The following is a 44,888-nucleotide window of genomic DNA, read 5'->3' as shown; positions in this document are numbered from 1 at the left end:
CCGCCGCACCCGCACCGCCCCGCCCGTACCCACGGCGTGGGCGGCCGCCGCGCCGCCGAGCAGGACCGGCAGCTGCCGGCTCACCGCGGCGGTCGTGTTCTTGACGTAGTACCCCACCGAGAGGAACCCGGCGACCGAACCGTCCGGCCTGGTGACCGCCACGGTGGTGTCCACGTCCGGTCCCAGCGGTATGTCCTCGGTCGTGGTGTACGGCCCTTTCAGGGAATCCTGGTAGTCGCCGTAGACGTGCTGTCCGATCAGCTCGGGATGGGCGGTCTGGGCGTAGCGGGTCCCGTCGGTGCCGAAGATCACGATGTAGTCGAAGCCGCCGCTCTTCTGCACGTCCAGGGCCAGCGGCTGCAGCACCGCGGTCGGATCGGCGCTGTCCAGGGCGGCCGCCAGCCCGGGATAGCGCGCCAAGGTGACGGCCCCGGCGCGCGTGCTGTGCCCGGCATCACTGATGGCGTAGTTGTGGGCCTGCAGGATGAGCGTCGTCAGGGCCGCGCCGACCAGCAGCACCACCACGACCAGCAGCCACAGGAACACCTGCCCGGCGACACTGCGCACCCGCAGCCGCGAGCGCAGCCGATCCCTGGCGGACCGGTGTTCCTCCGGTCCGTCCTGTGCCTTGCTCAAGGGCATGCTCCCTGTGTGCGTCCGGGCTGTCCCCGCGCATCCGGGTCCCCTCCTCCACGCTGCCACCCGGCCCGAAGAGGCGCACGCGCGAAGCCCACGGCGGGCAGGACGGATCGCCGGCCGGGAACCGGTGGCGGCCCGGACCGCTCAGCGGTCCGGGCCGTCGCCGTCCGCCCCCGCGCGTCCGCCGCCGGACGCGCGCAGCGCCTGCGCCTCGGCCAAGGCCTGCCGCGAGAGCGGCTTGTGCCGCCAGCCGTCCCGGCAGGCGGGGACCTGGGGGCGCGCCAGGCGTGCGGGGCGCTCCAGGGCGCTCGTTGCGGCGCCGTCGGCCATGGTCCGGGCCGACCCGGGCGGCGCGAACCGGTGGCGGGCGATGACGGCGCCCGTGGGGGTGGCGATCGACAGGTACGGCTCGTCCAGCCGGTGGTGGACCGTCACCAACGCGCCGGCGAGGTCCGGCTGGACCGCATAGAAGCTGTCGCGGTACGGCACCAGCCCCTGAGGGTCGACGACCCGGTGCGTGCACAGCCGCGCCGGGAACGGGGTGTCCGGCAGGGCCGGCAGCCGATGGTCGTCCTGGGTGTCCTGGCACCGTGCGAGCCGATCCAGCTCGTCCTGGGCGCCGGTCAGCCCGATGTCACGCGCGGAGCCGTACCACCAGTCGTGCAGCACCGCGCCCCGGGCCTCGTCCGGCGGGTCGACGTGGTCGGCCGGACCGAGCTGGACCGCCGCGCCGTAGTAGCGGGCCACCTGCGCGAAGGCCGGCTTCGGCTGGCCGGTCGCGACGGTGCACGCGACCGGCGTCCGGCCGAGCCGCCAGCATCCGGGGGTGCCACCGAACCGGCGCAGTACCCGGTCGATCGCCTCCACCAGGTGCGGGAGGTCGTCGCCGTCGCTCAGCACGCCGCGCCAGCGACCGGAGGTGGTGAGGGTGCCGATCAGCAGCTGCACGTGGGTACCGCACCCCCACCACGCCGGCGGGGCGGGCAACCGGAGCCAGTCGAACCGGATCTCCTGGCCGCCTCGCGACGCGTCCGCCGGCCCGCCCGGATACCCTCCGGGCGGGCAGTGCGTACAGGGCGGACGCAGCACGTGCCGACGTAGCGCCCGGGTGAAGGTGGAGTAGGCGCCGACGTAGCCGAGCTCGACCAGCTCCGCGAACAGCCGGGTCGCCAGGAGGTGCGGGTCATCGGCCAGCCGCTGTCGGCAGTAGGGCAGGAAGAGCAGGAACGCGTCCGGCGTCGCACTGCGCACGCCCGCGACCCGGCCACCGCCGAGGTAGGACCGCACCGTCTTGCGATCGCGCCCCAGATGCCGGGCGATCGCCGAGATCGACCAACCCTGGAGATGCAGCTCCCGCATCTCCAGATATTCCTTCCTCGCGAGCATTCCAGTCCCCTTGCCGAAACCGGCTAAAAAATCATGCCGGGTGCATGTGGATGGCGGATTCCTCCAACGAGCCAAAGACCTTACATGAGTATCCGGAAGATGCGAAGCGGGCAGGATGTCTATACCACTGATTCGTTGAGAATTCCGGGGAGGACGCGACCTCCGAGCGCGCCACCCCGTCGCGCCACCCGGGGAGAATCGCCAAGCAGGTACGGCCAGCTATGAACATATGACCACCATTCCGGCGGGTGGGGAATTTTCGGGAGCACCATACGGAATCTTTAATACGGCGGCCCGGGTGGATCGACCGAGGAATTCCAGGTAGCATGCCCGAAATGAGCTATTAAAGGTCGCCCGAATTGCGGATATTCGATGGGCCATCCCCGTCGTTGACCCGGACATGGGTGTAATTCGTCAATGGCAAAATTTGCCCCCGGCAGACCGGGATCCCGTATGCAGCGTCGGCAGCTGGCTTTTTGTGCCCGATCGTCGGAATGCCGCGGGAGACGTGCAGTGCGGCTACCTGGCACGCAACGGGGAGCGCGTCGTCCTGGCGCACTGCTCCCGGCTGCTGGCCGACTTCCTGCGAACGATCCGCCACCTCCAGGAGAGCCACGCCCAGCGTGCCGGCTCCTCGGCCCCGGCCGAATGCTGACCCGCGCGACTCGGCGGCGGGCGAGCAGGACAGCGAACGGCACAACGTTGGGAGATGGCGATGTACGACCCGATGGGCGAGAACTCCGCCTGGTTCGGGACCGGGGCCAGCGTCCTCGGCGTCCCGACCACCGAGGGGTGGGTCAACTGGGACAGCGGGCAGCCCGGGCCGCACCACCCCTACGCGTCCCTGGACGACCTCAGCCTGCTCGACACCGTGCCGCACCACGCCTACGCGTCGCTGGACGACCTCGACCTGCTCGACACCGTGCCGCACCAGGCGACGCGGGAGCCCGCTCCGTCCGTCCGGCACCGCCGCGAGCAGTCGGTGACGTCGTGGCCGCTGGTCTTCCGCAAGCTCTTCGGGGTGCTGACGGCCGTGACGGTCACCGCCGTCTGCGTGCTGGACTGGATGCTCTGCTACAACCCGCTGCGCGACCTCGCCGGGTCCCGGGTGCCGCACGGAATGGACCACCTGTGGCCGGTGATCATCTACGGGCCGTGGCTGGTGGGCAGCCTCTCCACGCTGCGCAGCACCCTGGAATCGCGCAGGCTGGTGCACGCGTGGGTCGTGGTGGTCGTCTTCTCCGGCATCGCGACGGGGTTGTGCTCCTTCGAGGTGTACCGGACGTCTCTCGATCCGCTCGACATCATCGTCGCGGGCCTGCCGCCGATCACCTCGGCCGTCTGTCTGCACCAGCTGGTGCGTCAGATCGCGGTGGCCTCTCGTCCCCGCCGCCCGTCGCCACGACACACCACCCACCGGGTGTCGCGGCGGCGAAGGCGCTGAGCCCGACCGAGGGCCCGTCCCCGCGGGCCCGCCCAACCGTCGTCGCGCGACCGTGACACCGACCGGCGGATGCGGGAAGCCCTGATGGCCCCTGGTCGCGTTCGCCCTGATCACATGTGCCCTCAACCCGCCGTGCCGCCGATCCGAGCGGCCGTCGGACAAGAAGACCACCCGGGCCGCCGGCCGCGGTTACGGGGCGGAACGCGGTCGACGGTCTCGGGGCGTCTCCGCGTTCTCGAGGGCCCCGACCGGGTTCCGGTCGGGGCCCTCGTCGCTCCCGACCCAGCCTCGACCCGGTTCCCCGGCGCCGCGGCGGCGGCGATCCGCTGCCGGCACGGGCTTCTGCCCGGCGGGTCGAGTATGTCATCATGCGATGACATCGTCTGATGACATCACATGATGACAGCCGTCAGACACTCGATCTCCGACAAGGGAGGGCGCGTCCATGGAGACCCGAACGGGCCTGTCGACGCGACGTGAGCGGGCCCTGGTGCCCGTGCTGGTGTTCCTCAGCGCCGTGGTGGCGGTGATCAGCAGCCTCGGTGCGCCGATGATCCCGACCATCGCGGCCGTCGACCACGTGTCGCTCGCCGAGGCGCAGTGGTCGCTGACCATCACGATGCTGGTCGGGGCGGTCGCCACCCCGGTGCTCGGCCGACTGGGTGACGGGCCGGCCCGTCGCACGGTCACCCTCACCGCCGCCGCCATGGTGGTGGTCGGCAGCGTGCTGGCCGCGCTGCCGCTCGGGTTCGGCTCGCTGATCGCGGGGCGCGCGCTGCAGGGCGTCGGGGTCGGGCTGACCCCGCTGGCCATCGCCACCGCGCGGGACGCCCTCCCCGGCGCGGCCTCCCGCTCGGCGGTCGGGCTGCTCTCCATCACCACCGTCGCCGGCGTCGGCCTCGGCTACCCGATCACCGGCCTGATCGCCCAGTCCTTCGGCATCCACGCGGCTTTCTGGTTCGGCGCCGCGATCAGTGCGCTGGCCCTGGCGCTGGCCGTCCTGGTCCTGCCCCCGACGACCGGCCGCGAACGGCGCCCGCTGGACGCGCTCGGCGCGGTGCTGCTCGGGCTGGCACTGGTCGGACTGCTGCTGGTGCTCAGCGAGGGCGAGAGCTGGGGCTGGGGCAGCGCCCGGCTGTGGACGGTGGCGGGCGTCTCGGTGCTGCTGCTGGTCTGCTGGGTCCGGCACGAGCTGCGCACCGCCCACCCGCTGGTGGAGCTGCGCAGTCTGACCAACCCCGTGGTGCTGACCGCGGACGTGGCCGGTCTGATCGCGGGCGTCGGGATGTACCTGCTGCTGTCGCTGGTGATCCGCTACGTCCAGACCCCGGCCGGCACCGGCTACGGCCTGGGCGCCTCGGTCGTGGTGGCCGGCCTGGTGCTGCTGCCGTTCTCGGCGCTCAGCCTGCTGTCCAGCAAGGTGGTCCCGACCCTGGCCCGGCGCACCTCCTCCGCCCTGGTGCTGCCGCTGGGCTGCGCGGTCTCGCTGGTCTCGGTGCTGTTCTTCCTGTTCGCCCGAAACCACCTGTGGGAGCACCTGGTGGTGATGGGGATCGCCGGACTCGGCGTCGGCTGCACCTTCGCCGTGATGCCGGGGCTGATCGTCAACGCGGTGCCCGCCGACGAGGTCGGCAGCGCGGTCAGCTTCAACCAGCTGCTGCGCACCGTCGGCTACTCCGCCGGCAGCGCGCTGTGCGGCGCCGTCCTCCAGGCGCACACCGCGCCGGGCCGGCTGCTGCCCGCCGACAGCGGCTACCGGGACGCGGCGCTGATCGGCTGCGCGGTGTGGGTGGTGACCGGGCTGACTACGATCGTCCTGCCGCGGCTCAGTGCCGCGACCGCCGCCCGCAAGGGTGCCCGCGTGGACGAGGAGCTGATGGTGGAAGAGAGCATCGCCGACGGCGTGGCCGGCGAGGGCGAGGTGCCCGTGCTGCCGGCCGGAGCCGAGCGGTGACCGAGGCGGCCCCCGGCACCGACGGGCCCGCCGTCGCGGACGGCGGACAGCCGGAACCCGCGACCCCACGGCGCCGGGACGCCACCCGCAGCCGGGAGCTCCTGATACGGGCGGCGATGGAACTCTTCGCCGACCGCGGCTTCGAGCGCACCACCATCCGGGAGATCGGCGACCGGGCCGGCGTCGACCCGGCGCTGATCGCCCGCTACTTCGGCGGCAAGACCCAGCTCTACCTGGCCACCGTACGCATGGAGCTGGGCGACTCGGCACCGGCCGACCTGCTGGACGACGACCGCCTGCGCACCCTGGTGGAGCGGCTCACCCGACGCGGCCCCGGCCCCTCCTTCATGGCCGCGGTCCTGCCCGGCGACAACACCGAGGTCCAGCAGTCCGCGCGCACCTACCTCCGCGAACGGATGGTCGAGCCGCTGCACCGCCGCTTCGCCGCCGAGCACGTGGACCGCCCCCAGCTGCGGGCCGAACTCGCGGCGGCCGCCTTCGCCGGGATCATCCTGGCCCGCTCGAGCGGGGCCTTCGCCGAACTCGCCAAGGCCTCGCCCGAGGAACTGCTGCCACTCCTCCACGACCTCCTGGCCGCCAGCCGCCCGACCGCCGACCAGTAGTACTGGTCCGCTAGGAGGGCTGGTCGACCAGCAGCTGGACGCCGTCGAGGATCCGGGCGAGGCCGAACTCCAAGGGGTCGACCGGGTCGGGGGCGAAGGCGCCGGCGGCGATGGCGCGGGTGAGGGTGGGGAAGCGGTCGGCGTGGCGCTCCAGGAGCTCGCCGGTGAGGCGGTTCCACTCCTGGCTGTGCTGCTCGTCGAAGTCGAGGTCCTGCTGGACGAGCGTGCGGACCAGGCCCGCGACCAGCACGAAGACCCGGTGCTGCTCGGCCGCGGTCAGCCCGCTGGGCTCCAGGGCGGCGAGGGCCGCGTCGAGCCATCCGAGCTGGTTGGGGCCCATCAGCTGACGGCGCATGGCGGTGGCGGCCAGTAGCCAGGGGTGGGCGCGGTGGGTCGCCGCGGACCGGCGGGCCCACTCGGTGATCCGCTCCCGCCAGCCGGTCCCGGCCGTCGACAGGTCGGGGGCCTCGGCGAGGACGGACTCGACCATCAGCTCGATCAGTTCGGCCTTGCCGGGCACGTAGCGGTAGAGCGCCATCGCCGAGACGCCGAACTCGGCGGCGACCTTGTTCATCGAGACGGCGTCCAGCCCCTCGGCGTCGGCGATCACCACCGCGGCCGCGGCGATGCGCTGGGGGGTCAGGCTCGGCTTGGGCCCCCGGGTCGGCTGGTCCTGCTCGCCCCACAGCAGTGCGATGCCCGCGCGCAGGTCACGCGCCTTCTCCCTGGCCATCCGACGCTCCCTCTCAGCTGGTGTTCCGCGGTGCCCGTTGACACCACCCAGAACTGTATATACCTTAAACGCATCTGCTGACGCGATAAACAGTTTGGGGGATACACCATGCTCGCCACCATCGCCACCGTCTCCGCCGCCGCTCTCACCGCTCCCGTCGCCGGACTGCTGGGCTACCGGCAGCTCAAGCGCGCCGCGTTCGCCGAGCGGCTGCGGATCACCGGCCCGAAGGGGATCGAGGAGGCGGGCTTCGTCCGCATCGGCGGCATCGACCAGTGGGTCTCCATCCGCGGCGAGGACCGCGACAACCCGGTGATCCTGGAGATCCTGGGCGGCCCCGGCGCCTCCAACCTGGTCTTCACCCCCCGCACCCGGGGCTGGGAGAAGCACTTCACGATCGTGCGCTGGGACATGCGCGGCGCCGGCTTCACCTTCGCCGCCACCGGCCCGGAGGGGCAGGGCGAGCTGAGCTACGAGCGGCTGCACCACGACGCCCTGGAGGTCACCGAGCACCTGCGGACCCGGCTCGGCATCGACCGGCTGCTGCTGGTCGCCAACTCCTTCGGCACCGTCCTCGGCCTGCGGCTGGCCCGCAACCACCCCGAGCTGTACTCGGGTTACGTCGGCACCGACCAGAACATCATCGACGGCGGCCGGGAGCGCTCGGCCTACGACGCGCTCGTGGGCCGACTGCGCGCGGCGGGCCGGAAGAAGGAGAAGGAGCTGGCCACCGCCCTGGCGATGGGCGCCGACCGGTCGGCGTGGACCACCAAGGACGTCGGCGAGTACAACAAGCTGGTCCTCACCAGCGACCCGCTCTCCTTCGACACCATGAAGACCGTGGTGATGCGCTCACTCTGGTTCTCGCCCCTGCACACCCTGCGCGGCCTGCGGTCGTACCTGAAGGCCATGGAGTTCTCCGAGCGCCTCCAGCTGGAGGCCGCGGCCTTCGACGAGCGCGCCGAGGGGACGGAGTTCCGGATCCCGTTCTTCGTCTTCCAGGGCGACAGCGACGTCCTCACCCCGCCCGAGCCGGCCAAGCGCTTCTTCGACGAGGTCACCGCGCCGGTCAAGGAGTTCGCGCTGATCCGGAACGCCGGCCACTTCGCGAGCTTCCGCCACCCCGACCAGTTCCTCGACCTGATGCTCACCGTGGTCCGTCCGGCGATCACCGCCCAGCCGGTTGCGCGCTGAGCGCGGCGGCAGCCGTCACTCGGCCACCACGGCTATCTCGTGGACGGCGTTCCGGTCGCCGGTGAGCGGCTGGACCCGCCCGGCGGAGTCGGTGGCCCGGCAGCGGACGCGGTGCGGGCCCGGGGCGAGCTCGCACCGGAGCCGGAAGCGCTGCCAACTGGGGTGCGGGCCGCGCCGGTCCAGCTCGGCGGGCTGCCAGTCGGCGTCGTCCACGGCGACCTCGACGGCCGTCACCTCGGTGGAACTCCAGGCGTAGCCGGCCAGTTCGCAGACTCCGGCCGGGACGGACCGCCCGTCGCGCGGGGTGAGCAGCTTGCTGCTGACGTCCTTCTCGCGGACCGGACTTGCCTCGCTCTCCCCGGGCAGGACGCGGGTGTACAGGCGGGTGGTGAAGAGGTGGTCGGGGCGCTCGGCGGCCAGCACGATCCGGGTCAGCCACTTGACCGAGTTGGTGCCGAACATCAGGGGCGCCACCGCGCGCACCGGATACCCGTGGTCGGGGCGCAGCGGTTCGCCGTTCATGGTGTGGGCGAGGACGACCTCGGCGCCCGCCTGGTCGAGGGGCAGGTCCTTGAGGTAGCTCACGCCGCTCTCCCCCGCGAAGTCGCCGCGGTCGGCGCCCTCCAGCCAGACGTGCCGGGCCTCCGGGCGCGGGCCGGCCAGCTCCAGCACGGCGGCGAGCGGGACGCCGGCCCACTCCAGGTTGGTGACGGCGCGGGTCGGCACATCGGGGCGCAGCGGATTGCCGAAGCACTCGTGGACGGCGGTGAACCGGGTCTGCGGCAGGCCCTGGAGACTCGGGAAGTCCAGCCGCAGGGGCCGCTCCACCAGGCCCTCGACGGTCAATGTCCAGGTGGCCGGGTCGAGCCGCGGGTGCGGGCCGAGGTGGTTGCGGACGAAGACGTCCTCGACCGGCGTGAGGTAGCGGTCCGGTGCCTCCGGGTCCGTCCTGATCATTCGTCACACCCCCGTGCAGTGATCACTGTTCCGCGATCGACAGTACAAGGAAGGACTGACAACGTCCCTTCCGGCCAGGCCGGCGGGGCCTTCCAGCCGGGGATCAGGGGCCTCGAAGTCCCGCGCCTCCGCCATGAGTTCGGCCACCACGGCCGCCTTGTGATCCGAGTAGGCGAGCAGCCGCCCGGCGGCCCGGGCGGCGTCCCGCTTGGCGCGGGCGTAGCGGGCGGCCGCCTCCGGGTGGGCCCGCAGGTGGTCGCGGAACAGCAGGTTGTCGGTCCACAACCGCCCGCGCAGCCCGACCACGTGGACGTTGACCGGCAGCTCCGAGCGCCGCCTCAAGTACTCACGGCCGGGGACGCCCGCCTCGCCCAGGTGCTCGAAGCCGAGCCCGCGGACGTACCCGACCACCGCGTCGACGTCCCGGTCCGCACAGCCGATCTGAATGTCGAGCACCGGCTTGGCGTCCAGGCCGGGGACGGAGGTCGAGCCGATGTGCTCGACCTCGACGTACGGGCCCAGCTCCCCGAGCCCTGCGGTGAGCTGCTCCACCAGGGCCAGGCCCCGGACCGCCCAGGCCGGGTCGTACGGGGCGAGGTGGACCGGTTCGTCGAGGTCGGGCGCAGTGGACACGACACAGGAGGGTAGCGGCCACGAGCCCGGGCCGGCCGGCCCGGATGTCCGATTCCTTCAAGACCCCCCGCCCGCACCCCGCCTAGCGTGGCGACCATGAACAGCACACCCGCACCGCAGCTCGCCTTCTTCGGCCTCGCCGTCTCCGACATGGCCGCCTCGGTCGCCTTCTACCGGCGGCTGGGGCTCGCCTTCCCGGAGGGCGCCGAGCAGGAGCCGCACGTCGAGGCCGAGCTGCCCGGCGGGCTGCTCCTGGTGCTCGACGCCGAGTCCACCGTCCGCTCCTTCCACCCCGGCTGGCAGCCGCCGACCGGCAACAGCCGGGCCGGGCTGGCATTCCGCTGCCAGAGCCCGGCGCACGTGGACGCGGTGTACGAGGAGCTGACCGGCGCCGGGCACCACGGCGAGCTGAAGCCCTGGGACGCCTTCTGGGGCCAGCGGTACGCGACCGTGCACGACCCGGACGGCAACGGGGTCGACCTGCTCGCGCCGCTGGCCCGGTAGCTCCACCGTGCTGGTACTACAGCAGCGCCGTCACCGGCTGTCCCGCCAACTCCCGCACCTCGCGGGCCAGATGCGCCTGGTCCGCGTAGCCGGTCCGGGCCGCCGTCTCGGCGAGCGGGACGCCGGAGCGGGCCAGCCCGAGGGCGCGCTGCAGGCGCAGGATCCGGGCGAGGGTCTTGGGACCGTAGCCGAAGGCGGCCAGCGAGCGGCGGTGCAGCTGGCGGGCGCCGAGCCCGACCGCCTCGGCCGTCGCCGCGACGCCGCACCCGGCCGAGAGCGCCGCGGCCACCGCCCGTACCAACGGGTCCTCCGGCCGCGCCTCGGCGGCCAGGCGCAGCGCGAGTTGCTCCAGCGCGGCGGCCGGGTCGGGCGCCGCGTCGATCCGCCCGGTCAGCCGCCGCACCTCGCCGCCAGGGCGCAGGTCCGCCAGGTCGACCCGTCGGTCGCGCAGCGCACAGGCCGGCACCCCGAGCAGCGCCGGTGCGACCCCGGGCCGGAACCGGACGCCCGCCCACGGGCCCCGCAGCCCGGGGCCGGGCCGGAACGCCCGGGTGTCGGGGCCGGCGACCAGCAGTCGACCCTCCGTCCACAGCAGGTCCATGCAACCGTCCGGCAGCACCAGCCCGCCCGCGCCGTCGCCCGTACGGTCGGCGCCCTTCGTCCACAACACCGCCCCGGGCAGGCGGGACGCGCGCTCCGCGTAGTCGGTGAACACGCTTCGAAGGCTACGCCCCGGACGGGCCGACGGGCCGGGTGAGCCGACGGCCCCGGCTGCGCGGGGCGGCCGGGGCTGGTGGGGCCAGTAGGGCTGGTGGGACCGGTGGGACTCAGCCCACCGGCTCGACGGCGGGCTCGACGGGATCGGCGGGCTCGACGGGATCGGTGGACTCCGCCACGGCCTCCTGGCCGCCCGTGCCGCGGTCGCGCATCAGGACCAGGGTGAGCACCGCCGCCGCCAGGACGGCGACGCCGCCGGCCGTGAAGGTGGTCGAGGTCGCGGTGTTGAAGGCCTCGCGGGCGGCGCTCGCCAGGGCCCCGTCGCCGGTGGAGGCGGAGAGGGAGAGCGCGTCGGTGACGGCGTGCCGAGCAGCGGCGGGGGCACCGGCCGGCATCGAGCCGGTGTAGGTGCTGGAGAGCACGGTGCCGAGGACGGCCACGCCGAGCGCGGCGCCGGACTGCTGGATGGTGTCGTTGAGCGCGGAGCCGACTCCGGCGTGCTCGGCGGGGATCGCGCCCATCAGCGCGTTGGCGGCGGCCGGCATGCCGAGGCCGGAGCCGATGCCCAGCACCAGCATGGCCAGGGCGACCTTGGTGAAGCCGTCGCCGACCGAGAGCGTGGCCAGCAGGGCGAAGCCGCTGGCGATGATCACCATGCCGATCGAGGTCAGCACGCGCGGCTGGAGCTTCTTGCCGAGCGCGGCGCCGATCGCGTTGAAGGCGAGCGAGGCGATGGCCAGCGGTATGAAGGCCAGGCCGGTGTCGGTGGGCGAGAACTCCAGCACGAACTGCAGGTACTGGGTGAGCACCAGCATCAGGCCGCCGGTGGCGAAGGTCAGCAGGACCAGCGAGAAGCTGGCGCCGGTGAAGACCCGGTTGCGGAACAGCTTGAGCGGGACCATCGGCGAGTCGGTGCGGACCTGCCGGACGCCGAAGCCGATCAGCGCGGCCACCGCAACGGCCAGCGCGCCGAGGGTGCCGGCGTCGGTGAAGCCGTCCCGGGGCAGCACGATGATCGACCAGACCAGGGCCGTCATGCCGACCATCGAGAGCAGCATCCCGGGCAGGTCGGGTCGGCGCCACGGCCCCTTGGACTCGGGCATCAGCACGACCGCCGCGACGATCGCCACCGCCGCCACCGGCACGTTGACCAGGAAGACCGCGCCCCACCAGAAGTGCGCGATCAGCGCGCCGCCCAGCACCGGGCCGCCGACCAGGCCGACCATGGCCACCGCGCTCCAGGCGGCGATCGCCTTGGGCCGCTCCTCGTTGTCGAAGACGGTGATCAGGATGGACAGCGTGCTGGGCATGATCAGCGCGCCGCCGACCCCCATCAGGACGCGCCCGGTGATCAGCTGGCCGGGGCTGGTGGCGACCGCCGCGACCAGGGAGGCGGCGCCGAACAGTGCCAGGCCGATGATCATCACTTTTCGCCGTCCGAAGCGGTCGGAGAGGCTGCCCGAGGTCAGCAGCAGCCCGGCGAAGACCAGGATGTACGAGTCGATGATCCACTGGATGTCCTGCGCCCCGGCCTTGAGGTCCTCCGCGATCGGCGGGATGGACACCGTGAGCACCATGTTGTCGATCACCAGCACCAGGCTGCTGAGACAGAGCACGACCAGGATGAGCCAGCGACGCGGGTGACGTTCCACCGTGATCCCCCTTCGGTTTCGGCGCGCCGGCCGCAGCCGCGCACAGGTCCTCGCGTCGGTTGCGGCCGCGCGGAAGTCGTCGCGGGCACACCGTCCACCACCCCCGGTCGTACGGCGTGCGCCACTCCGAACACTGTACGGTCGCCGTACAGTGTTCGCAACGCCGCACAGCGTGCGGCGCGGCTTATGCTGAATCGGAAGAACCCGGACCGAGAGCGAGGAGGGCCGATGGCGGCCAGGTCAGAGGACACATCGTCGGACGGTCGACCGGCCCCGACCGGCTTCCAGTCGCCGTGGAACCGCCCGCCGCGGCGGCGGGACCAGCCCGCCCTCAGCCGCGAGCAGATCGTCACCGAGGCGCTCGCACTGCTGGACTCCGACGGCATCGAGGCACTGAGCATGCGCAAGCTCGGCGCCCGCCTCAACGCCGGCGCCACCTCGCTCTACACCCACGTCGCCAACAAGGACGAGCTGCTCGCCCTGGTCGTCGACCAGGTCTTCGGCGAGCTCCCGCTGCCGCCGGCCGAGGGCGCCGAGGACCCCGAGGTCTGGCGCGCGACCGTCGTCGACTGCGCCGACAGCATGCGCGCCGCCATCCTGCGCCACCCGTGGATGGTCTCGGTGATCGGCGACGTCGGGATGGTCTACCTCGGCCCCAACTGGATGCGGATCTCCGAGGCCCTCCTGGCCCTGATGGAAGCGGCCGGCTTCGAACTCGTCGAGGCCAACGACGCGATGAGCGCGGTCATGGGCTACACCATCGGGACCGCCTGCGTGGAGGCCGCCTGGCTGAGCGCGCTGACCAAGAGCGGCCAGGACGAGCGGGTGTGGATGGAGCAGCTGCTGCCCGCCGTCCTGGAGGCCACCAAGAGCCATCCACGACTGCACCGGCTGTACACCACCCAGGTGCAACAGGAGGTCAACGAGGGCAGCCGGGACAACAGCTTCATCCGGGGCGTCGGGGTGATCCTGGACGGCATCGAGGCGACCCGGGCCGCACAGGGCAAGGGCTGAGCCCCGCCACCACGGCCCGGGCGCCGCACCGCGAACGCCCGGGCCGTCGATCACCGTCGATCACCGCCGATCAGCGCCGAGCAGCGCCGAGCAGCGCTCAACTCCCGCTGAGCGCCTGCACATCGGCATACCCCGGCACCGGTCCGACCGGCCCGCCCGAGGCGACGGCCGCCGCCGTGGCCACCGCCGCCGCCAGCGCCGCCCGGTAGAGCAGCGAGCCCAGGCTGACCCGGGCCACCCCGAGCTCGGCCAGTTCGGCGAGGCCCGGGCCGGTCGGCGTCAGCAGGATGTTGAGCGGGACGGCGACCCGGCCGACCAGCCGGGCGATCACCGCCGGTTCGGTCACCCCGGGGACGAACACACCGTCCGCGCCCGCCCGCTGGTAGACCTCCAGCCGCCGGACGGCCTCCGGCTCCGGGTCGTCCTGACCGCACCAGTAGGTGTCGGTGCGGGCGTTCACGAACAGCTCCGGCACGGCCGCCTTCACCGCCGCGACCTTCGCCGCGTGGACGGCGGCCGGTGTCAGCGTGCCGTCCGCCCGGCCGTCCTCCAGATTGATGCCGGCCACCCCGGCCTGCGCCAACTCCACAGCCAGCGAAGCGACTTCGTCCGGGTCGTCGCTGAAGCCGGACTCCACGTCGACGCTGAGCAGGAAGTCGTCGCGGCCGAGCCGGCGGGCCAGCCGTACGGTCTCCGCGCGGGTGGCGGCGGCACCGTCCGGCAGGCCGGCGGCGGCCGCCACGCCCAGGCTGGTGGTGCCGATCGCCGGGTAGCCCTCGGCGGCGAGGGCGACGGCCGAGGCGTGGTCCCAGGCGTTCGGGAGCAGCAGCGGGCGGCCGGGGCGGTGGTGCAGTGCGGCGAACGGGGTCATCGGGTCACCTCCGGGTTCAACTCGCCGACGGAGTCCGCGTAGTAGCCGGACGCCCGGGCGAGGTGGCAGACGATATGACGGAAGCTCCAGCCCGCACCCGGCGAGTCGTCCAGGTGCTTCTCCGGCAACGCGGCGACCCGCTGGGACCAGATCCGCCCGAGCCGGGTGAGCCGGCTGCGGGCCTCGTCCAGGTCGGCGACGGTGAACGGTGCGAGGTCGGCCGGGGTGGTGACGTCGGAGGCGTGCCAGTGGTCGGGCTCGGCCGACTCGCCGGCCAGTCGTGCCTCCAACTCGGCCAGGTGGTCCAGGAGGTGGTCGGCGACCCGGCGAACCACCTTGTGCGGGGTGTAGGTTCGCCCGTCCGCGTTCACGATCGGACGCCCGTCCCAGGTCGTCCAGGTGGCGGCGAGACCGAGGACGTGATCCATCGTCTCCGGGATCAGGGCGGCGAGTTCGGCCTGATCGACGTCCTGGGAGGGCGGCACCGAGTCGTCCGCCGGATCCGAGGAGCCGTACAGGACGCCCTCGGCGATGACCAGCGCGTGCGAGCGGCCCGGGCAGAGCCGGGGCTCGGCGCCGAAGGCCAGCGGCTCGCGGTCCGACTGCTGGGCGGCCGCGACGTCCAGCAGGACGTGCGCCCCGGCGGGTACGGCCACCCCGCCGACCTCGGTCTCCCGGGCGGCGAAGCGGCGCATCTCCCGGACGGGCGAATCCTCCCGCAGGGCGCCGGCCAGCCCGTCGGGGTGGCGCCGGGCGCGCTCGACCAGGGTGGCCGTGGCGTCACAGGCCTGGACGAGCAGGCCGATCCGGTTGGCCGCCGTCTCCTCGTCGGCGTCCCCCATCGCGGGCAGCAACCGGGCGACCGCCGCGTCCGCCTCCGGGTCGTCCGGCGCCGGTTCGAAGTACGCCCGGGACACAGCTTTCACGTCCCGCGCGACGGCCTCCGGCTCGGCCAGCCCGAGCGCCGCCGCCAGCACCCGGACCACCCGCAGCCGGACGTCCGTCCCGTAGCCGCCCGCCGCCGCGACCCGCAGCGCGACCGGGTCCAGCCGTTCCAGGTCGGCCAGCACCAGCGCCCGCCGCCGGGCGTGCGGCCCGCCCGCGCTGAACCGGGCGACGGCGGCCCGCAGCCAGGCCACCGTGCCGTACGGCCCGGGCGTCGCGGGTGGCGGGACCAGCGCCGGGTCGGCCAGGGCCGCGGTCACGTCCTCGTACCGGGAGAAGTCGATTCGGATCACCGTGGGATCACTCATGCGGTCATCGTGGCCCCGGCTCGTTTCGGTCCCGGCCGAACTGTGCCTGCGCGACCATGGCGGCATGCCCGATCATGGACGCATGCCGCCGACCCACCGGGGCTCCTCGCTCGCCGCCCTCGCCGCCCTGCTCGCCGACCCCACCCGCGCCGAGTTCTGCTCCGCGCTGCTCGACGGCCGCGCCTGGACGGCCGGCGAGCTGGCCCGGACCGCAGGGGTCGCGCCGTCCACCGCCAGCGAGCACCTCTCCCGGTTGATCGCGAGCGGGCTGCTGGCCGAGGAACGGCAGGGGCGGCACCGGTACGTCCGACTGGCCACCCCGGCCGTCGCCACCCTGATCGAGGACGTCACCGTCTTCGCCGAGACGGTCTTCGCCGAGGCCGCCGAGCTGCCGGACCGGGCACCCCACACCCTCCGCGAGGCCACCCGGCAGAGCGCCGAGGCCCGCGCCCGGACCTGCTACGACCACCTGGCCGGCCGCCTCGGCGTGGCCGTCGCCGACGCGCTCCTCGACCGCGGCCTGGTCAGCGACGACGCCGGCCTCGCCGTCACCGAGCGCGGCCGCGCCTGGCTGGCCGCGCAGGCGATCGAACTGCCGCCGCGCGCGGGCCGCCCCGGCGGGCGCCCGGTGGTGCGCGGCTGCCTGGACTGGACGGAGCGCCGCAACCACCTCGGCGGGGCGCTGGGCGCGGCACTCTGTCGCACCGCGCTGGACCGCGCCTGGGTGGAGCGGATCGGCTCCGGCCGGGCCGTGCGGGTCACCCCGGACGGCGGCCGGGCGCTGCGCGAACTGTTCGGGGTCGAGGTGTCCTGAGCCCGCGAGGCGCTCTGAACCTCCGGGCCAGGTTGCCCAGGGGCGCGACGAGGTCCTCCCGCTCCCCCGTCAGACGTCCACGGTCCTGGGCTGCTCGCCCACGGTCCGGCCGAGGTCGATCAGGCCGAAGGCCGCACCCTGCTGGTCGCCGACCGCCGCGAACCGGCCGAACGGGCTGTCCATCGGCCCGGAGTACACCTTGCCGCCGCGCGCCGTCAGCCGCTCGATCGCGGCGTCGGTGTCGTCCACGGCGAAGTAGACGCTCACGTACGAGGGCGCCTCGGGCGGCAGGAGGTCGCCCTCCGCCCCCTTCCGGCCCAGCACCGGCCGGTCACCGACCTGGAACATCCGGTAGTCCATCTGCTCGGTGTCCATCTTCCTGGTGCCGTACGGGAAGACCGCCGGGAAGAAGGCGTCGGCCTTGCCGGGCTCGCGGGTGACGATCTCGGCCCAGCTGTACGCGCCGGGCGCGCCCTGCTTCTCGAAGCCCTCGAAGGTCCCGCCCTGCCAGACGCCGAACACGACCCCGCCCGGGTCCTTGGCGAGCACCATCGCGCCGACGTCGCCGATCGCCGTCGGACCCGTGACCAGCTCGCCGCCGTTGGTGCGGATCCGCTCGGCGGTGGCGGCGGCGTCCGGGGAGGCGAGGTACAGGCACCAGACGGACTGCGTCTGGTAACCGGGCATCGGCGGCACGAGCGCGGCCACCGCCTCGCCGTCCGAGTACGCCGTCGTGTAGTTGCCGAACTCCGACGAGCTCTCGCCGAAGGTCCAGCCGAGGACGTGGCCGTAGAAGGCTTTGGCGCCCTCCACGTCGGTGAACATCGCGTCGGCCCAACAGGGTGTGCCCTCAGGTAGCGCAGCCATCTCTCAGCCCTCGTCCGTGACGATGCGGGCGCGCGTCGGAAGGCGCGCGCGGCCCCCGACTCGCCAGCCTAGCCACGGCGAGGCGCACCCGCGCGGGCTTGCACGCGCGGGTGCGCCCCGGGTGCGCCCCGGGTGCGCCGCCTCAGTTCGCCGGGACGGCCCCGCTCAGCGGCGGGCGCAGCGAGGCCGTGCCGAGGCCGGTCGGTCCGAGCGGCACCGCGCCGGTCACGGCGGCGGCGCTCGGCTCCGGGTCCGGCGCGGCAGCGGGTACGGGTACCGGCGGGACGGGGGCCGTCGGAACCCTCGGGGCCGCTGCACCAGCCCCGGCCGCCGACTCCTCGGCCACCTCGGGCGCCGCCGCCCGCGCCCGGACCGCCTCCGCGAGGTCCCGCTCGGCGCCGAAGTGCCGCTCCAGGTCCTCGGTGCGGTACCGGCGGCAGTCCTGGTGCCACTTCAGCACGCCCGCGAGCCAGTTCTCCAGCTCCGCGACGTACCCGTCGAGCAGCTCCCGGGCGGCCGCGTCCAGCCCGAAGTCCTCGTACAGCACCGGGAGTTCCTGCTGTGCGACGTGCTGGAACTGCTCCAGCCGGGAGTGCATCAGGTCGTCGACGATCCTGACCGCCGACGGATAGTCGCAGTTGAAGAAGTTCTGCACCACCAGCACGATGTTGTGCAGCTCGCCCTCGTACTCGATCTCCTTCTGGTACGAGAAGACGTCGTTGATCATGCACCCGTAGTCCATGGCGGAGTTCTCCAGCGCGCGCATCGAGCCGTGCCGGTACACCTCCTCCGGCACGGCCTTGCCGTGCGACAGCCGGCTGAGGCCCGTGGTGAGCTCGGAGCCGAAGGTGGTGCGGCGCATCTCCAGGTAGTCGACCGGGTCCGGGATCCGATTCTGGATCTGGTTGCTGAGCTCCCAGATCCAGCTGTCCGTCATCACCTCGACCGACTCGCGGAGCCTGCCCCGGGCCTCGACGGTCATCGGGCCGGCGGTCCGCTCCCAGATGTCGGCGAGGCCGCGCTCCAGCGCGTTGACCGGCTCGGGCACGGGGCCACCGTCCAGCGGCATGAACAGCGACAGCCGGGCGTTGGCGACCTTGGCACCGGCCAGGTCACGGGTGCGCCCGAAAACCTTCGGGTAGTAGTCGTCCGCCCAGGTGCCCCAGGCCAACCAGGCCGAGGAGATGTCGAGCTGGTCGGCGGTGGCGTCCGGGTGGATGCCGGCCGCGCAGAGCGGGAGGTCGTAGTCGCGCATCGACTCGGCGTCCCAGATTCCGGAGCCGGGGACGTCGGGGTGCCCGGCCAGCATTCCGACCCGCTCGGCCCACTCGATCACCCGCTCCCGGGCGCCGTCCAGGTGCGGGCTCAGCGACAGGCTGAACGGCAGCTTGAACTCGGGCAGTCGGGACGGGCCCACGGGCTGGAACGGCACGTGGCCGTGCGAGCGCGCCCGCCGCTCGGCGGCGGGGGCGGGGAGGGCGGCGGGGGCCGCCGCCTTCTCGACTCCCTTGCGCAGGACGTCCAGCGCCGAGGTTCCGATGCCGCCGATCGCGTACTGGTCCCACCAGTTGCCGGAACCCGGCTGCCCGGGCAGCCCGCCGCCCGTTCCGGGCGTCACGTCGTCGGCCGAACCCGCCGCCGCGCCACCGCCGTTCATGTAGCGACTGGAGCGCATGTGCCACTCGTGCCCGCCGGCCTGCCAGTCCTGCAGGCCCTTGGCGTACGCCATCACCCGGGCGCGGCCCTCGGCGTCGAGCCCGGTCTCCGCGAACAGCACCGGCAGTTCGGTGAACACGGTGTTCTCGAACTGCTGGAGCCGCGAGGTGAGCAGGTCGTTGACCGCCTCGGCGGCCTCCTGGGTGGAGCACTCCAGGAAGCGCTCCAGCACCAGGATGCCGTTGCTCAGCTCGCCCTCGTCCTCGACCTCGCGCTGGTACGAGAAGATGTCGTTGCGCAGGTGCACGCCGTCGGAGAAGGCGTCCATCAGCACCCGCAGCGCGCGCGAGCCAGAAACCTCCTTCGGCACCTCGGCGTCGGCCGCGTACTCGACCAGCTGCGCGGACCACGGAGCGCCGCCGACCTTGCGGCGCATCTCGATGTACTCGACCGGGTTGGCCACCCGGCCTGCGTTGATGTTGGAGAGCTCCCACAGCGACTCGTTGAGCAGGTTGCGGGTGCTCTCGGCGAACCGGACCCGCCAGTCCTCGCCCATCGCCGGCACGGTGCGCCGCCACAGGTCGGCCAGGCCCGCCTCGACCGGGTTCTCCGGCTCGGGCGTCGGGGTGGTCGGGTCGGCCGGCATGAACAGCGGCAGCCGGTCGAGGTGCGCCTTGCCGCCCTCGCGGTCGTTGGTGCGCTTGTACAGGTCGAGGAAGTGGTCGTCGAAGAAGAAGACCCAGACGTACCAGTCGGTGACCAGCGACAGCGCCTCGGCGGAGGTGTCGGGGTGGGTGTAGGAGCAGAGCAGCCCGTAGTCGTGGGCCTCCAGGTCGGCCTGGTCCCAGATGCCCGATCCCTCCAGCATGCCCATCTCCCGGGCCCAGTCGGTGGAGTGGGCCCGCGCCTCGTCCAGATGGGGGTTGAGGCGCGCCGGGTGCGGCACGTAGAAGGACGGCAGGTCGAACGGCTGGGTCACGGCGGGCGAGCCTTTCTGGACGCGTCGTTTGGACCAAGAATGACCCGCCGCCAGGTCACCGCATCGGCACAACAGGAACAGTCATATGAGATGACCCACCTGCTCGAACCTCCACTCGAACTTTCGCCCGAGCGATCGGGCCGCCCCGGATCGTCCGTACGGGGCCCGGATCACCGCCCCCAACTCCCCACAGGGACACCGCCGCAGGGGCGGACCGCCGAGCGGTCCGCCCCTGCGTCGATGGCCCCCGTCAGGCCGCGAGCCCCAGGATCAGGGAGGCGGCGACGGGTGCCATGTAGATGAGGGGGAAGGGGATGTGGGCGTAGGCGCGGGCGCGGGCGACGGTGACGACGGCGCCGAGGAAGTAGAGGATGGTGCCGACGGCGGCGGCGTAGCCGAGGGCCGGGACGGCGAGGCCGACCAGGAGGCCGAGGGCGCCGGCGGCCTTGGCGACCCCGAGCCAGGTCCACCAGGCGCGCGGGACGCCGTACTCGGCGAGGGGCCCCACGACGTACTCGGCCTTGGCGAAGACCGAGTACGCCGAGAAGCCGACCATGAGGGCGCCGAGGATGGTGACGATGGTGTGGGCGACGGACATTGGTGTGCTCCCCGTTCGGTGGCTGGTCGGTCGGACACAGCACTGACCCGGCGCGCGTCGCGGATGTGACCGGCGCGGACAAAAATTTTTCCGCGTTCCCTCCGAACCGCCCCCCCAACAGCCGTTCCGCCAACGAACTATGCAGGCCTGGCAAGGCCGGGGCACCAAGACTTCCCCGGCTACGGGCGTGTTGACGGCGTCCGCCCACGCCGCGTCCACCAGACTGGGCGCCGACCCGACGTCAACTCCGAGGAGGGCAAACCCCATGAACGTCACCGTCCGGCTCGCCCAGCAGCCCGAGGCCGACGAACTGCTCGGACGGAGTGCGCTCGCCGCGCTCGTCGGCATGCTGCTGGACCAACAGGTGCCGATGGAATGGGCGTTCACCGGCCCGCTGACCATCGCCCAGCGCCTCGGCCGGGACGACCTCGACGCCCACGAGATCGCCACCTACAGCCCGGAGGAGTTCGTCGCCCTCCTCTCCGCGAAACCGGCCGTCCACCGCTACCCGGCCGCGATGGCCAAACGGGTGCAGCAGCTCTGTCAGTTCCTCGTCGCGCAGTACGACGGCAACGCCGCCGCGCTGTGGAAGGGCGCCCGCACCGGCAAGGAGCTGCTCAGCCGCCTCAACGCCCTCCCCGGCTTCGGCAAGCAGAAGTCGCAGATCTTCCTGGCCCTGCTCGGCAAGCAGTACGGGGTGCGGCCGGAGGGCTGGCGCGAGGCGGCCGGCGCGTACGGCGAGGAGGGCTCGCACCGCTCGGTCGCCGACATCACCGGCCCCGATTCCCTCACCCTGGTACGGGAGTTCAAGCAGGAGATGAAGCGCGCCGCGAAGGAGGCGAAGGCCGCCGCCAAGCCCCGCACCACCTCCCGGACGACCGCCGCGGCCGTGCCCGGCACCCGCTGAGTCGGCCGGAGGACGACGGCGCCGAAAACCGATTGCCCCGCCCCGCTCCACCGGGCGACGCTTCCGGCATGACCGCATCCACCCCCGCACGCCACGGCGTGTCCGCGTTCTTCACCCCTGACGGGCGCCTGACCGGCCTCCCCCGCAAGGCGGCCCGCCGGGAGCAACTGCTGGCCCATCTCGCCGAGACCCTGTTCGAGCCGGGCCGCAGCTACACCGAGGCCGAGGTCAACGACGCCCTGCGCACCGTGCACGACGACGCCCCCGCCCTGCGCCGCGACCTGGTCGAGGCCGGCCACCTGGCCCGCCCCAAGGACGGCAGCAGCTACCAGCGGGTCCGGGCAGCCGAGCACCCGTAGCCGGCACGCGGTCCCAGATGCGCCGAGGGCCCCGGCCGCACACGCGCGACCGAGGCCCTCGTAGAGCCGGGCGTCAGATCAGCGCCGGCTGCTCCTGCTCCTCCGCCGCGTCCCCCGCAGCGGCGACACCCCCCGCCGCCCGCTTCCGCGGCAGCGCGAACATCAGCAGGAACACCGCCAGCAACACTCCCGCGACCCACCACAGCGCGTTGGTGAACGCGCCGCCGAAGGCCGTCCCGACCGCGTCCGGCACGACCACGTCGTCCATCGCCCCGAAGAAGGCCACCGACACCAGCCCGAGCCCGAGCGCGTTCCCCACCTGCTGCACGGTGTTGATCAGCCCGGATGCCGACCCGGCGTGCCGGCGCGGCACCTCGGACAGCACCGCGTCGGTGATCGGCGCGACGATCAGCCCCATCCCGAGGCCCATCACCACCAGCGGCAGCGCCATCTGCCAGGGCGCGATCGACGTCCCGTACCGGTCCGCCTCCCAGATGTAGGTGAGCACGCCCGCCGCCATCACCAGCGCACCCGTCTGGAGCACCTTCCGCCCGAACCGCGGCACCAGCTTCTGGACCGAGAGCCCGGCCGCCGTGGAGACCGCGAGCGAGAACGGGATGCCGGTCGCGCCGGCCTTGAGCGGGCTCCAACCCAGCCCGACCTGCATGTAGAGCGTCCAGACCAGGAAGAAGATGCCGAGCGCCACCCCGAAGGCCAGCTGCACGCAGATCCCGGCCGCGAAGCTCTTCACCCGGAACAGCGACAGCTCCACCAGCGGCGAGCCGTCCCGCCGGGTCTTGGCCTTCTCGTACACCACGAACAGCGCGAACACCGGCAGGCTCCCGGCCATCGACAGGTAGCCCCAGAGCGGCCAGCCGGCCTCCCGGCCATGGGTCAGCGGGTAGATCAGCATCAGCAGGCCGAGGCTGGCCAGCGCCACGCCGACCAGGTCCAGCTTCAGCGCGTGTTCGGCCCTGGACTCGTCGATGTAGCGGCGGCCGAGCAGCAGCCCGGCGATGCCGACCGGCAGGTTGATCAGGAAGATCGGCCGCCAGGCCAGGCCCAGCGGGTCCCACTCGGTGAGCAGCGCGCCGATCATCGGACCGGAGACCGCGCCCAGTCCGACCACCGCGCCGAACATGCCGAACACCTTGCCGCGCTCCTCCGCCGGGAAGGTCGCGTGGATGATCGACAGCACCTGCGGCACCATCAGCGCCGCCGTGCCGCCCTGCAGCAGCCGCATCGCGACCAGCATCTCCGGGCCGGAGGCCAGCCCGCACAGCGCGGAGGCCACGGTGAAGCCGCCGATCCCGATCAGGAACAGCCGCTTGCGGCCGTGGATGTCGCCCAGTCGGCCGCCGGTGATCAGCCCGATCGCGAAGGCCAGCGCGTAGCCGCCGGTGACCCACTGGATGGCGCTGAAGGAGGCGCCGGTGTCCTGCTGGATGCTCGGGATGGCGATGTTGACGATCGTCACGTCCACCAGGTCCATGAAGGAGGCGACCATCACGATCGCCAGCGCGATCCACCTCCGCCGGTCGGCTCCCGCCGTGGTCATTCCGTACTCCTCGCTCTTCTGCTGCACGTCCACCACGGTAGGGGCCATATAGGTCAGGACCTGTCCCAGTTCCTCCGGCATCCTGGACGGCATGACCGACACCCCGGCCCGGCTGCTGAACCTGCTGTCCCTGCTGCAGACCCCGCGCGAGTGGCCCGGCAGCGAACTCGCCGAGCGGCTCGGCGTCAGCCCCCGCACCATCCGGCGCGACATCGACCGGCTGCGCGACCTCGGCTACCCGGTGCGGGCCACCATGGGCGCGGTCGGCGGCTACCGGCTGGTCGCGGGCACCGCGATGCCGCCGCTGCTGCTGGACGACGACGAGGCGGTGGCCATCGCGGTCGGGCTCCGGGCGGCGGCCGGACACGCGGTGGTCGGCATCGAGGAGGCCTCGGTACGGGCCCTCGGCAAGCTGCTCCAGGTGCTGCCCGCCCGGCTGCGGCACCGGGTGGGCACGCTCAACAGCGCCACCGTGCCGCTGCTCACCGGGGACGGCCCGACCGTCGACCCGGAGGACCTCACCATGCTCGCCCGCGCCGTCACCGCCAAGGAGCGGCTGCGCTTCTCCTACCGGGCCCGCGACGGCGCCGAGACCCGGCGCAACGTCGAACCCGAGCGCCTCGTCTCGACCGGCCGCCGCTGGTACCTGATCGGCTACGACCTGGACCGCGAGGACTGGCGGCTCTTCCGGATCGACCGGCTGAGCGAGCCCTTCGCCACCGGCGCCCGTTTCACCCCGCGCCCGCTCCCCGCCGAGGACGCCGCCGTGTTCGTGGCGAGCAGGCTGCGCGGCCAGTCGCCGACGCACACCATGGTGGCCACCGTCCACCGGCCCGCCGCCGAGGTCGACGGCTGGATGCCGTGGACCGGGGACTACGAGATCGAACCGATCGACGACCACAGCTGCCGCCTGCGCTCCCGGGCGGACTCCCTGAGGTGGCTGGCGGCAGGGCTGCTGATGCTGGACTGCCCCTTCGAGGTGCACGAGCCGCCGGAGCTGCGCGAGCACCTGCGCAGGCTCGCGGACCTGGCCGACCACGCGGCGAACCAGCCGGGTTAGCCGGACCTCGGGGCCGATGCCGGTGACTCAGACCGGAACCCGGTACCAGCCGTTGCCGCAGCGGAACCAGAGCACGCCGTCCCGGCCGTGGGCGTGCTGCCGGTCCAACTCCCCCGGCAGGTCCAGCCGCTCCCGGCGGACCTCCCGCCAGCTCTTCCGGCTCTCCCGTACGCACCGGACCAACTCTCCGTCGGGCTGCAGGAAGACGGCCCGGTCGTCGGCGATCGCGAAGCCCACCGGCTGCCGGGCCGGCAGCCGCATGCTGAGGGGCGGCCCACCCCCCGGGTCCGCGGCGGTGAGGAAGGTGCGCTCCCCGTACCAGGCCAGCCAGACCCGCCGCCCCTCGGTCGCGGCGGCGAGGCCCTCCATCGGCGCGTCGGGCAGGTCCTCGAAGTCCGGAACCCAGACGGTCCGCCCGGCGCCGTCCAGACCCAGCAGGCCGCACTGGGCGAGCGGGTTGCCCCCGTAGCAACCCTCGTCGCCGAAGGCCAGCCAGATCCGGCCTTCACGGTCCGTCACCAGCGCCTGGACGTCGTCGCCGAGCTGCAGCCGCCGGGTCGGCCGACCGTCCGGTGCGAACACCAGGCCGTTGAGCTCCCAGCCGTCCGCCAGCTCCTCCGCCCGACCGTCCACCACCAGCGGCCGACCGCCCGGCAGCAGACCGAGGTACGTCGGGTGGCGGAGCGGGACCTGCGGCAGATCGAGCCGCCGCTCACCGCCCCGTGCGACGGTCACCAGACAGGCGTCGTAGGGCGGTTCCGGTTCCGGTCCGGCCGTCAGCAGGACCAGCAGCTCCCCGCCCGGCCCGACCGTCCACGTCGCGGCCCGGCGGCCCGCCCACCAGTCCCCCTCGGGCAGCCGCCAGACCTCGACCGGACGATCGGACGTCGACACCGGCCCTCAGACCCCGTACTCGCCGGTCAGCAGCGCCCGCCCCAGGGTGTGGAAGGTCAGGTTGAAGCCGACCTGGGCCGCCGGGGTGTCGGCGGTGACGTCCAGCTTCTCCACGTCCAGGGCGTGCACCGCGAACACGTACCGGTGCGGGGCGCCGGGCGGCGGGGCGGCGCCGTCGTACTTGTTGCCCGGGAAGTCGGTGCGGCCGTGGAAGGAGGCCGCGCCCGGCAGGCTCCCGTCCGACGAACCGGCGCCGCGCGGCAGTTCGACGGTGTCGGCGGGCAGGTTGAGGGCGAGCCAGTGCCACCAGCCGGATCCGGTCGGCGCGTCCGGGTCGTAGCAGGTGACGGCGATGCTCCTGGTGGCCTCCGGCAGGCCCGACCAGGCCAGCTGCGGCGAGAGGTTGCCGCCGGAGTAGACGAACTCCCGGCCCAGCGTGGCGCCTTCGGTGAAGTCCTGACTGCTCAGCGGGAAGGACGGCACCTGCGGCAGGAACTCGTACGGCAGCGGCGGACGAACACCCATGGGTTTGTCACCTCTCAACGGGCCGGTGACGGCCGTGAACCGGCCGCCACCGATCACTGTAATGGGGTGCACGTCCGATCCCATCGCCCCTACAGTCGAGGTCATGGCCTCGGAGCACCGCAGCAGCACGGCAACCACGATCGACCCCGTCCAGATGATCGCCGACGCCCGCCGGGCGCTGTTCACCATGGTCGGGGTACTGGCCGCGATCTGGCTGATCCAGCTGGTGAACTGGATGGACGACTACGACCTCGGCAAGCGCTTCGGCGTCATCCCGCAGGATCCGAGCCGACTGCCGAACGTCGTCACCGCGCCGTTCCTGCACTGGAACTGGGCGCACCTGGAGGCCAACTCCGGCCCGTTGTTCGTCTTCGGCTTCCTGGCGGCCTACCGAGGGGTGAAGAAGTTCCTCGGCCTGACCCTGCTGGTCGCCCTGACCAGTGAGCTGGCCTCCTGGGTCTTCGACAGCCCGAACCGGATCGGCGCCGGCGCCAGCGGCGTGGTGTTCGGCTACTTCGGCTACGTGGTGCTGCGCGGGATCATCGACCGCAACCTGATCGACACGCTGATCGGCGTGGTGCTCGGCGCCTCCTACGCCTACATGGTGACCAGCGCCCTGCCCGGCGTCGCCCCGGGCATCAGCTGGTCGGCCCACCTGGGCGGTCTGATCGGCGGCCTGGCCGGCGCGTGGATCTTCCGCAACCGCGCCCCGCGCCGAGCCCGCGAGCCCCAGCCCCAGCCCCAGGCCAAGGCCCAGGGCAAGGCCACGTCGACCGCCACCGACCCGAACAGCCCCAACGCCGCCCTGCTCAAGGAACTCGACGACCTGGGCCTGTAGGCCACCCGGGGAGTCAGGTATAGACCACTCCCACCCCTGCGGCTAGCGTGAACGACGCACCTGCCCCCAGCTCCGGAGCCGCACCGTGGAGTCGTCCGTCCTCGCCTTCGCCACCGACCTGCTCGACGAGGGCGCCGACACCTTCTTCGGCAACCTCACCGACCGCGCCGGAGTCGGCGGCGTCACCCTGGCCTCGGTCTACCACGAGGCCCGCGACGTCTTCCCGCACAACCCCCGGCGGGTGATCCGCTACCTGGAGCCGGGCGCGGCCTACTTCCGCCCCGACCCGGCCCGCTGGCAGGGCCGACGCCTGGCGCCCGTCCCGTCCACCGCGATCGGCGACCGCGACCCCTTCGCCGAGGCCGCCGCCGAGGCCGGGCGGCGCGGCCTGAAACTGCACGCCTGGACGGTGTTCTGCCACAACGACCGGCTCGGCTTCGCCCACCCCGACTGCGCCCCGGCCAACGCCTTCGGCGACCGCCACCTCACCGAGCTCTGCCCGGCGAACCCGGAGGTCCGCGAGTACGCGCTGGCCCTGGTCGACGAACTCGCCCGCTACGGCGTGGACGCGATCCGCGCCGAGTCCCTGCACTTCCACGGCCTGCGCCACGGCTACCACCACGAGCGCTACTTCGAGAACCTGGGCCCGACCGCCGAGGCCCTGCTCGGCGTCTGCTTCTGCCCGCACTGCCGCGCCGCCGCCATCCGTGCCGGTGTCCCCGCCGAGCAGGTCGCCGAGGCGGTACGGACCGAACTGCGCCACCGGCTGGCCGACCAGGAGGCCGCCGCCGAGCCCGCCGATCTGAGCGCCCTCGCCGACGGCGCCTTCGCCGCCTACGTGGACGCCTCCGCCGCCACCGTCACCGCGCTCGCCGCCGACCTCACCGAGCAGGCCCGCCGGCACGGCATGCGGCTGAGCTTCATGGACGGCGGCGGCCCCGGCAAGGGCTGGCTGTCCGGCATCGACCTGCCCGCCCTCGCCGGGGCCACCGACCAGATCGAGACCCTCGGCTACGCCAGGACCCCGGAGGCCGTCCGGGAGAAGCTCGCCGCCTTCGCCCTGCACGGCGTCCGCCCGCAGCGGATGGCGGTGATCCTGCGCCCGATGGCCTCGGACTGCGACGGCCCGGAGAACCTCGCCGCCAAGATCGCCACCCTGCGTGGACTCGGCGTCCCCGAGGTCGAGTTCTACCACTACGGCCTGATGCGGCTGTCCTCGCTCGACCGGATCGGCGCCGCGCTCGCCGGCTGAGGCTCACCGCCATTCGGACGCGGGATCGGGACACGGGATCGGAACGCTGCGCATTCAGGGCCGGAACCCGATCGGAACCGGGGCCGATGTTCGCGACATTTCCCATCAAACAGCCACATTCGTCCATCCGCAGTTCACACCCGCGCGCGTGGCGACGTCGCGGCTGCTGCGCCATCCGCCGCCCAAACGGTAGGCTTTCCGTGTGATCTTCAAGCGCATCGGCAACGGGCGGCCGTACCCGGATCACGGCCGGACGAGCACCCGCCAGTGGGCTGACGTCGCCCCACGTCCGGTGCGGCTCGACCAGCTGGTGACCACCAAGGGCCAACTCGACCTGGAAACCCTACTGGCCGAGGACTCGACCTTCTACGGGGACCTCTTCGCCCACGTGGTGAAGTGGCACGGCGACCTCTACCTGGAGGACGGGCTGCACCGGGCCGTACGGGCCGCGCTGCAGCAGCGCCAGGTGCTCCACGCCCGCGTCCTCGAAATGGACTGACGGCGCCCCACCTCAGGGCACCGACCCCAGGACTCCACCCCGGGCCAGCGGCCCCGGGGCATCCACGCAGGCTTCACGGACCGCTCCTCGCCATCCGGCGGAGGGCGGTCCGCGCGTACCCGGGTACCTCCTTTCGGGTACCGGCGTACTCCACATGATGATCGTTTAGTACCTTCTCAGCCGTACGGCACTACTCTGCTGACTACGGCCGCGACCAGGGGATCCGCCCGCACGTGGGGGGCGCCCCTACCCGGCCCACCCGTCATCCCGACCCCGCCCTGGCACGAGGGGGAGACAAACCGTGAGCATGTTGACTCCCCAAGGCCTCAAGGGGAAGCAGTACCGCATCACCGGCAACGCCTACCCGCGGCTGGGCCGGCCCCCGAAGAAGAGCCGCAAGGTGATCGCCGCGCTCGCCGGCCTGCTGGCGCTGGCCCTGATCGCGCTCGGCGGCGTGCAGCTCTACGACATCTTCATCGGCAAGGCCAAGAACGCCTCCGCACAGGCCTGCGCGACGTCGTCCGGCAAGCCGCTGGCCGCCCCGACGCCGGGCGCCACCGCGGCCTCCGGCCCCGGCACACCCGGCGCCCCCGGCGGCGACCCGCACGTCATCCCGCAGGCCTCGGCCGTCACGGTGAACGTCTACAACGCCACCACCAAGGCCGGCCTGGCCGGGCGGACCGCCGACGAGCTCAAGAAGCGCGGCTTCACCATCGGCAAGGTCGGCAACGCGCCGGCCGAACTGGACAAGAAGGTGCCCGGGACCGCCCAGGTGATCGCCGGCCCGGCCGGCGCCGGGGGCGGCACCCTGGTCGGCTCGCAGATCGCCGGGGCCACCGTCACCGCCGACGCCCGCACCGACGCCAGCGTGGATTTCGTGATCGGCGACAGCTACAACGCCCTGCTGGACGAGACCCAGGCGGCCGCCGCCCTCGCCCTGGCCACCAAGCCCACCCCGGCCCCGAGCGCCACCGGCAGCTGCTGAGGCCCGACGGACACGCAGGAGCCCCCGGCAGACGCAGTGCCGGGGGCTCTCGGTCGTTCGGAGTCGTGCTTGAAGGGGGCCCGTACGCGGCGGGCCGGTCGTACCAGGCCGTAGGCAGGCGGGGACTCAGCCCGCGGTGCCGTACAGCCGGTCGCCCGCGTCGCCCAGGCCGGGGACGATGTAGCCGTTCTCGTTCAGCCGCTCGTCCAGGGCCGCGGTGACCACGGTGACCGGCAGGTCGGCCAGCTCGCGGCGCATCACCTCGACGCCCTCCGGTGCGGCCAGCAGCACCACGGCGGTGACGTCGGTGGCGCCGCGCTCGATCAGCATCTTGATCGCGGCGACCAGGGTGCCGCCGGTGGCCAGCATCGGGTCGAGCACGTAGACCTGGCGGCCGGAGAGGTCGTCCGGCATCCGGGTGGCGTACGTGGAGGCCTCCAGGGTCTCCTCGTTGCGCACCATGCCGAGGAAGCCCACCTCGGCGGTCGGCAGCAGGCGGGTCATCCCGTCCAGCATGCCGAGGCCGGCCCGCAGGATCGGCACGACCAGCGGACGGGGGTAGCTGAGGCGGGTGCCGAGCGTGACCGCCACGGGCGTGGTGATCTCCACCTCGTCGGTGCGGACGTCCCGGGTGGCCTCGTAGGCGAGGAGGGTCACCAGCTCGTCGGTCAGGCGACGGAAGGTCGGCGAGTCGGTGCGCTCGTCGCGCAGGGTGGAGAGCTTGTGGGCGACCAGGGGGTGGTCGACGACGTGGAGACGCATGTATCGAGGTTAGCCCGGTCCTGGACGCCTGTACGACACGCCGTGCCACAGCCGCCCACCTGCCGGGGTGACACTGCCGTGACGCGCCGTGACACATCGCGGATGTCCGGACGGAACCGTCCCCTGTGGTATCAACCCGCCCGTTCTGGGAATGTCACGTCTTATGACGAGCAACCCGAATGCCGGGGACGGCTCGGCGGACGAGCCCGTCGGCGGGGCGGCCCTTGGCGCCGGCCCGCCGCACGACCCCCCGGAGACCGAGGCGGAACGCCGCAAGCGGCGGGCCGTCTTTCTGCGCGAGCTCGCCGAGGCCCGCGAGCTGAGGGAACGGGTCCAGCCCCGGCGGACCAGGGAACGGCGGATGCGCGAAGCGATGCGCATGCGAACATTCCGGATCTGAAGCGGTTCCGACGCGCTTCCGACGCGGTTCCGTCGGGGAGCCGACGGGGATCGGAACCGGGTCCGACCGGGGTCCGACCCGGGCCCGCGATGGCCGCCGACTCGACCGACCCGACTCCGACGGACGTTCGGACCAAATTTCGACCGCCTTCGGACACTCCTGGCCCGGCTCCGCTGTCCGCCACCCGGTCCTTCCGACACGACCTGCAAAGACGCGCTGCAGAACACCCCCCGCAAGGGCGGGCTTTCTGTCACGATTCCGATGGGACGGTCCGAACAAGCGGACCGCCTCTGGCGCGGGGGCGGCCAGATTTCCGCGTTGCCCGAGCGCGCCGACAGCCGAGACCGATGATCTTGGGAGTGTCCCTGGTGGCGTACTTCGCTGCAGTGCTTGCTCGCACCGAGGACGGGTGGGATGTGAGCGAGACGGAACTCGACGACGTCGAAACCCTGGCCGATCTGGCCGACCTGGCCCGCGACTCCGCGCAGGACGACGACAGCGTCCTGATCTTCATCGAACAGGAGGACTCCTGGTTCGCCATCGTCCGGGTGGACGGTGAGGAGGACCCGCGGATCTTCGTGTCGGACGGCGCCGCCGCCGCCCGCAGCTCCTACGGCTCCGTCCTCACCGACGAGCTGGTCGACCAGGCCGGCGAGAGCGAGTTCGGTGACCTGGACCACCTGCTGGACGAGGCCGAGGAGGCCGAGGACCAGGACGACGAGGACGCGGACGCCCGCGGCGGCGTCCCGGTCGGCCCGCTCGGCGACGCCCACCTGCTCACCGAGTTCGGCCTCGCCGCCGACGAGCTGCTCGCCCTCAGCGGCGAGGGCGCGGTACCCGGCGACGCCCTGGAGGAGATCGCCGAGGCCCTGGGCTGCGGCGAGGTCCTGGAGGCGGTCCGGTAGCGGGCGGATGCCCGACACTGGATGCCATGCAGCCCGCATCCACCGCACTGACCGTCCCGTACGTCCCCCCGCTGCCCGCCCCCGTCCGCCCCGACCCGGTCCGCGACCGCTGGGCGGCGCCGATGCGCCTCGCCATCGCCGAGGCCGCCCTGGCGCCGGCCACCGGTGACGTCCCGGTCGGGGCGCTCGTCCTGGGCCCGGACGGCGAGGTGCTCGGGCGCGGCCACAACGAGCGCGAGGCGGTCGGCGACCCGACCGCACACGCCGAGGTGGTCGCGATCCGGCAGGCGGCGGAGAAGATCGGGGAGTGGCGGCTGAGCGGCTGCACCCTGGTCGTCACGCTGGAGCCCTGCACGATGTGCGCCGGCGCCATCGTGCTGTCCCGGATCGACCGGGTGGTCTACGGCGCCCTCGACGAGAAGGCCGGCGCGGCCGGCTCGCTCTTCGACGTGATGCGCGACCGCCGGCTCAACCACCGCCCCGAGGTGATCTGGGGCGTCCTCGCCGAGGAGTGCGGCGCGCAGCTGCGCGCCTTCTTCGACACCCACCGCTGAGCCCTCGGCCGCGGTCCCCCCGACAACGGATTTCGTGACCGCGCCACCCGTCCGGTAGAGTTCCCCTCGGTAGCGTGTCCGAGCGGCCAAAGGAGCACGCCTCGAAAGCGTGTGTGGGGGCAACTCCACCGTGGGTTCGAATCCCACCGCTACCGCTGGAAAGCCCGAGGGCCCGTCCGATCCGGACGGGCCCTCGGCGTTTCCGCGCACCCTCGGACGCGGAAACGGCTCCGCACTCCGGGCCGATGACCACCGTTGCCCGGCCCGTACGGAGCCTGGAGGGGGGAGCGGCTCGGGGGGACTGACCGCTCCCCCGGCGGAGTCCCACAACCGGTGCCGCGTCGGGGGAAAGCCGCGGCGCCCGGTCCCACAGCGGGGAGCTCCGGATCCACGCACCGGGGGATTCCTGCCAGATCCCCGGTACGCCATCCATCCTGCCGCCCCGGTCCCGTCCGGGCACCCGGAGAAAGGCCCCAGTCGCGGGGACCTTCGTCCCGTCGGACGAACGCGTCGCACACTTGATAGCCCGTCCGGTGGATAAGCTGCCCTGCAGGGCCGCTCGGGCACCCGAATGGCGGCGGCCCACCGCAGGGAGGAAGGTCACGATGGCGCAGGCGAAGAAGATCGGCATGATCCTCCTGCTCATCTTCGTGCTCTACTCGATCATCACCTCACCCGCCCGCTCCGCCGAACTCGTCCAGCTCGGCTTCGAGGGCATCTCGAACGCGGCCAAGGCCGTCGGCACCTTCATGACCGGCCTGATCAAGTAGCGGTCGGCTCGACACCCGGACGGCCCGCGACCGACCCGGGCGCACCGGCTACGGTGGGCGGGACCCTCTACCCCCGTCCGCGAGGAGCGGCAATCGTGATCCGGCACCTGGTCCTGTTCAAGCTCAACGAAGGCGTCACCAAGGACGAAGAGCGCGTGCTCGCCGGCGCCAAGGCGTTCGCCGAGCTCGGTTCGCTGATCCCCGAGCTCCGCGAGTGGGAATGCGGCTGGAACACCACCGAACGGGACATCGCGTACGACTACGCGATCAACAGCCTGGTCGAGGACCGCGAGTCCCTGCAGGCCTACCTGACCCACCCGGCCCACCAGGCCGCGGCGGGCCAGTGGCGCGAGTTCGCCACCTGGGTGATCGCCGACATCGAGGTCTGATCCCCACCGGGCCGTCCCCCGGACGGCCCGCGCCGCCCCGCCCGGCCCCCGGGCGGGGCGTTCTGCTCCGTCCAGGGACGACCCTTGCGGCGATTCGGCAACGGGACCGGTGGAGACCGGGCACCCCACCAACACACCTCCATCGGGTGCTTGCCCGACCTGCGCCCACCTTGTGATGCTATGACCGGTTTTGCCGGACATGGCGAGGTGGTGAACCAGCCGCGACACCCGATCCGCAGGGCCCGCCGTTGTCGACTTTGGGAGGGGTGACGTGTCCGTGGACGAGGTGCTGGCTGCGATCATCAGCCCGGCCGGCGAGCTCCGCCCGGACGGGCTGCGCGGCGCCGGCGGCCGGCCGGCCGTGGACGTACGGACGCTGACCCGGGTGCTGTTCGAGCGGCTCGCCGAGCTGCCGCCGGACGCCCCCGAACGGGAGCGGGTCCGGGCCGCCCTGATCGAGGTGAACATCCCGCTGGTCCGCTACGCGGCCACCCGCTTCCGCAGCCGCAGCGAGCCGATGGAGGACGTCGTCCAGGTCGGCACCATCGGCCTGATCAACGCGATCGACCGCTTCGACCCGGAGCGCGGCGTCCAGTTCCCCACCTACGCGCTGCCGACCATCCTCGGCGAGATCAAGCGCTACTTCCGGGACAACGTCCGCACCATGCACGTCCCGCGCCGGCTCCAGGAGCTGTGGGTCCAGGTCAGCAGCGCCATGGAGGAACTGACGGTGCTGAACGGGCGGGCCCCCAAGGTGCCCGAGATCGCCGCCAGCCTGCGGATCCCCGAGGAGGACGTCCGAGCCTGCCTGGACGCCGGACGGGCCTACAACGCGGCGTCCCTGGAGGCCGCGCAGGAGCACGAGGGCGGGCTCGCCCTGCTGGACCGGCTCGGCTACGAGGACTCCGCGCTCGCCGAGGTCGAGCACCGCGACATGGTCCGCCACCTGCTGGTCCAACTCCCCGAGCGGGAACGGCGAATCGTGATGCTGCGGTTCTTCGCCAACCTCACCCAGTCGCAGATCAGCACCGAGCTGGGGATGTCCCAGATGCACGTCTCCCGGCTGCTCTCGCGGATCCTGACCAGGCTTCGCACCGGCAACTCCTGGGAAGAGTGAGATTGCAGCGCGTTACCCCGGCGTGACATCTTGCGACGTTCGGGTTTGCCGTGGATCGTGTTCCGGTATGCAGGGGGTTGGGCCCTCGCCGGGAACCTCCGTGCGACGGCCCCCGTTCAACTGTCAGTCACAAGGGGGTGGGTGCATGTCCGGAGAGCTGGGCACTGCGGAGATCCACGCTGGTCAGGCCAACGGCACCGTGGTTGCCGAGGAGCGGATCCCGCACCAGCGGGCCACGTCCCTCGAAAGGCCCGTCGCCGAGCCGCCCGGCCCCGGAGCTCCGCCCGAGACGCCGCCCGGCTCCGGGCTGGACACCCGGACGCTCTCCCGCTCGCTTTTCCTGCGGCTGGCCGCCCTGGAACCGGGCAGCGCGGAGCACACCTACGTCCGCGACACCCTGATCGAGCTCAACCTGCCACTGGTCCGGTACGCCTCGGCACGCTTCCGCAGCCGCAACGAGCCGATGGAGGACATCGTCCAGGTCGGCACCATCGGCCTGATCAAGGCGATCGACCGCTTCGACCCGGAGCGCGGGGTCGAGTTCCCCACCTTCGCGATGCCGACCGTGGTCGGCGAGATCAAGCGCTTCTTCCGGGACACCAGCTGGTCGGTCCGGGTGCCGCGGCGGCTCCAGGAGCTGCGGCTGGCGCTCACCAAGGCCGGGGACGAGCTGTCGCAGCGGCTGGACCGCTCTCCCACCGTCGCCGAGCTGGCCACCTGCCTGGGCGTCAGCGAGGAGGACGTGGTCGAGGGCCTCGCGGTGGGCAACGCGTACACCGCGAGCTCGCTGGACTCCAGCCCCGGCGAGGAGGACAGCGAGGGGCCGCTGGCCGAGCGGCTCGGCTACGAGGACCTCGCGCTGGAGGGCGTGGAGTACCGGGAGTCGCTCAAGCCCCTGCTGGCCAAGCTGCCGCCGCGCGAACGCCGGATCATCATGCTGCGCTTCTTCGGCAACCTCACCCAGTCGCAGATCGGCGAGGAGATCGGGATCTCCCAGATGCACGTCTCCCGGTTGCTCACCAGGACACTCACCCAGCTCCGCGCGGGGCTGATCAGCGAGGGCTGACCCCTCGCCGGCTCAACCGCCGCCACCGTCCAGCAGGTTGGTCCGCAGTCCGGTCAGCACGTCCTCGTCCAGCCCGAGCCCCTCCCGCCAGAACGCGTCGAAGCCGCTCCAGCCGGCCTCGACCTCCGTGAAGGCCGCGTCCAGGTAGGCGCGGTCGGCCCGGAAGACCGGCAGGAGGAGCTCGGGCTCGCGCATCAGGCCACGGCTGCCGAAGTCGTCCAGCACCCTCGTCACCACCGGGGCGGAACGCTCGTTGGTGAGCAGGTAGTCGGCGAGTACGGTCTCGCGGTCCACGCCCAGGGCGGTCAGCACCAGCGCGGCGGCCCAGCCGGTGCGGTCCTTGCCGGCCGAGCAGTGGAACAGCAGCGGCACCCCGTCCGGCGCGGCCAGCAGCCGCAGCAGGTCGGCGAAGCGCTCCCGGGCCTGCGCGTCGGTGACGAACCAGCGGTAGAGGCCGGTCATCATCGCGGCCGCCCGGCCGCCGCCGAGCAGGGCGCGCTGCTTGCGCGCGCTGCGGTCGGACAGGGCGCTGCGCAGCGTCAGGTGGATGTCGAAGTCCGTTGCCAGTAGCGGAAGATGGTGCAGGGTCACGCTGCCCGGAAGACGGTCCGGGCCGGCCTCGCGAATCTCCTCGGCACTGCGCAGGTCCACCACCCGGCGCAGGCCCAGCGCGTCCAGCGGTCCGAGGTCCTCGGCGACGACGTGGTTCAGGCCATCACTGCGCAGGGCCACTCCGCCGCGGACCGACCGCCCGTCGGTCGTCCGATAACCGCCCAGATCCCGGGCGTTGACCGCGCCGCGCAGGCCGAGACTGCGCCCGACCAGCACCGCTGCGTCCGGCTCCGGGAGTGCATTCCGTGCGTCTCCGATTCGCTCGGACTCGATCTGCCGATCGGTCACCCGCGCGCCTCCATTGCATATTCAGACTGTCACATGGCACAGCGGTGCCCGATATTGCATGAACCTGTCCGTCAGACCGGCGAGATGTGCAAGGGTGTCATGCGCAACGACGACAGTGTAGGTCTCCTGCGGAACCACCTGAGCCGCACACTCGGTAACCAGCTGTAGCACTCGGCTTCCGTTTTTTCATTTTCAATTCATTATTTGCGCGGGCGGTCCAGTTACGGTCACAATCAGCGCCTCCATGGCTTCGCCATGAACGTTGGTAACAGGTTCGCTGCACTCTCGCCCAATTGGTCCCTCGCACAGTCGACCCTCGACCAGGATGGGCGCCGGGCAGCCTGCTGCCCTCGAACAGCTACACGGGCGGGCGAGCGCAGAGCAGCGCTGCGCCGGCCCCAAGGGGAGGATCAACCATGGGTCGAGCGACCCGAAGAGTTGCCGCTTGCGCAGCGGCAGTTCTGCTGGCCAGCGGCCTGCAGATCACCCTGGCCCACGGCGACACCACGCCGCCCAGGATCGACCTCACCGTCCTGGTCATCGACGACGGGGGTCCGTCCGTCGCGGCGATCACCGCCGAGCTGAAGAGCCAGGGGACGCCGTACAAGGTCGTCAGCCTCAATGACCCCAACCGTCCCGTCATCAACGCGGCTTTCCTGAGCGACACGCTGAACGGGCAGCCGCGGGGGAAGTACCAGGGCATCGTGCTGCCCAACGAAAACCCCTTCCCCAACAGCGCCGCCGAGATGACGGCGATCGCGACCTACGAAGCCGCTTTCAACGTGCGGCAGATTGACGCGTACACCTGGGCCAGCCCGGCCGTCGGTCTGAACTACGCGCAGAATCCCGGTTTCGTCGGGACTCTCGACGGATTCCAGGCCGCCACCACCGCGGCCGGAACTTCGGGCCCGTTCGGGTACCTCAAGGGCAGCGTGCCGTTCGAGGACAACGACCCGAACGTCAGTGAGAGCTACGGCTACCTGGCGACCCCGCTCGCCAATCTGCCGTCCGGCGCCTCCTTCGTCCCGCTGGTCGACGCGCAGATACCCAACTCGACCACCCGCGGTTCGCTGGTCGGTGAGTACACCCACGACGGCCGCAAGGAACTGGTCGTCACCTTCGTCTACAACCAGTACCAGCAGCAGTTCCGGCTGCTGGCCCGCGGCATGGTCGACTGGATCACCCAGGGCGTCCACCTCGGCTACGACCGCAACTACTTCGCCACCCACGTGGACGACGTGTTCCTGGCCGACGACCGCTGGTCCACCACGCTGAAGTGCACCCCCGGTGACGTGACCTGCCCACCGGGCACCCCGGGCACGACCAACCCGATCCGGATGACCCCGGACGACGCCAACTACCTCAAGCAGTGGGAGGCCGCCAACAACTTCACGCTGGACATGGTGTTCAACGGCGGCGGCAGCGAGGACTGGAAGGCCGACAACAACACCACGGTCGACCCGACGGCGAACCAGATGATCGCCGACCAGAACAGCTACCGCTGGGTCAACCACACCTACACCCACCCGTACCTGGGCTGCGTCCAGGACGTCAGCGTGGTGCCGTGGCGCTGCACCAAGGACGCCTCGGGCAACACCGTCTGGGTCGACCAGAACACCATCAACACCCAGATCAAGAACAACTTCGACTGGGCCACCAAGAACGGCCTGAACGTCGACCCGCAGGTCCTCGTCACCGGCGAGCACTCCGGTCTGCTGACCGCCCCGCAGGAGACCAGCGACAACCCGAACCTGGCGCCGGCGCTCGCCGCCAACGGCATCAAGTTCACCGGCAGCGACGCCTCCCGGGAGCCCGCCCAGCGGGCCGTCGGCACGTCCACGCTGACCGTGCCGCGGTACCCGATGAACGTCTTCTACAACGCCGGCTCGGCGCAGGAGGAGGCCGACGAGTACAACTGGATCTACACCAGCAAGGCCAACGGCGGCAGCGGCGTCTGCGAGAACAACGCCAACTCCACCTGCCTGCCCGCGCCGCTGGACACCACCACCGGCTACCAGTCGTACATCGTGCCGCTGGAGGCCCGGATCGACCTCGGCCACGTGCTGAGCAACGACCCGCGGCCGCACTTCGTGCACCAGTCGAACCTGTCCGAGGGCCGCATCCTGTACCCGGTGCTGGAGAAGATCCTCGGCACCTACCGCGGGCTGTACGCCGACAACGCCCCGATCGTGAACCTCGGTGAGCGCGAGATCGGCCAGGAGTTCCAGAAGCGCGCGGCCTGGAACAACGCCGTCGCCGCAGGCCAGGTCACCGCGTACAAGATCGGCAACAGCGTCACCGTCAGCGCGCCGGCCGGTGTTCAGGTCCAGGCCACCATGCCGACCGGAACTACTCAGAAGCTGGCCATCGGTTCGACCGCCTTCGGTTCGGCCTATGCCGGTACGCTCTCCGGCTGGGTGTCCCCGGGCGCCCTGCAGAGCAGCGTCGCCCTGCAGCTCCCCTCCGGCAGCGCGCCGGCCGCCCCGGCCGCCGTGGCGCCGAGCATCGCGGCCAAGTCCGTCCCGGCCCCGGCCCCGGCGGACAAGAAGGTCGTGCCGCAGGGTGTCGCCACCCCGGTCCCGGTGGGCCCGAGCGACACCACCCGCAAGCCCGCGAAGTCCCTCGTCCCCGGCAGCGGAACCCCGGTGCCCGGCAAGGGAGTCGTGAGCACCAGCACCGGCCAGGACAACCAGTCCGGCAAGGCCTCTGGGGGGACGGCCTCGCACGGCAGCACCACCGGGCGCCCCGGCAACCGGTAACCCGTACCACCCGCTGGCGGGGGGGGGGGGGGGGCCCCCGCCCCCCCCCCCGCCACGGCTCCCGCTCCGGCCACCCAGGCCGGACAACCGACGCAAGAACAGGAGGGGGGACAGGAGATGCGCGTCACCCTGCTCACCGAGGGGACGTATCCGCACCAGCACGGCGGCGTGAGCGTCTGGTGCGACCAGCTCGTTCAAGGCATGCCGGACGTCGACTTCGACGTCATCGCCGTCACCGGCACCGGCCAGGAGGCACTGGCCTGGGAACTGCCGGCCAACGTACGGTCGGTCACCACCGCGCCGCTGTGGGGCCCTGCCGCGGAGGCCCGTCCGCCGCGCGGCAAGGAGATGCGGCGCTTCCTCAACGCGTACGAGCGCTTCCTGCACTCCATCCTCGACCCGGTCTACACCACCCACTTCGGCACCGAGCTGTACGGCTTCGCCGACCTCGCCCGGCGCGGGCTGCTCAGCCCGGCGCTGCGCAGCGAGCGCGCCCTGCGCACCCTCCAGCACGTGTGGACCCGCGACTACCTGCCCACCGCCGTCTCCCGACCCACCCTGCACGACGCGCTGAACGCCACCGACCTGCTGGAGCACGCCCTGCGGCCGCTCTCGGTCGACCCGCCCACCGACGGCGTCGCCCACGCGGCCAGCGGCGGCCTGGCCACCCTGCCCGGGCTGATCGCCGCCCAGCAGTACGGCGTACCGTTTCTGCTCACCGAGCACGGCATCTACCTGCGCGAGCGCTACCTCGGCTACCGCACCGGCCCCTACCGCTGGCCGGTCAAGGCGCTGCTGCTCGGCTTCTACCGGATGCTCGCCGAGGAGAGCTACCGGCAGGCCGCGCTGGTCACCCCCGGCAACCGGTACAACCGGCGCTGGGAGGAGCGCGGCGGCACGCCGTCCGCCCACATCCGCACCGTCTACAACGGGGTGGACCCGGCCGCCTTCCCGCCGGCCGGGCCCGAGCCCGAGACGCCGACCCTCAGCTGGGCCGGCCGGGTCGACCCGATCAAGGACCTGGAGACGCTGATCCGGGCCTTCGCCATCGTCCACCGTGAGATCCCCGAGGCGCGGCTGCGGCTCTTCGGGGGCACTCCCAAGGGCGGCGAGGCGTACCGGGACGGCTGCATAGCCCTGGCCGCCGAGCTCGGCATAGCCGACTCGGTGGCCTTCGAGGGCCGCGTCGCCGACATCACCGACGCGTACGCGGCGGGCAACGTGGTGATGCTCTCCAGCATCAGCGAGGGCTTCCCGTTCACCCTGATCGAGGCGATGTCCTGCGGCCGCGCGACCGTCTCGACCGACGTCGGCGGCGTGCGCGAGGCCGTCGGCGACACCGGCCTGGTCGTCCCGCCGCGCGAGCCGGAACCGATGGCGGCCGCCGCGATCGAGCTGCTGCGCGACCCCGAACGGCGCGCCCGGCTCGGCGAGGGGGCCCGGCTGCGGGTCATCGAGCAGTTCACGCTCCGCCAGAACATCGACGGCTTCCGGGGCATCTACACCGAGCTCCTCGGCACCTCCCGCTGGATGCCCGGCGGCGTGGTGGCCGTCACCGACGAAGTCCCCAGCCCCGACTGGAACGAGCAGTTGGCCGCCGCCCAGCCCCAGCCGAGCGAGGTGGGCGCGTGAGCGAGCGGAGCGAGCGAACCATGAAGAGGTGCGTGTACCGCGAAGCGGCCGCCGAGCGCAGCGAGGTGGGCGCGTGAGCGAGCGGAGCGAGCGAACCATGAAGAGGTGCGTGTACCGCGAAGCGGCCGCCGAGCGCAGCGAGGTGGGCGCATGAGCGGTCCGATCAGGCTCGTTCCCGACGAGGGCGGCGCCGAGCGGACGATGCAGCTGCGCACCCTGCCGCTGAAGCTCCGCCGCCCCGCCCCGCCCGTCGAGCCCGAGCCCGCGGAGCAGCTCGGCCTCTCCGCCGACCCGCTGGACGAGCTCGCCGAGCGCCTGCGGGACATCTGCGCCGACGCCGTCCACCCGTACGAGATCGCAGCCTTTCTGGAGTCCGACGGCCTCTCCGACGAGCAGGCCGCCCTGCTGTACGGCCGCCCCGACGCGTTCACCGTCGCCGAGGAGCTGTTCGAGAAGGTCGAGCGCCACTACCCCGGCCCGAGCTCCGAGTTCGCCAACCCCTGGCGGGCCGACCCCTGGCGCTGTGTGGTGCGCGGCCTGGTGTTCGCCCTGCCCGGGCTCGGCTACCTGCTCGGCGCCAACCTGTTCGCGACCACCCGGATGCGCTTCGGCCTGCCCTCGGGCATGCTCGCGCTGTCCGTCGCCACCCTGGTCAGCTGGGGCTTCAACCAGGCCCTGGCGCACCGCGCGTACCGCTGGCTGGGCCGGCTGCGCCGCCGGGAGGCCGCGGTCTGCCTGGCCGTCGGCGCGCCGGTCGGCGCGCTGCTCGCCTCGGCGGCGGCGTACGTGGTCGGCGGGCCGCTCGACGCGCTGTGGTTCGCCGCCGGGCAGTCCTGCTACCTGGGCGCGGCCACCGCGCTGCTGGTGCTCGGGCGGGAGAAGTTCCTGCTGCTGGCGCTGGCACCGGCCTCGGTCGGCGCGGGCGTGGTGCTGGCGGTCGACGTCCCGCAGGTGGTCCGTACGGTGGTGCTGCTCGCCTCGGTGGCGCTGGCGGTCGGACTGGCCGTGCGCGAGCTGCTGGTCGCCGCGCGCGGCGGCGAACGGGACGGCGTGGAGCTGAAGCTGGCGGTGAGCCAGGAGCTCCCGCACCTGCTGTTCGGCCTGGCCTGCGGCGCGCTGACGCTGATCGCCGGCCTCGGCGAGACCATCCACCAGGCCGTGCACGCCGCCTCCCACGTCGTGCACACCCCGGCGCAGCTCGTGCACGCCCGTCCTGTGCACGAGGTGAAGACCACCCCGACCGGCCCGGCCATGATCGCGCTGACGCTCAGTCTCGGCCTGGCCGAGTGGCTGCTGTTCCGCTACCGGGCGATGGCCGTGGCCGCGCTGCGCACCAGCCACACCACCGGGCAGTTCACCCGCCGCACCGGCGGGATCCTGCTCGGCTGCCTGTTCATCTACCTCACCACCGTGGCCGCGCTGGACGCCGCCGCGACCGTGCTGTGGCCGGGCGCCCCCTCGCTCGGCGTGCCGCAGCTCGGCGCGATGCTGCTCCTGGGCGGCTCGCTCTGGCTGGCGCTGCTGCTGAACGCCTTCGGGTTCAGCTGGAGCACCGCCCTCATCTGTCTGGCCGCCGCGGTCGCCGAGAGCGCCGGGCTGCTGACCGGTGCGGACCCGATCGTCCTGCAGCTGATCGGCTGCGGGGCGGCCGCACTCGTCCTCACCGCCATCGCCGGGCCCGCGCTCGGCCGCACCACCCAACACCGCTGAAAAGTCCGCCTCAGCCGAGGCACCACCGGCCGACCACCACAGAGCGTCGTGCCGTCCCCGTACATCGAGAAAGCGAATCCCGCATGAGCAGCGTCGCGGTTACCGGAGCCGAGGGCTTCATCGGCTCCCACCTCGTCGAGACCCTGGTCGCCGACGGGCACCACGTCCGCGCGATGGTCCAGTACAACTCCTTCTCCTCCTTCGGCTGGCTGGAGACCCTCTCCGAGGAGGTGCTGGACTCGGTCGAGATCATCCTCGGCGACGTCCGGGACCCGGGCTCGGTCAACGGCCTGGTCAAGGGCACCGAGGCGGTCTACCACCTGGCCGCCCTGATCGCGATCCCGTACTCCTACCGCGCCCCCCACTCGTACGTGGACACCAACGTCACCGGCACCCTGAACGTGCTGGAGGCGGTGCGCCACCTGGAGATCCCGCGCCTGGTGCACACCTCCACCAGCGAGACCTACGGCACCGCGCAGACCGTGCCGATCACCGAGGACCACCCGATCAACACCCAGTCCCCGTACGCCGCCTCCAAGGCCGGCGGGGACCGACTGGCCGACAGCTACCACGCCAGCTTCGAGACCCCGGTCGTCACCCTGCGCCCGTTCAACACCTTCGGCCCGCGCCAGTCGATGCGCGCCGTCATCCCCACCGTGATCGCCCAGGTCGCGGCCGGCCAGACCGAGATCACCCTCGGCGACCTGCGCCCGACCCGCGACTTCATGTTCGTCAAGGACACCGCCAACGCCTTCCGCACGGTCGGCACCGCGCCCGCCGAGACCGTGGTCGGCCGGACCTTCAACGCCGGCACCGGCGGCGAGATCTCGGTCGGCGACCTGGTCACCCTGGTCGGCAAGCTGATGGGCGTGGACCTGGTGGTGAAGGAGGACGAGCAGCGCATCCGTCCGACCAACTCCGAGGTCATGCGCCTGGTCGCGGACGCCACCCGGCTGCGCGAGGCCACCGGCTGGGCGCCGCGGTTCACGCTGGAGCAGGGCTTGGAGCAGACCATCGAGTTCTTCCGCGACCCGGCCAACCTGGCCCGCTACAAGACCGACATCTACAACGTCTGACCCGCCTCGAACGATCATGCTCGTCCTGGTAACCGGGATTCGTGTCCTACAGATCCTTTCCGTGGGGGAAACACCATGCACGCAGTGATCCTGGCCGGCGGTAAGGGCGTCCGCCTCCGCCCGTACACCACCGCGCTTCCCAAGCCGCTCGTCCCGATCGGCGACCAGCACGCGATCCTGGAGATCGTGATGCGCCAGCTCGCCGCCGCGGGCTTCAAGACCGTCACCCTGGCCATCGGCCACCTCGGCCACATCATCCGCGCGTACGTCGGCAACGGCTCCCAGTGGGGCCTGCGGGTCGGCTACGCCGTCGAGGACAGCCCGCTCGGCACCATGGGCCCACTGCTCACCATGCAGGACCGCCTGCCCGAGCACTTCCTGGTGATGAACGGAGACATCCTCACCGACCTGGACTTCGCCGGGGTGCTCAAGCACCACGAGGCATCCGGCGCCCCGCTGACCATCGCCACCTACGCCCGCCAGGTGAAGATCGACTTCGGTGTGCTGACCGCCGACTCCGGCACCATCACCGGCTTCCAGGAGAAGCCCAGCATCGACTACCGCGTCTCGATGGGCGTGTACGGCGTCTCGCGCGCGGCGCTCGCCAAGTACACCCCCGGCCTGCCGCTGGGCTTCGACGAGCTGGTGCTCGACCTGCTGGCCGCCGACACCCCGCCGGCCGCCTACGACTTCGGCGGCTACTGGCTGGACATCGGCCGCCCGGACGACTACGACCGGGCCAACGCCGAGTTCGCCGGCATCCGCCCGGTGCTGATGCCCTTCGAGTCGACCGGCGTCGTGCCGGGCGTCGCGGAGCTGCCGGTCCCGGCCGCCCGCACCGCCGCGGAGGACACGGTCGAGGAGCCCGTCGCCGCGGGTGCCGAGAGTGACGGACGGGCCGCGTGAGGATTCTGCTGCTCGGCGGCGACGGCTTCCTCGGCCGTCACGCCTCCGCCGTCCTGCGGTCGTTGCCCGGGGCCACCGTGCTGACCGCGGGCCGACGGCCCGCCCACGACCTCCGGCTGGACCTGGGCACCGCCCAGGCCGGCCCGCTCGGCGAGGAACTGGCCGCGCTGGCCCCCGACGTGGTGGTCAACTTCGCCGGCGCGGTGGCCGGCAGTGCGGTCAAGCTGGCCGAGGTGAACGCCCGCGGCCCGGCGGTGCTCTGCGAGGCGCTTTCCCTGGGCGCCTCGAAGGCCCGCCTGGTGCACATCGGCTCGGCCGGCGAGTACGGCGTCTGCGCCGAGGGCAGCTCGCTGTCCGAGGAGGCCGACGCCCGCCCGGTCGGCGTGTACGGCGCGACCAAGCTGGCCGGCTCCCTCGCGGTGGCCGGCTCGTCGCTGGACGCGGTGGTGCTGCGGGTGTTCAACCCGGTCGGCCCGGGCGCCCCGGCGGGCTCGCTGCCCGGCCGGCTGGCGGCCGAGCTGCGCCGGGTGCAGCCCGAGGGCGCCGAGGCCGTGGTCACGGTCGGGGACCTCTCCGC

General features: G+C 72.5%; 43 protein-coding genes, 1 tRNA gene and 2 pseudogenes (1 of these 46 running past the window's edge). 29 read left to right on the top strand and 17 right to left on the bottom strand.

Annotated elements, in window-relative coordinates; translation table 11 throughout:
• Positions 1 to 636: pseudogene (locus ACFVWU_RS00985) on the bottom strand (histidine kinase); the annotation flags it as partial.
• Between the two features lie 147 nt (positions 637 to 783).
• Positions 784 to 1,998 carry an IS21 family transposase gene (locus ACFVWU_RS00980; protein ID WP_387613682.1) on the bottom strand — a complete coding sequence of 405 codons (1,215 nt, stop codon included), beginning with the start codon at positions 1,996 to 1,998 and terminating at the stop codon, positions 784 to 786.
• Positions 1,999 to 2,533: 535 nt separating this feature from the next.
• On the opposite strand from ACFVWU_RS00980, the gene ACFVWU_RS00975 reads away from it, so the two are divergent.
• The 4 genes from ACFVWU_RS00975 to ACFVWU_RS00960 all read left to right on the top strand — a co-directional run bounded on the left by ACFVWU_RS00975 (position 2,534) and on the right by ACFVWU_RS00960 (position 6,046).
• Complete coding sequence (locus ACFVWU_RS00975) at positions 2,534 to 2,680, top strand: hypothetical protein (RefSeq protein WP_387613679.1); 147 nt, start codon at positions 2,534 to 2,536, stop codon at positions 2,678 to 2,680.
• 54 nt (positions 2,681 to 2,734) lie between these two features.
• Complete coding sequence (locus tag ACFVWU_RS00970) at positions 2,735 to 3,469, top strand: hypothetical protein (RefSeq protein WP_387613677.1); 735 nt, start codon at positions 2,735 to 2,737, stop codon at positions 3,467 to 3,469.
• A 445-nt stretch (positions 3,470 to 3,914) separates the two neighbouring features.
• Positions 3,915 to 5,423: an MFS transporter gene (locus ACFVWU_RS00965; RefSeq protein WP_387613674.1), complete on the top strand. Its 1,509-nt coding sequence runs from the start codon at positions 3,915 to 3,917 to the stop codon at positions 5,421 to 5,423.
• Complete coding sequence (locus ACFVWU_RS00960; RefSeq protein ID WP_387613672.1) at positions 5,420 to 6,046, top strand: helix-turn-helix domain-containing protein; 627 nt, start codon at positions 5,420 to 5,422, stop codon at positions 6,044 to 6,046. The genes ACFVWU_RS00965 and ACFVWU_RS00960 overlap by 4 nt, the downstream gene beginning before the upstream one ends.
• Before the next feature lie 10 nt (positions 6,047 to 6,056).
• Here ACFVWU_RS00960 and ACFVWU_RS00955 read toward each other — a convergent pair whose 3' ends face one another.
• Entirely contained in the window at positions 6,057 to 6,779 is a 723-nt protein-coding gene (locus tag ACFVWU_RS00955) for a TetR/AcrR family transcriptional regulator (RefSeq protein ID WP_387613669.1), read from the bottom strand.
• A 108-nt stretch (positions 6,780 to 6,887) separates the two neighbouring features.
• On the opposite strand from ACFVWU_RS00955, the gene ACFVWU_RS00950 reads away from it, so the two are divergent.
• Positions 6,888 to 7,973 carry an alpha/beta fold hydrolase gene (locus ACFVWU_RS00950; protein ID WP_387613667.1) on the top strand — a complete coding sequence of 362 codons (1,086 nt, stop codon included), beginning with the start codon at positions 6,888 to 6,890 and terminating at the stop codon, positions 7,971 to 7,973.
• Positions 7,974 to 7,988: 15 nt separating this feature from the next.
• On the opposite strand, the gene ACFVWU_RS00945 is transcribed toward ACFVWU_RS00950, so the two are convergent.
• Together ACFVWU_RS00945 and ACFVWU_RS00940 are read right to left on the bottom strand one after the other, a co-directional pair.
• Positions 7,989 to 8,930, bottom strand: coding sequence for a molybdopterin-dependent oxidoreductase (locus ACFVWU_RS00945; protein ID WP_387613664.1), 942 nt, complete (start codon positions 8,928 to 8,930; stop codon positions 7,989 to 7,991).
• Positions 8,931 to 8,933: 3 nt separating this feature from the next.
• Positions 8,934 to 9,563 carry a GrpB family protein gene (locus ACFVWU_RS00940; protein ID WP_387613661.1) on the bottom strand — a complete coding sequence of 210 codons (630 nt, stop codon included), beginning with the start codon at positions 9,561 to 9,563 and terminating at the stop codon, positions 8,934 to 8,936.
• A 96-nt stretch (positions 9,564 to 9,659) separates the two neighbouring features.
• Here ACFVWU_RS00940 and ACFVWU_RS00935 point away from each other — a divergent pair, with 96 nt between their 5' ends.
• Positions 9,660 to 10,067 (top strand): VOC family protein, encoded by a 408-nt coding sequence (locus ACFVWU_RS00935; protein WP_387613658.1) that lies wholly within the window; start codon positions 9,660 to 9,662, stop codon positions 10,065 to 10,067.
• A 16-nt stretch (positions 10,068 to 10,083) separates the two neighbouring features.
• Here the strand turns inward: ACFVWU_RS00935 and ACFVWU_RS00930 are convergent, their stop codons facing one another.
• Positions 10,084 to 10,782 carry a helix-turn-helix domain-containing protein gene (locus ACFVWU_RS00930; RefSeq protein WP_387613655.1) on the bottom strand — a complete coding sequence of 233 codons (699 nt, stop codon included), beginning with the start codon at positions 10,780 to 10,782 and terminating at the stop codon, positions 10,084 to 10,086.
• 112 nt (positions 10,783 to 10,894) lie between these two features.
• On the bottom strand, positions 10,895 to 12,436 hold the full coding sequence (locus ACFVWU_RS00925; protein WP_387613652.1) for an MFS transporter: 1,542 nt from the start codon (positions 12,434 to 12,436) through the stop codon (positions 10,895 to 10,897).
• Positions 12,437 to 12,664: 228 nt separating this feature from the next.
• Here ACFVWU_RS00925 and ACFVWU_RS00920 point away from each other — a divergent pair, with 228 nt between their 5' ends.
• Entirely contained in the window at positions 12,665 to 13,450 is a 786-nt protein-coding gene (locus ACFVWU_RS00920) for a TetR/AcrR family transcriptional regulator C-terminal domain-containing protein (protein ID WP_387613649.1), read from the top strand.
• A 97-nt stretch (positions 13,451 to 13,547) separates the two neighbouring features.
• Here ACFVWU_RS00920 and ACFVWU_RS00915 read toward each other — a convergent pair whose 3' ends face one another.
• Together ACFVWU_RS00915 and ACFVWU_RS00910 are read right to left on the bottom strand one after the other, a co-directional pair.
• On the bottom strand, positions 13,548 to 14,321 hold the full coding sequence (locus tag ACFVWU_RS00915) for an isocitrate lyase/phosphoenolpyruvate mutase family protein (RefSeq protein ID WP_387613646.1): 774 nt from the start codon (positions 14,319 to 14,321) through the stop codon (positions 13,548 to 13,550).
• Positions 14,318 to 15,574: a hypothetical protein gene (locus tag ACFVWU_RS00910; protein ID WP_387613643.1), complete on the bottom strand. Its 1,257-nt coding sequence runs from the start codon at positions 15,572 to 15,574 to the stop codon at positions 14,318 to 14,320. Before ACFVWU_RS00910 ends, ACFVWU_RS00915 begins: the two co-directional genes overlap by 4 nt.
• An 82-nt stretch (positions 15,575 to 15,656) precedes the next feature.
• On the opposite strand from ACFVWU_RS00910, the gene ACFVWU_RS00905 reads away from it, so the two are divergent.
• Positions 15,657 to 16,388, top strand: coding sequence for an ArsR/SmtB family transcription factor (locus ACFVWU_RS00905; RefSeq protein ID WP_387613701.1), 732 nt, complete (start codon positions 15,657 to 15,659; stop codon positions 16,386 to 16,388).
• A 69-nt stretch (positions 16,389 to 16,457) separates the two neighbouring features.
• Here the strand turns inward: ACFVWU_RS00905 and ACFVWU_RS00900 are convergent, their stop codons facing one another.
• From ACFVWU_RS00900 to ACFVWU_RS00890, 3 genes are all read right to left on the bottom strand, one after another.
• A complete protein-coding gene (locus ACFVWU_RS00900; protein ID WP_387613640.1) occupies positions 16,458 to 17,255 on the bottom strand; it encodes a VOC family protein in 798 nt (265 codons plus the stop codon).
• Positions 17,256 to 17,397: 142 nt separating this feature from the next.
• Entirely contained in the window at positions 17,398 to 19,890 is a 2,493-nt protein-coding gene (locus ACFVWU_RS00895) for a germacradienol/geosmin synthase (protein WP_387613637.1), read from the bottom strand.
• 250 nt (positions 19,891 to 20,140) lie between these two features.
• Entirely contained in the window at positions 20,141 to 20,488 is a 348-nt protein-coding gene (locus ACFVWU_RS00890) for a DoxX family protein (RefSeq protein WP_387613635.1), read from the bottom strand.
• 265 nt (positions 20,489 to 20,753) lie between these two features.
• On the opposite strand from ACFVWU_RS00890, the gene ACFVWU_RS00885 reads away from it, so the two are divergent.
• Together ACFVWU_RS00885 and ACFVWU_RS00880 are read left to right on the top strand one after the other, a co-directional pair.
• Entirely contained in the window at positions 20,754 to 21,395 is a 642-nt protein-coding gene (locus ACFVWU_RS00885) for an HhH-GPD-type base excision DNA repair protein (RefSeq protein WP_387613632.1), read from the top strand.
• A 68-nt stretch (positions 21,396 to 21,463) separates the two neighbouring features.
• Positions 21,464 to 21,754: a DUF2087 domain-containing protein gene (locus ACFVWU_RS00880; protein WP_387613629.1), complete on the top strand. Its 291-nt coding sequence runs from the start codon at positions 21,464 to 21,466 to the stop codon at positions 21,752 to 21,754.
• Positions 21,755 to 21,827: 73 nt separating this feature from the next.
• Here ACFVWU_RS00880 and ACFVWU_RS00875 read toward each other — a convergent pair whose 3' ends face one another.
• Positions 21,828 to 23,312 (bottom strand): MFS transporter, encoded by a 1,485-nt coding sequence (locus ACFVWU_RS00875; protein WP_387613699.1) that lies wholly within the window; start codon positions 23,310 to 23,312, stop codon positions 21,828 to 21,830.
• A gap of 91 nt (positions 23,313 to 23,403) precedes the next feature.
• Between ACFVWU_RS00875 and ACFVWU_RS00870 the strand changes: the two genes are divergently transcribed.
• Positions 23,404 to 24,372, top strand: a complete 969-nt coding sequence (locus ACFVWU_RS00870; RefSeq protein ID WP_387613626.1) for a helix-turn-helix transcriptional regulator — start codon at positions 23,404 to 23,406, stop codon at positions 24,370 to 24,372.
• Between the two features lie 27 nt (positions 24,373 to 24,399).
• Here ACFVWU_RS00870 and ACFVWU_RS00865 read toward each other — a convergent pair whose 3' ends face one another.
• A complete protein-coding gene (locus ACFVWU_RS00865; RefSeq protein WP_387613624.1) occupies positions 24,400 to 25,266 on the bottom strand; it encodes a hypothetical protein in 867 nt (288 codons plus the stop codon).
• Between the two features lie 6 nt (positions 25,267 to 25,272).
• Complete coding sequence (locus ACFVWU_RS00860; protein WP_387613621.1) at positions 25,273 to 25,791, bottom strand: YbhB/YbcL family Raf kinase inhibitor-like protein; 519 nt, start codon at positions 25,789 to 25,791, stop codon at positions 25,273 to 25,275.
• 103 nt (positions 25,792 to 25,894) lie between these two features.
• Here ACFVWU_RS00860 and ACFVWU_RS00855 point away from each other — a divergent pair, with 103 nt between their 5' ends.
• The 4 genes from ACFVWU_RS00855 to ACFVWU_RS00840 all read left to right on the top strand — a co-directional run bounded on the left by ACFVWU_RS00855 (position 25,895) and on the right by ACFVWU_RS00840 (position 29,365).
• Positions 25,895 to 26,629 (top strand): rhomboid family intramembrane serine protease, encoded by a 735-nt coding sequence (locus ACFVWU_RS00855; RefSeq protein ID WP_387613618.1) that lies wholly within the window; start codon positions 25,895 to 25,897, stop codon positions 26,627 to 26,629.
• Between the two features lie 85 nt (positions 26,630 to 26,714).
• Positions 26,715 to 27,881: a hypothetical protein gene (locus tag ACFVWU_RS00850; protein ID WP_387613615.1), complete on the top strand. Its 1,167-nt coding sequence runs from the start codon at positions 26,715 to 26,717 to the stop codon at positions 27,879 to 27,881.
• A 202-nt stretch (positions 27,882 to 28,083) separates the two neighbouring features.
• Positions 28,084 to 28,380, top strand: coding sequence for a type II toxin-antitoxin system VapB family antitoxin (locus ACFVWU_RS00845; RefSeq protein WP_030273186.1), 297 nt, complete (start codon positions 28,084 to 28,086; stop codon positions 28,378 to 28,380).
• A 307-nt stretch (positions 28,381 to 28,687) separates the two neighbouring features.
• Positions 28,688 to 29,365 carry a LytR C-terminal domain-containing protein gene (locus ACFVWU_RS00840; protein ID WP_387613696.1) on the top strand — a complete coding sequence of 226 codons (678 nt, stop codon included), beginning with the start codon at positions 28,688 to 28,690 and terminating at the stop codon, positions 29,363 to 29,365.
• A 126-nt stretch (positions 29,366 to 29,491) separates the two neighbouring features.
• Here the strand turns inward: ACFVWU_RS00840 and upp are convergent, their stop codons facing one another.
• A complete protein-coding gene (upp, locus tag ACFVWU_RS00835; RefSeq protein ID WP_350506235.1) occupies positions 29,492 to 30,127 on the bottom strand; it encodes a uracil phosphoribosyltransferase in 636 nt (211 codons plus the stop codon).
• Between the two features lie 163 nt (positions 30,128 to 30,290).
• Between upp and ACFVWU_RS00830 the strand changes: the two genes are divergently transcribed.
• The 8 genes from ACFVWU_RS00830 (at position 30,291) to ACFVWU_RS00795 (ending at position 35,328) form a co-directional block, all read left to right on the top strand.
• On the top strand, positions 30,291 to 30,527 hold the full coding sequence (locus ACFVWU_RS00830) for a hypothetical protein (protein ID WP_387613610.1): 237 nt from the start codon (positions 30,291 to 30,293) through the stop codon (positions 30,525 to 30,527).
• A gap of 347 nt (positions 30,528 to 30,874) precedes the next feature.
• Positions 30,875 to 31,432 (top strand): tRNA adenosine deaminase-associated protein, encoded by a 558-nt coding sequence (locus tag ACFVWU_RS00825; protein ID WP_387613607.1) that lies wholly within the window; start codon positions 30,875 to 30,877, stop codon positions 31,430 to 31,432.
• A gap of 26 nt (positions 31,433 to 31,458) precedes the next feature.
• The gene (tadA, locus tag ACFVWU_RS00820) at positions 31,459 to 31,986 is read left to right on the top strand and encodes a tRNA adenosine(34) deaminase TadA (RefSeq protein ID WP_387613605.1); all 528 of its coding nucleotides are present in this window, start codon (positions 31,459 to 31,461) and stop codon (positions 31,984 to 31,986) included.
• A gap of 68 nt (positions 31,987 to 32,054) precedes the next feature.
• Positions 32,055 to 32,141: transfer RNA gene (locus ACFVWU_RS00815), tRNA-Ser, on the top strand.
• A gap of 450 nt (positions 32,142 to 32,591) precedes the next feature.
• Positions 32,592 to 32,756 (top strand): hypothetical protein, encoded by a 165-nt coding sequence (locus ACFVWU_RS00810; protein ID WP_387613602.1) that lies wholly within the window; start codon positions 32,592 to 32,594, stop codon positions 32,754 to 32,756.
• A gap of 95 nt (positions 32,757 to 32,851) precedes the next feature.
• Positions 32,852 to 33,145, top strand: coding sequence for a Dabb family protein (locus ACFVWU_RS00805; RefSeq protein ID WP_380612966.1), 294 nt, complete (start codon positions 32,852 to 32,854; stop codon positions 33,143 to 33,145).
• A 277-nt stretch (positions 33,146 to 33,422) separates the two neighbouring features.
• Entirely contained in the window at positions 33,423 to 34,262 is an 840-nt protein-coding gene (locus tag ACFVWU_RS00800) for a SigB/SigF/SigG family RNA polymerase sigma factor (protein WP_380612981.1), read from the top strand.
• A gap of 145 nt (positions 34,263 to 34,407) precedes the next feature.
• On the top strand, positions 34,408 to 35,328 hold the full coding sequence (locus ACFVWU_RS00795) for an RNA polymerase sigma factor SigF (protein WP_387613600.1): 921 nt from the start codon (positions 34,408 to 34,410) through the stop codon (positions 35,326 to 35,328).
• Positions 35,329 to 35,340: 12 nt separating this feature from the next.
• Here ACFVWU_RS00795 and ACFVWU_RS00790 read toward each other — a convergent pair whose 3' ends face one another.
• Entirely contained in the window at positions 35,341 to 36,228 is an 888-nt protein-coding gene (locus tag ACFVWU_RS00790; RefSeq protein ID WP_387613598.1) for a tyrosine-protein phosphatase, read from the bottom strand.
• Positions 36,229 to 36,644: 416 nt separating this feature from the next.
• Here ACFVWU_RS00790 and ACFVWU_RS00785 point away from each other — a divergent pair, with 416 nt between their 5' ends.
• From ACFVWU_RS00785 to ACFVWU_RS00760, 6 genes and pseudogenes are all read left to right on the top strand, one after another.
• Positions 36,645 to 38,987, top strand: a complete 2,343-nt coding sequence (locus ACFVWU_RS00785; RefSeq protein WP_387613595.1) for a hypothetical protein — start codon at positions 36,645 to 36,647, stop codon at positions 38,985 to 38,987.
• Between the two features lie 117 nt (positions 38,988 to 39,104).
• Positions 39,105 to 40,619 (top strand): GT4 family glycosyltransferase PelF, encoded by a 1,515-nt coding sequence (gene pelF / locus ACFVWU_RS00780; protein WP_387613593.1) that lies wholly within the window; start codon positions 39,105 to 39,107, stop codon positions 40,617 to 40,619.
• Positions 40,620 to 40,769: 150 nt separating this feature from the next.
• Positions 40,770 to 42,329 (top strand): hypothetical protein, encoded by a 1,560-nt coding sequence (locus ACFVWU_RS00775; RefSeq protein WP_387613590.1) that lies wholly within the window; start codon positions 40,770 to 40,772, stop codon positions 42,327 to 42,329.
• A gap of 83 nt (positions 42,330 to 42,412) precedes the next feature.
• Positions 42,413 to 43,405 carry an SDR family NAD(P)-dependent oxidoreductase gene (locus ACFVWU_RS00770; protein WP_387613588.1) on the top strand — a complete coding sequence of 331 codons (993 nt, stop codon included), beginning with the start codon at positions 42,413 to 42,415 and terminating at the stop codon, positions 43,403 to 43,405.
• Between the two features lie 75 nt (positions 43,406 to 43,480).
• Positions 43,481 to 44,182: pseudogene (locus tag ACFVWU_RS00765) on the top strand (NDP-sugar synthase); the annotation flags it as partial.
• 125 nt (positions 44,183 to 44,307) lie between these two features.
• Positions 44,308 to 44,888: the 5' portion of an NAD-dependent epimerase/dehydratase family protein gene (locus ACFVWU_RS00760; protein ID WP_387613585.1), read on the top strand. It continues 337 nt past the right edge of the window; the window shows 581 of its 918 coding nt (coding positions 1–581); the start codon lies at positions 44,308 to 44,310; its stop codon lies beyond the right edge, outside the window.

The organism is Kitasatospora sp. NPDC058190, assembly GCF_042883685.1.
Classification (GTDB): Bacteria; Actinomycetota; Actinomycetes; order Streptomycetales; family Streptomycetaceae; genus Kitasatospora.
The sequence above is the reverse complement of the archived record's forward strand: the minus strand, read 5'-3'. Positions and strand labels throughout refer to the sequence as shown.

Bases quoted from the DNA above. Each gene is read 5' to 3' on its own strand.
- ACFVWU_RS00880 (WP_387613629.1), top strand. From the start codon at position 21,464: ATGACCGCATCCACCCCCGCACGCCACGGCGTGTCCGCGTTCTTCACC.
- ACFVWU_RS00795 (WP_387613600.1), top strand. From the start codon at position 34,408: ATGTCCGGAGAGCTGGGCACTGCGGAGATCCACGCTGGTCAGGCCAAC.
- ACFVWU_RS00875 (WP_387613699.1), bottom strand. From the start codon at position 23,312: ATGACCACGGCGGGAGCCGACCGGCGGAGGTGGATCGCGCTGGCGATC.
- ACFVWU_RS00785 (WP_387613595.1), top strand. From the start codon at position 36,645: ATGGGTCGAGCGACCCGAAGAGTTGCCGCTTGCGCAGCGGCAGTTCTG.
- ACFVWU_RS00810 (WP_387613602.1), top strand. From the start codon at position 32,592: ATGGCGCAGGCGAAGAAGATCGGCATGATCCTCCTGCTCATCTTCGTG.
- ACFVWU_RS00840 (WP_387613696.1), top strand. From the start codon at position 28,688: ATGTTGACTCCCCAAGGCCTCAAGGGGAAGCAGTACCGCATCACCGGC.
- ACFVWU_RS00920 (WP_387613649.1), top strand. From the start codon at position 12,665: ATGGCGGCCAGGTCAGAGGACACATCGTCGGACGGTCGACCGGCCCCG.
- pelF (WP_387613593.1), top strand. From the start codon at position 39,105: ATGCGCGTCACCCTGCTCACCGAGGGGACGTATCCGCACCAGCACGGC.
- tadA (WP_387613605.1), top strand. From the start codon at position 31,459: ATGCAGCCCGCATCCACCGCACTGACCGTCCCGTACGTCCCCCCGCTG.
- ACFVWU_RS00900 (WP_387613640.1), bottom strand. From the start codon at position 17,255: ATGGCTGCGCTACCTGAGGGCACACCCTGTTGGGCCGACGCGATGTTC.
- ACFVWU_RS00965 (WP_387613674.1), top strand. From the start codon at position 3,915: ATGGAGACCCGAACGGGCCTGTCGACGCGACGTGAGCGGGCCCTGGTG.
- ACFVWU_RS00955 (WP_387613669.1), bottom strand. From the start codon at position 6,779: ATGGCCAGGGAGAAGGCGCGTGACCTGCGCGCGGGCATCGCACTGCTG.
- ACFVWU_RS00870 (WP_387613626.1), top strand. From the start codon at position 23,404: ATGACCGACACCCCGGCCCGGCTGCTGAACCTGCTGTCCCTGCTGCAG.
- ACFVWU_RS00885 (WP_387613632.1), top strand. From the start codon at position 20,754: ATGAACGTCACCGTCCGGCTCGCCCAGCAGCCCGAGGCCGACGAACTG.
- ACFVWU_RS00770 (WP_387613588.1), top strand. From the start codon at position 42,413: ATGAGCAGCGTCGCGGTTACCGGAGCCGAGGGCTTCATCGGCTCCCAC.
- ACFVWU_RS00905 (WP_387613701.1), top strand. From the start codon at position 15,657: ATGCCGCCGACCCACCGGGGCTCCTCGCTCGCCGCCCTCGCCGCCCTG.
- ACFVWU_RS00825 (WP_387613607.1), top strand. From the start codon at position 30,875: ATGATCTTGGGAGTGTCCCTGGTGGCGTACTTCGCTGCAGTGCTTGCT.
- ACFVWU_RS00935 (WP_387613658.1), top strand. From the start codon at position 9,660: ATGAACAGCACACCCGCACCGCAGCTCGCCTTCTTCGGCCTCGCCGTC.
- ACFVWU_RS00830 (WP_387613610.1), top strand. From the start codon at position 30,291: ATGACGAGCAACCCGAATGCCGGGGACGGCTCGGCGGACGAGCCCGTC.
- ACFVWU_RS00915 (WP_387613646.1), bottom strand. From the start codon at position 14,321: ATGACCCCGTTCGCCGCACTGCACCACCGCCCCGGCCGCCCGCTGCTG.
- ACFVWU_RS00950 (WP_387613667.1), top strand. From the start codon at position 6,888: ATGCTCGCCACCATCGCCACCGTCTCCGCCGCCGCTCTCACCGCTCCC.
- ACFVWU_RS00860 (WP_387613621.1), bottom strand. From the start codon at position 25,791: ATGGGTGTTCGTCCGCCGCTGCCGTACGAGTTCCTGCCGCAGGTGCCG.
- ACFVWU_RS00945 (WP_387613664.1), bottom strand. From the start codon at position 8,930: ATGATCAGGACGGACCCGGAGGCACCGGACCGCTACCTCACGCCGGTC.
- ACFVWU_RS00775 (WP_387613590.1), top strand. From the start codon at position 40,770: ATGAGCGGTCCGATCAGGCTCGTTCCCGACGAGGGCGGCGCCGAGCGG.
- ACFVWU_RS00980 (WP_387613682.1), bottom strand. From the start codon at position 1,998: ATGCGGGAGCTGCATCTCCAGGGTTGGTCGATCTCGGCGATCGCCCGG.
- upp (WP_350506235.1), bottom strand. From the start codon at position 30,127: ATGCGTCTCCACGTCGTCGACCACCCCCTGGTCGCCCACAAGCTCTCC.
- ACFVWU_RS00970 (WP_387613677.1), top strand. From the start codon at position 2,735: ATGGCGATGTACGACCCGATGGGCGAGAACTCCGCCTGGTTCGGGACC.
- ACFVWU_RS00890 (WP_387613635.1), bottom strand. From the start codon at position 20,488: ATGTCCGTCGCCCACACCATCGTCACCATCCTCGGCGCCCTCATGGTC.
- ACFVWU_RS00855 (WP_387613618.1), top strand. From the start codon at position 25,895: ATGGCCTCGGAGCACCGCAGCAGCACGGCAACCACGATCGACCCCGTC.
- ACFVWU_RS00910 (WP_387613643.1), bottom strand. From the start codon at position 15,574: ATGAGTGATCCCACGGTGATCCGAATCGACTTCTCCCGGTACGAGGAC.